The following is a 42,452-nucleotide window of genomic DNA, read 5'->3' as shown; positions in this document are numbered from 1 at the left end:
CTTCGTTACCAAAGCGGGTGCAAAAGTACGGCCTTTTTTCATTCCCGCAAGCCTTTTGGCGAAAAATTTTCAATCTTTTTCGGAAGGGCTTGGTTACCAGGATGTAAGTCGGTTTTTTGCCCGCCCTCGAAAAAAGACGGACTGCGAAGATAAGCACTCCCGCGGAATCCCGCAAGCAATTCTTTATCTTTTTCAAAAAACCTGTGAACGTGCCTTTGTTGCGGGTGCAAAAGTACCACCATTTTTCACCCGTGCAAATTTTTACGGCAAGTTTTTTCGGTTTTTTTTCCAACGCCCGCCTAACACGCTGGAAAGCCACAGGTTGCGGGACGAACTTTTTTTCGCAGGGGCCGCGTGAGGGATTGGAGCAAGGTGCCGCGCACCGCGGAAAGCCCGACGGCGACCAAATCTTGGAACCGTGCAGGGGGCCGATCGCCGGCACGCCCAAGAACTATTCTTTGACAATCTTGAAATTCCTCGTCCCTTGGACCGTTGTTGCCTTTACAAGATACAACCCCGCGCCAAGACCTGACAAATCGAGCGTCACTATATTGGCGTCTGACGGTTTATCGATCAGCATTTTCCCAGCCAAATCGAACACGGCGACATGGCGCAACGGTTGCGGGTGTTCTAAATAAAGGGAGTGTTGCACCGGATTGGGGTAATATTTAAACGAAGTGGATTCGAAATCCCGATCGGACAGCGGCTGCGCCTGACAGGTTACCGATTGCGGGCTGAAGCAAGACACCGCGCCATTGACCGATACAATATTAAACGCCACCGACTGGCCGGGCAAAACGCCTTGAACCGCAAAATGGGTGTTGGCGACCACCGAGCCTTGGACGGGCGTGCCACCATCTATTTGATAGCTGTAAACATAAGCTGTAGCACCGGACACGGGCTGCCATTCAAAAGCAAGGGTATGATTTGGACCTTCGGGATTGCAGGTGATTTCGACAGAAGACGAGGCGTTGACCACCAAAGTACCCGATAACGTGGCCGACGAACATCCGCCGGTGGTGGTCACGGTGTATGGATAGGTCCCGTATTCTTGCGGCATACCGTCGACGGTAAAAATACCTCCCGAAAAAGTGCCTGACAATCCTGAAGGCAGTCCATTTGTAACGGCGCCCGTAGCCCCGTTGGCGATAATGAATCGTATCGGGTTCAAAGCAGCGCCCTGACACAAGGTTTGGTTGCGCGCGCCCGACGACGACACCCAAACCATGGCCGCATTGAGCCGCACCGTAAGCGTACCGGTCATGGTTCGGGTGCAATCGCCGCCGCTGGTGGTAATCGTATAAATATAAGTACCGGTTGACGTAGGCGTGCCGCTTATCGTAAAAACGCCTGCACCAAAAGTACCGGTCACGCCAGGTGGTAAGCCCGATACCGTTGCGACTTGTGCCGTACCGCCCACCGTAAATGCAATGGTTTCCATCGCGGTATTGATGCAAACTATTTGGCTTGACGGCGCCGATCCTTCGGCCAGCACAATGGTATCGACCGGGACTGCGGGCCCCACCAGGAACGTGTTAGGCGCCGACGTACAGCCGGTGACGGTATTCCGGTAGGTCATGTCGTAGGTTCCCGGAAGCACATCAAGGAAAACAAGATCGGACTGGTAATGTACGCCATCAATACTGTACTCAAGATTTTCGTCGAGCGGCCAGGTTACGGTGACGGTACCGGTGAGCGGAGATTCGCAATGCGGATGAAACACCGTCATGCTCACAACCTCGGCGCAGTTCAACAAAGGGTTGGTCAATTTGGGAAGGACCGGATTTTCGGATGCCGATACGGCCATCGTCCATGCCAAGAAAGGCATCAGTAGGGAATTTTTGTTCATGTTATATCAATTTAGGGGTGGCAAACCTAACACTTTAATCTTGCTGTTCAACGATTAAGCTAAAAAAAAATCTCATTTTGTGAATATTTCTTTATCGATGACATTTTATTGTTTGTCTTTGCCGAATCGACTATATTTGCGCTCACAAATTCAAAAGCATGATCAAGATCACACTACCCGACGGTTCGGTAAAAGAGTTCGCCCAAGGCGCAACGCCTATGGACGTGGCCAAAAGCATCAGCGAAGGCCTGGCAAGAAACGTAATTTCGGCGTCTTTCGATGGAACGACGGTGGAGACAGAAACGCCGCTCACCACCGATGGATCTTTGGTCTTGTTCACCTGGAACGACGAAGGTGGTAAAAAAGCCTTCTGGCACTCGACCTCGCACGTGATGGCGCAGGCGATCCAGGAGATGTATCCGGGTGTCAAATTGACGATCGGGCCTGCGATCGAGAAAGGTTTTTACTACGACATCGACTTTAACGGACAAACGATTACCGACGCCGATTTCAAGAAAATCGAGGACCGCGTTTTGGAAATCGCACGCGAAAAGCACGAGTTCAAGATGCGTTCGGCTTCTAAGGCCGATGCGCTTGCGTTTTACAAGGCCGAGAACAACCCTTACAAGGTGGAGCTCATCGAAAACCTCGAGGACGGCACGATCACATTTTGCGACCATTCGACTTTTACCGATTTGTGCCGCGGCGGTCACATCCCGAACACCGGATTGATCAAGGCGATGAAAATTATGTCGGTGGCTGGTGCCTACTGGCGCGGCGATGAAAAAAACAAGCAGCTGACGCGTGTTTACGGCATCTCGTTCCCGAAACAAAAAGATTTGACCGATTACCTCGAGCTTTTGGAAGAAGCCAAGCGCCGCGACCATAGAAAACTGGGCAAGGAACTCGAACTGTTTGCGTTCTCGCAAAAAGTCGGGCAAGGCTTGCCGTTGTGGTTGCCCAAAGGCGCCGCGTTGCGCGACCGTCTCGAGCAATTTTTGAAGCGCGCACAGAAAAAAGCGGGTTACGAGCAGGTGGTTTCGCCGCACATCGGGCAAAAGGAATTGTATGTGACTTCTGGCCATTATGCGAAGTACGGCGCCGACAGTTTCCAACCGATCCACACGCCGGCCGAAGGCGAAGAGTTTTTGCTCAAGCCGATGAACTGCCCGCACCACTGCGAAATCTACAACACCAAGCCGTGGTCATACAAAGACTTGCCGAAGCGCTACGCGGAATTCGGAACGGTTTACAGATACGAACAATCGGGTGAATTGCACGGCCTGACACGCGTTCGCGGATTTACGCAAGACGACGCACACATTTTTTGTACGCCGGACCAATTGGATGCCGAGTTCAAAAAAGTAATCGATTTGGTGCTGTATGTGTTCGGGTCGCTCGGATTCGAGAATTTTACGGCGCAGGTTTCGGTGCGTGATTTGGACAATCCGGACAAATACATCGGATCGGTCGAAAATTGGGAAAAAGCCGAACAGGCGATCATTTCGGCCGCACGCGACAAAGGTTTGAACTACGTGATCGAATCGGGCGAAGCCGCATTTTACGGGCCAAAACTCGACTTTATGGTCAAGGATGCTTTGGGCAGACAATGGCAACTCGGCACGATCCAGGTAGATTACAACTTGCCCGAGCGTTTTGACCTGACCTACAAAGGATCGGACAACGAACTGCACCGTCCGGTGATGATCCACCGCGCGCCATTTGGCTCGATGGAGCGTTTCATCGCCATCTTGCTCGAACACACCGCAGGAAATTTCCCGCTTTGGCTGATGCCGGAGCAGGCCATTATCCTGTCGCTCAGCGAGAAATATGAAAATTATGCCAAAAAAGTTTTGGAATTGCTGGAAAATCACGAAATTCGCGCCCTAATTGACAATCGCAACGAGACGATCGGCAAGAAAATCAGGGAGGCCGAAACGCAAAAATACCCGTTTATGCTGATCGTGGGCGAGGAAGAAGAGAAGAACGGAACCATCTCTGTACGTCGTCACGGACAGGAAGGCAAGGGCAATGTAACCGTTTCGATCGACGAATTCGCCGCGATGGTCCAAGAGGAAATAGACAAAACATTGAAGACGTTTAACGTCGAATAAAAAGAAAAAACACAACGTTTAACTTAAATTTTTTAAGCCATAGCAATTAGAAACAACAGGGGTTATCAACCCAGAGTGGAGAAAAAAGACGCGCACCGGATCAATCAACACATCCGCGGCGTGCAAGAAGTCAGGTTGGTAGGCGAAAACGTCGAAACCGGGGTTTACAAATTGTCGGATGCCTTGCGCATGGCCGATGAGCAGGAACTCGACCTGGTCGAAATTTCTCCCAATGCCGCCCCGCCGGTTTGCAAAATCATCGATTACAAGAAATTTGTATACGAGCAAAAGAAGCGCGAAAAGGCGCTCAAGGCCAAATCGACGCAAGTCACGATCAAAGAGATCCGTTTTGGGCCGCAGACCGACGAGCACGATTATGAATTCAAACGCAAGAATGCCGAGAAGTTCCTCAAGGAAGGCTCGAAGCTCAAAGCGTTCGTGTTCTTTAAAGGACGCTCGATCATTTATAAGGAGCAGGGACAAATCCTTTTGCTGCGTTTGGCGCAGGATCTTGAAGAATTCGGAAAGGTAGAAGCCATGCCGGTTTTGGAAGGAAAAAGGATGATTATGTTCATCGCGCCGAAGAAGAAGAAATAGTCGTAAAGTCGTAAAGTCATAAAGTCTTAAAAGCGCGCAAGCCTTTCGGACTTTATGACTTTATAGACCTTAAGACTTGAAAATAAAGTAAGTCAAATTAAATAAATTCAGGACACCATGCCTAAAATGAAAACAAAATCCAGCGCCAAAAAACGCTTTAAAGTGACCGGCTCTGGTAAGATCAAAAGGAAGCACGCCTTCAAAAGCCACATCTTGACCAAAAAGTCTAAGAAACGTAAGTTGGCGTTGACGCACTCTGCTTTGGTTCACCAATCAGACGTGAAGAGCGTAAAAGAGCAGTTGAGAATCATCTAATAAGTCATAAAGTCAAAAGTCATAAGGTCATAAAGGCCTTTAAGACTTTAAGACCTTACGACTCGATCGTTCTTTCGGTTAAATTATTCAATAACCCTGGAGTATGGCTTTCAAGTCCCGAATGGGCGCCTGCTACAAAAAAAAATTAAATTATGCCTAGATCAGTAAATTCAGTGGCCAAAAGAGCCCGCAGAAAAAAATTAATGAAACAAGCCAAAGGTTTCTTTGGCCGTCGTAAAAACGTTTGGACAGTTGCTAAGAACGCGGTAGAGAAAGCGATGAGCTATGCTTACCGTGACAGAAAAGCGAAAAAGAGAAACTTCCGCGCGTTGTGGATCATGCGTATCAACGCTGGTGCACGTCAGGAAGGAATGTCTTACTCGCAATTCATGGGTAAAGTAAAAGCATCAGGAATCGAATTGAACCGTAAAGTTCTTGCAGATTTGGCGATGAACCACCCAGAGGCTTTCAAAGCCATTCTTAACAAAGTAAAATAACGTTTAACGAAATTTGACTTACTTGAACCCATCCTTCCGGATGGGTTTATTTTTTATTTTTATTTTTATTTTTTATTGCGCTGCTGATCGCGACGAAGCAGTAGAACGGGCGATTGAAACCAGTGCGTCCCCGTTACCTATTGCTAATCGGATATCTGTACAGGTTTTCTGTAATTAGGGTATCGAAAAAATTTGTATTTTCTACCCAATTGGGTAGGGGCATTGGGTTTATCCCTAAAAAATAAAATCGACACCTGGATACAGAAAAACTATACATTTTCATAAATCGAAAAATTTTTCGGTGTACACTCGGCATGACTGTTTTGAAACCGCCAATGTTGTCCCGACCTCAAGCTTGACCACAAATCTCCACTTGCTCCGCTTCGACTTTACCCAGCATACGACAGCTTCATGGCAACCTACAACGAGCCTTTGTACCGGTCGTCGTAGTCCACCATCCATTCGATGCCGTACTTGTCGCGAAACATCCCAAAATAAGAACCCCAAGGGCTGTCGGCCATAGGCACTTCGATGCTTCCGCCGGCTGAAAGGCCGTTGAACAACCTGTCGGCTTCTTCCCTACTTGCCGCGCCGATCGATATTTTGCTGCGGTTTTCGTTTTCGTTCACCGTTCCCATAAATTCGGGGACATCGTTGCCCATGAGCACATTGGGGCCGATGGGCAGCGCGATGTGCATGATTTTGTTTTCTTCGTTGGGAGCAATCGGCATTTCGGGGCTCGCCAGGTCCTTGAACCGTACAATGGTGGCGAAGCTCCCGCCGAATACCGATTGGTAAAACAGGAACGCCTCTTCGGCATTCCCATTGAAATTGATGTGTGGGTTGATCAGTGCCATGTCTTTAGTTTTTTAATGATTCTCAAAATTACCTATTAATATCTTGAGTCACAGGGTAGGAAAGCGCAAAACAAATGGGGCGATTGCGACAAGATTATTACATGTCGCTATAATTTATTAGCTATCTTGGCAGGTCCCCGTCAAACAACGCAACCATGGATCCAGTCAAAATCTTGATCGTCGAGGACGAAATAATCATTGCCGCGAAACTTTAGCTGCCGCTCACTGCGCTTAACGTTTCCGTTTTTCTTTTTTAGCTTGGCGACGCCCTTGGGTTGCGATGCTGTCACGAAACAGCTATCTTTGGGAAACCAAAACAAACGCCATGTATCTTCCGCTGCTCGACCACATCGACAAATTCGTCAAGCTCGACCACGATGAACGCAACACCGTGCTCACGTACCTCGACTGCCATAAGGTGCGCAAAAAGGAGCATGTGCTCAAGGAAGGACAGGTATGCAACGCGCAGTATTTCATTGTCAAGGGGTGTTTTCACCAGTACATCATCAACGAAAAAGGTGTCGAGAAGACTTTGCTGTTTGGTATCGAGAACTGGTGGATGACCGACTTTTTGAGCTTCCAAAGCCATTCGCCGTCCAACTTTTACATCCAGGCCATCGAGAATTCCGAAGTGATTTCAATCGATAAGGAGTCGCTCGAGGATTTGCTCATCCGGGTACCCAAACTCGAGCGCTACTTCAGGCTGTGCATGCAAAAGTCGTTCGGGGCTTCGCAGGTGCGTATCAAGTATTTGTTTACGATGTCGGCCGAGGAACGCTACCACCACATCAACACCATGTTTCCCGAATTCGTGCAACGCGTGCCGCAGTACATGTTGGCGTCGTACCTCGATTTTTCGCCTGAGTTTTTGAGTAAGATCAGGGCGGGTAAGGTCTAGCAGGCGTCGTTTTCGGTGGCCTTTTGCCAGAGGCCCCGACGTTTCTTGGGAAGTGAACGTCGGTTGCGGCGGAAAGCCGACGGCGGCTGTGAACGCCGGGGTTACAAAAACGTCAATTCGTCGGCACTCAAAAAAAAAGCGTCCCGCGTTACCCAAGCGCAAAATCCAAATATATGAACTTTAACAAAAAGTACAGATTTTCTGTATCGGTTTGTCGATTTCATTGCTTAGGGATAAACCCAATGCCCCTACCCAATTGGGTAGAAAATACTAAAAAATCCAATGCCCTCCCTACAGAAAATCTACACACTTTTACGCAAAAAAATCCCTATCGCATCCCGCAAAAATGTACCATCCCTTCAAAAGAAACCAATCCATCCTTTCTTGAACTACTTCAAGTTTTTTACCCCCAGAACCGCGGAACTTTGCCTTGTTCAACTTTAAAAAGCAAGAAAATGCAAACCAGGATCAACCTCGCAAAAGTAGCGCCCGACGCCTACAAAGCCTTACTCGGCGTAGAAAACTTCATCGCAACCACCCCGCTCACAGCGACGCACAAAGAACTCATCAAGATGCGCGCCTCGCAAATCAACGGCTGCGCGTTCTGTATCAACATGCACACCACCGACGCGCGCAAAAACGGCGAAACCGAACAACGCATCTACCTGCTCAACGCCTGGCGCGAAGCCGATGTGTACACCCCCGAGGAAAAAGCCATACTCGCGCTCACAGAAGAAATCACCAACATCCAAGGGCACGTTTCCGATGCGACCTACGCCAACGCCGCACAGTATTTCGACGAACCCTATTTGGCCGCCGTCATCATGATGGCCATCTCGATCAACTCATGGAACCGCATGGCCATTGCAACGGGCCTGCGTGTGGGATAACACATGAAAAACAAAACACCTGGAACGCGCCTTGTGGTGCGTTTTTTTTGGGCGTGCCCCTGCGGGTCGGGCTCTTGGCTGCACGCGGTGCTTGCCGCGATCCCTCACGCACCTACCGGAAAATTGCGTACCTTTAATCAAAATCCGCAAGCCATGAAACCATCCTTTCGATCCGGCCCCAACATAGCGATCAAGGTCCCCAAGAGCAAATTCGACGCGACGATCGCCTTTTACCGCGACATCCTGCAATTGGATGTGGTCGAAAAACCCATCGACAACCCCACCATTTCGCGTACCTGCGAAATCAAATTTGGGCCAAATACGCTTTGGCTGGATTGTGTCGACAACTATTCACGGTCCGAAATTTGGCTCGAACTGCAAACCCCTGACGTCGAATCGGCCACGCAATACCTGTTTCAAAACGGTGTCGATGCCAGCGACGAACTCGAAAAAATTCCCAACACCATGCATTGGATCCAAGACCCGGCCGGCACCGTGTTGCTCTTAGGACCAGAAAAAGAATGATGCCCATCCCCAAGAAAATCCTCTCGCGCAAAGACGAAATCACCGCCGATTTCCTCCAACTTTACGAAAACCACCTCGCCGAACTTTTTGCGGGCAAGGCCCAACACCGCATGTCGTCGTCTGAATTCGCGGCGCGGCTGTTCATCCATCCCGGACACCTGACCAATACCATCAAACTCACCACCGGCCATTCGCCTTGCGATTTCATGGAGCGCGGCATCGTGGCCGAGGCCGAACGCTTGCTGTTGCAAACCGACCGGTCGGTGGCCGAAATCGGCATGACGTTCGCCTACGACGAACCCACCAACTTCATCAAATTCTTCAAAGGCATGACAGGCATGACGCCGTTGCAATACCGAAAAAAATACCGCTAAACCTTGGCTTTGTGCCCCGGCCCCGAACGACATGTATCGGACACCTGGATCCCGCTGTTACAAAAAATCAAATTTTTAGAATTTTGCAACAGATTTGTTGCAAAACATTGATTTTTTCAAAAATTGTAACAGCGCTAACGTTCCGGTACGACGCTGGGGTTTCATCACTGGGCTAGTAAATTCTGAAGAGTACACCATTTTTCACGGTCAAGACGCCGCTAACTTTGTGGTGTTAAATCTTCAACCATGAAAAACAAAATCGCACTCGTGACCGGCGGTAGCCGTGGGCTCGGGAAAAATATGGCGCTGGCTTTGGCCGCAAACCAAACCGATGTACTCTTGACGTACAATCAAAAGGCTTCCGAAGCCGATGCGGTGGTCGCCAAAATCCAATCCTTGGGCGTCAAGGCGGCGGCGTTGCAACTCGATGTCGCCGATTCAAAATCGTTCGATGCTTTCTTTGCGAATGTCCAATCGACACTGGCCGAAAAATTCAACACGTCCACCTTCGACTTTCTGGTCAACAATGCGGGCATCGGCCTTTATGCGCCCTTTGCAAACTTTACCGAAGCCGACTTCGATACGTTGCACCAAATCCACGTCAAGGCACCGTTCTTCCTGACCCAAAAAGCGCTGCCGCTGCTCAATGACGGCGGGTCCATCGTAAACGTCTCTACGGGATTGACGCGTTTTAGCCTGCCGGGCTACTCGGCCTATGCCACCATGAAAGGCGCCATGGAAACGCTAACCAAGTACCAGGCAAAAGAATTGGGTGCGCGCGGGATACGCGCAAACATCATCGCGCCCGGTGCCATCGAGACCGACTTTGGCGGCGGACACGTTCGCGACAATGCCGATGTCAATGCTTTTGTCGCGTCACAAACCGCTTTGGGCCGCGTAGGCTTGCCCGACGATATTGGCGGCGTGGTGGCCTTTTTGTGCTCCGATGCCGCACGTTGGGTCAATGCGCAACGCATTGAAGTATCGGGTGGGCAATTCATCTGATTGCTTCCGTAGTATTCTTCATAAAAAAAGCCATTGACCTCACAATCAATGGCTTTTTACTATTTGGTATTTTCTACTTAAAAGTCTCGAAAACCGATCCGTCAAAACTCCCGAACACCATGCTCGGATGCGAATCCTGGTGGAACATGTTGCCGTGCCGGTCGATCGCGATGGCACCCGCGAAGCCATCAAAAGGTTTGAGTTCGTCGAAGGTTTTGGCGAATGCCTGCCCGAGCGTCATGCCATCGGTCACGCGCGTCACGATCTTGGCTGCGACGGCACCGCTTACGATGTCTTCGCCCACACCCGTGAGGCTCACGCCGCAAAACGCGTTGGCGTAATTGCCCGCAACGGTCGCAGAATCGGAGATGCGTCCCGGAATTTCGAAGCCTTTACCGCCCGTCGAAGTCGCAGCGGCGATGCGTCCGTGTTCGTCGATGGCTACACAACCAACGGTACCTACGCCGGTGCCCGCTTTCTTGGCTTCGTATTCGCCACGGCGTTGCTCGGTTTCGGTCGAGAAATAACCGAAACCTAACTTGCGTGCAAAATCGGTCGCGCCCTGGCCGCCCAGGATGCGGTCTTCGCTGTCCTGCAACACCAACGCTACTTCAATCGGATTCTTGACGTCTTCTATGTTGATCACGCCGCTCATCTTTTGCGTCGTGCCGTCCATGAGCGACGCGCTCATACGGATCTTGCCGTCGCTTTGGATTTGCGACCCGATGCCCGCGTTGAACAACGCATCGTCTTCCAGCAGCGACACGGCATACACCGCCGTTTCTACCGCCGAATGGGTTTTAAGATAAACGTAGGCCTGACGCGCGATACGTTCGAGCGCCTGCTGTTTGGCCAACTTGGTTTCGTGGTTGGTGGTGGATTCCGAGAAGAAGCCGCCGTGGATGATCACTTTCATCGGACGCGTTTTTCAGAATCGACGTCTTCCTTGGTAAAAGGCAATTCCTGCGCGTACTGCGACGATTGGATGCGCATCTTGAACGTGCTCAAATCGAACGTATCGTTCATGCTCATCACGTGGGTCACCAAGTGGTTGATCGAAATCGGCTGACCGAGCTCGACCTGCGTCAGGTTGGTGTCCTTGATCTCGCGTCCGTCGACCAAAATGACGAGTCCAGAGCCGATGGCTTCCATTTCGGAATTGTTCTTGATCAAAAGCCCGGTGTCTTCACCAAGCCCAATGCCAAGCACTTTCGGATTGCCAACAACCGCCTGGAACAACCGCCCGATGCGGCCGCGTTGTACGAAATGGGTGTCGATAATCACGCCATCGATAAGCCCCAGCCCGCTGGTGATCTTGACTTCGCCCTTGAGCAATGCTTCGCTCGACGAGCCCTGGTAAATCATGCTGTTCGACGCCGCCGCGGCACCCGCCGACGTACCGGCATAGATGAATTCTTCGTTGTGGTATTTGTCGAGCAAAATGTCGTGGAACTCGGTACCGCCCAAAATAGATGTGAGTCTGAGCTGGTCGCCGCCGGTAAAGATGACCACGTCGGCCATCTTCAACCGCGCCAGGATCTCGGGATCGGTAGCCTGTTCGCGTCGCTCGATGTGCAATACATCTACATTGTTTGCGCCAAGGTAATCGAACGCCTTGACGTATTCGGGTCCTATTTCGCGCGGGATTTTCGAAGCGGTGGTGATTACTTCGATGCGCGAATCGTTTTGGTGTTTGGATTCGTTGAGGATTCTCTTCAAAATGCCCGTCTCAAAGAAATTGAGGTTGTTGGCCGCGTTCTTGTCGATGTTGGTTTCGGTAAAACTTCCTTTATCTACCGCCCCCCCAATGATAATGAGTTTTCCTTGTATATTCATGGGCGTAAAAATAACCAAAACTTTACATTGGACAAGGAAAATTAGGATTTTTACATGGGCAAATTGCGCGCGCAAGACGGCCAAAGATGTAGGTTTTTCGATGTAATCAATTCATTATTAATACGATTCGAACGATTGGTTTGCCGTGAATCGGGAAGTATACAGGGTTGCGATGTGGGACGTATGTGCACACTTGGTTTGCCATCGCCATAAAATTCTCTGAAAAACGAAATAAATTTTGACAAACCAGCCAAAAAATCTATTTTAGTCAACCTATACCAACAACCTTTTAACAAAAACACTGACAATAATCCATCTCATGAAAATACTCAAAATACAAGCGCTTCGCGGACCGAACATCTGGAGCGTCCAACGCAAGAAGTTGATCCAGATGCGTCTCGACCTCGAGGAAATGGAACAATCCCCTACCAACAAGATTGCGGGCTTTCGCGAACGCATCGAGGCCATGTTCCCCACCATGATCGAACACCGTTGTTCCGAAGGGGTACGCGGCGGTTTTTTTATGCGTATCGACCGCGGCACCTGGATGGGCCATGTGATCGAACACATTGCGCTCGAGATCCAAACGCTCGCGGGTATGGAAACCGGATTCGGACGCACGCGCGAAACCAAGACGCCCGGCGTGTACAATGTGGTGTTCAGCTATACCGAAGAAAACGTCGGGATGTTTGCCGCCGAATCGGCCGTGGCCATTGCCGAAGCGCTCATCGCAGGCACCAATTACGATTTGGAGGCCGACATCCAAAAGATGCGCGAAATCCGCGAACGCGTCAGGCTCGGGCCTTCTACGGGCAGTATCGTCGAAGAGGCCGTGGCGCGCGACATCCCGTGGATCCGTCTCGGGACAAATTCGCTCGTACAGCTCGGTTACGGCGTCAACCAGATGCGGTTCCAAGCGACTATTACGTGTAAAACTTCGAACATCGCCGTCGACATCGCCTGCAACAAGGAAGAGACCAAACGCATGCTCGACATGAACTCGATTCCGGTGGCCAGCGGCAGCATTTGCGTAGACGAGGAAGATTTGGAAAATTGCATCGCCAAGATTGGCTTCCCGATTGTGATCAAACCGCTCGACGGCAACCACGGCAAGGGCGCGTCGATCAATGTGACCAACATGGACGACGCCAAGGCCGGTTTGGAATTCGCCAAGAAATACTCGAGACGTGTCATCGTCGAGAAATTCATCACCGGATTCGATTTCCGTGTGTTGGTCATCGACAACAAATTGGTCGCGGCCGCCAAACGTGTCCCTGCGCATGTGGTGGGCAACGGCAAGGATTCGATCCAAACGCTCATCGACGAAACCAACAAAGATCCGCGCCGTGGCTACGGACACGAAAACGTACTGACCGAAATCACGGTAGACCGCGACACCGAAGACCTACTCGAAAAGCTGGGCTATACACTCGAAACCGTGCCCAAGGGCGGCAAAATTGTGTATTTGAAATCGACCGCTAACTTGTCTACGGGCGGCACTTCGGTGGATGTGACCGACATGATGCACCCCGAAAACATCTTCCTGGCCGAACGCATCTCGCGTGTGATAGGGCTCGACGTGTGCGGCATCGACATCATGGCCGAAAACCTCACGCAACCGCTCAAGGAAAACGGCGGCGTCATCCTCGAGGTCAACGCAGCACCTGGTTTCAGGATGCACCTTGCGCCATCCGAAGGATTGCCGAGAAACGTGGCCGCGCCCGTGATCGACATGTTGTATCCGCCGGGCAAGCCGAGCCGCATTCCGATCATCGCCGTGACGGGTACCAACGGAAAGACCACCACGACGCGTTTGCTGGCGCACATCGTCAAGAACAACGGCTACAAAGTAGGTTTTACGACCTCGGACGGCATTTACATCCAGAACCACATGATGGAAAAAGGCGATACCACCGGACCGGTGTCGGCCGAATACATTTTGAAAGATCCTACGGTCGAGTTTGCGGTGCTCGAAACCGCGCGCGGCGGAATTTTACGCGCGGGGCTTGGTTTTAGCCGCTGCGACATTGCCGTGATCACGAACATCCAGGAAGACCATTTGGGCTTGAACGACATCCATACGCTCGAAGATTTGGCGCGCGTCAAAAGTACGGTGGTACGTTCCGTCAAGAAAGACGGCTGGGCGATTTTGAACGCCGAAGACGAATACTGCCGCAAGATCGCCGACGAATTGAGCTGCAACATTGCGTGGTTCTCGATGGACGAGGAAAATCCGTTTGTCAAAAAATTATCGAAAGAGGGCAAGATCGTCGCCGTGTATGAAAACGGATTCATCACCGTCAAAAAAGGCGAATGGAAAATCCGTGTCGAACGCGCGACGCATGTACCGCTCACCTTGGGCGGAAAAGCCAAATTCATGATCGCCAACGCACTGGCCGCCACCTTGGCCGCTTACTTGTACGGTTTCAAGACCGAAGACATCAGCCTGTCGTTGCAAACGTTTATACCGAGTGTGGCGCAAACACCGGGCCGTATGAATATTTTCGAGTTCAAGAAGTTCAAGGTCATGATCGACTTTGCGCACAACCCGGCGGGCTATCGTGCCGTCGAGGATTATCTGTCGAGCGTAGAGGCGACCAAGAAAATCGGCATCATTGCCGGTGTGGGCGACCGCCGCGACGAAGACATCCGCGAATGTGCGAAAATCGCCGGACGCATGTTCGACCACATCATCATCCGTCAGGAAAAACACCTGCGCGGCAGAACCGAACAGGAGATCATCGACTTGATCCTCGAGGGCATCGCCGAATCGGGACGCGCGGTCACGCACGAAATCATCACCAAGGAAATCGAGGCGATCAAACACGCGATCAACTCGGCCGAAGAAGGTACGTTCATTACCGCGCTCAGCGACGTGGTGACCAATGCCATCGAAATCGTGCAGGAATACCTCGACAAGGAAAACGAACAAGGAGAGATTTAAACGCAAAAGGGATGTCCTTGGGGCATCCTTTGTTTTTTTGTGATGCCGATGCGCTACTTTTTGATGTTGTTCTTTTGGTGTAGTGGCTTTGTGGCCGCGCAAACCGATTCGGTGAAACGCATCGATTCGCTCAAGCAGGTATTGCAAAAACCGATGACCGATACGCAGCGCGCAAAGGCGTTGATCGCGATGACCGAAGCGTGTTATGCAGGCGCGCCGGCAGTAGCCATCCAATATGCCGCCCAAGCCGAAACGCTTTCGAAAAAAATAAACTATGCCGAAGGGATGCTCAACGCCTACGGCTGGCTGGCCTTTTTGTACGAACAAGAAGGCAAGATCCAACCCGCGCTCGACTACTACGGCAAGGCGCTGGCCATCGCCCGAAAAACCAACGACAAAAAAGAAGAAGGCACGGTGCTGAACAACCTGGCGGCCATCTACAAAGACCAAGGCAAAATCATCGAGGCGCTCGGACTGCACCAACAGAGCCTTGCCATCAAGAAATCGATAGGCGACAAAAGCGGGATTGCATCGTCGTTGAACAACGTCGGGTTGATTTATGCCGGACAGGGTCGTATCGACGAGGCGCTCGACCATTACGAACGTTAGCTTAAAATCGAGGAAGAATTGCAAAATCCCGAAGGCATCACCACGGCGCTGCAAAACATCGCGGTGGTGTACAAAGACCAGCACGAGTATCAAAAAGCCGAGGAATACTTGCTGCGCGCGGCAAAAATCAACCGCGAGACGGGGAACAAATACTCGATCGCGTCTTCGTTGAACAGCCTTGGGTTGCTCGAACAGCAAATGGGCAAACGCGAAGCCGCCTTGGATTATTTCCAGAAAGCGCTGGCGATTCGGCGCGAAATTGGCGACCAACAGGGCATTGCGCACAGTTTGAAAAACATCGGTGACCGCTACAAAAGGGATGGCCAAATGGTGGCGGCCCAACAGGCTTTTACCGAAAGTCTCGGGTATTTTCAAGGACTTGGCGATACCTTTGGCATGGCGGTGGTGACCAACCTTTTGGGCGAAACATTTGTCGCGATGGACGACTTTGCTGCGGCCGAAAAGCAATTCAATCTTTCGCTGGGATGGGCGCGACAACTCGGCTATCCGATCAATGTGGGCGACGCCGCCAAAAACCTACAGCAACTGTATCGGGCAAAAGGACAATGGCAAGACGCGTTGGCCATGAACGACCTTTACATCCAGATGCGCGACAGTATCCGCAACACCAACAACCGCACGGCCGCCATCCGGACGCAATTCAAATACGCCTACGAAAAGAAGGTGCGCGACGAAAAAATCGCCAAAGCCAAAAAAGAAGCGGCCGAGCAGCGTACACGCAACATCCAGTATGCGTTGATTGCGTTGGGCATCTTGATTTTTGTGGTGGTGTTCCTGCTTGTGAGCCACACCATCGTGGCCACACCCAAGATGATCCAATTTGTGGGGGTCTTGACGTTGTTGATCGTATTTGAGTTCATCAATTTGCTGCTGCACCCGTTTTTACACGAAATCACGCACCACTCGACGTTGCTGATGTTGCTCGCGATGGTATGCATTGCGGCCGTTTTGGTCCCGATGCACCACAAGATCGAGCATTGGGCCACGCATACGCTGATCGAGAAGAACAAAAAAATACGGCTTGCGAACGCCAAACGCACATTGGCCGAACTCGAGGAGCCTACGTCCGAGGTTCCGTCCGACGAAAATACGGCGTGATTTTTTGTGTAACAAAGCGCGCGATGTACCGACAAACACCCTGTTTGTCATCCTAATTTGACTACCTTTGTTTCTTTCAAAAAAACCAACATTATGACTAAAAACCTGGTGGCTGTTCTCAGCTTTTTCTTTTGTTTATCGGCCTTTGCGCAGAAAAAAATAACGCTCGAAGATGGCGTCCTGCAACAAAACAGGGCCTTTCGCGCCGACAAGATGCTCGGATTCCAGTGGATCCCCAACACCAACCAATACACGTACTTTGGCGATTCGGGCAGAAAGCTGATGACCGCGAGCACCGGCAATGCAGCCGCTACCGAACTGGTCGCCTTGGCCGATTTGAACAAGGCCACGGGAGCCGATTTCAAGGGGTTCTTTGGCATCGACTGGAAAGACGCCGACACGTTTGTGTTGCAAAGCGGAAACAAAATCTACGAATATAACAGAACATCAAAAACGGGCAAGAAAGCCGCCGATTTGGGCGATGCGGCCGAAAACGCCACCTTCGACAAGACCAAGACCAAGGTGGCCTTTACCGAAAAGAACAACCTGTATTGGACCGACGGCGGCGCCAAGGTGGCCATCACGGACGACGCGAATGCCGATGTAGTATCGGGCCAGGCGATCGCACGCAACGAGTTTGGCATCCACGGGGGCATTTTCTGGTCGCCGAAATCTAATTTGATCGCATTCTACCAAAAGGACCAAAGCGAAGTGGCCGATTATCCGTTGCTCGACATCACACAAACCCCGGGTAAACTCGAGAACATCAAGTACCCGATGATCGGGCAAAAAAGCGAAAAACCACGTGTAGGGATTTACAACCTGGCCACCAAACAAACCGTTTTTATCGCTCCCAAAGGCGCAGCAGATGACTATTTGACGAATGTTTCCTGGACGCCCGATGAAAAATACGTGCTCATCGCCGAGCTCAACCGCGGCCAAAACGACATGCGTTTGAACTTGTACGATGCCACATCGGGCGCGTTTGTACGCACGTTGATCGAAGAAAAAGCGAGCACATGGGTCGAGCCTGAGCATGCGGCGTTTTTCCCATCGCCCAAATCGAATAATTTTGTTTGGATCAGCGAAAAAGACGGCTTCAACAACCTGTATTACTATTCGATAGAAGGCAAGCTGATCAAACAATTGACGGCCAACAAATTCATCCTGAAAGACATTTTGGGCGCGAATCCCGCAGGTACCGAAATCTATTTCACGGCAACCGGGGCCAACCCGACCAATACGCTCGCCTACAAGGTGGATTTGAAGGGCAAACAAACGCTCATCACCAAGGACGAAGGCACGCACACCGTGGCCATCTCTACCGACGGCAACTGGATTTTTGATGAATTTTCGAGCCATTCGATCCAATCGAAATCACTGTTGTACGACAAAAACCTGAAAGCAAAAACACTGCTCGAAAGCGCCGACAAATATGCGGGATACGCCATGGGCACGGCCGAAATCAAGACCATCAAGGCCGCCGACGGCAAGACCGATCTGTATACGCGTTTGATCAAACCGAGCAATTTTGACCCGTCCAAAAAATACCCCGTCATGGTGTATGTCTATGGCGGTCCGCATGCGCAAATGATCACCAATTCGTACCTGGACGGTGCCAATTTGTGGATGTATTGGATGGCCGAACAGGGCTATCTGGTGTTTACGGTAGACAACCGCGGTTCTGAAGGACGCGGCGCGGCGTTCGAGAAAGTGATTCACCGCAACCTCGGTGTAAACGAAATGGACGACCAACTCAAAGGCGTTGAATACCTGAAATCGCTTCCGTATGTAGACGGCAACCGTTTGGCTGTACACGGATGGAGCTATGGCGGATTCATGACCACATCGCTCATGTTGCGCAAACCCGATGTGTTCAAGGTGGGCGTCGCCGGCGGACCGGTCATCGACTGGAAATGGTATGAAATCATGTATGGCGAGCGCTATATGGATACGCCTGCCGAAAACCAAAAAGGATTCGACGAGGCGGCCGTACTCAACTACGCCAAAGACCTCAAGGGCAAATTACTCTTGATTCACGGTACGGGCGACGATGTGGTGGTGGAACAACACAACCTGTCGTTGGTCAAGAAATTTGTCGAGGCAGGCAAACAAGTTGACTATTTCCCGTATCCGATGCACAAACACAACGTATTGGGCAAGGACCGCGTGCATTTGATGACAAAGGTGTTGCAGTACATTATCGACAACAACAAGTAGTCGAAAAAAGAAAGATTGAAAAAGGGTGGTCGCACGATTGGCGATTGCCCTTTTTTGATTATTAGCTTTTTATCTACCCGTAAGCACTTTCCATTCCCTGTAAATCATCACTTGGTAACAGATGTAAAACAGCGAATTGAAAACCCAGATATCGACGATAAACGGTTCGGTTGTCAGGACCAGATCGGTGTTGCCCGACATGAAAATAAAACACGAACACGACAGGTAAATGATCAACCCGAAACAAAAGTGCGAGTAGCGTCGGTTGAATTCCATGATCGAAAATCCGGCGTACAACATCAGCAACAATGTGGTGATTCCTATCTCATAGATGTTGAAAATCCAGTAGAGCCCGGGTGTTGTGTAATACTGATAGGCCAAGAAAAGCGTTACCAAGACCAGCATCGCCAAGACAAAAATTTTCTTCCTTCGGTCGGCAAACAAATGGTAGAAAAAAAGGCTCAACAAGACGAATTGAAAGTTGAAATAGTAATGCGAAAGGAAAAAATTGGAATTGGGCTTCAAGAATCCGATGATGTGGCAAAACAACTCGACCACAAACAAAAGCGTCAGGTAAACACACAATATCTTGTACATCCGGTCTTTTCCCTTGGCTTCTTTGTTGTACAGGATGCTATTGATCAGTAACATCAAAAGGCCAATCAAGCTAATGCCGAAGTATATAATCATCTGATTTGGGGTGCTTAAGCCTTACCGAACGGAAGGGCGAAATTTGAAAAATAACGATTTGGGTCAAAAATAGCTTTTTTTTATTTCCGACTGTCCTCAGGCGGCAAATTTGGCTAGGTTTTTTGCTTTTTCTTGCGCGCAGCCGGAAACAAAACATTGTTCAAAATGAGCCTGTAACCCGGCGATGTCGGGTGCAAGTCGAGCACCGTCGGTTCGTCCCCCACGCGGTGTTGGTAGTCCTCTGGATCGTGTCCGCCGTAGTAGGTGAACATGCCCTTGCCGATTTGCCCGTGGATGTAACGCGCCTCGCCGTTGAGCTGACACTCGCCCAGGACCAGGATGTTCGATTTGACCAGATCACGTTCGAACGACGTCGATTGTCCCATGAATCCCTTGACCAATTGTGTGTGGTTTTGACACAACATGCTGGGGATGACGTCCCATTTGGCCGAAAACTCCATGAGCGTGAAATAGTCTTTCTCCATCGGGATCTTGCGCTTTTCGGTCATGTCGATGTCCGAGAATTCATAGCGCTCCGGACGTCTCTCGAGTGTGTAATTCTTGAATGCAAACGACTTGGTATAATCGATCCTGGACTGGTAGTTTGGCTGGCTCGGGTCGCCGTCGAACATGGGCTCGCAAATATCGACACCCTCTGCCGCAAGCGCAATGTCGAAACTGTCGGTAGCCGAACACATCGCAAACATAAACCCGCCGCCGATGACAAAATCGCGTATTTTTTGCGCAACGGCCAGCTTCTCCTGCGACACCTTGGCATAACCGAGTTTGGCCGCCAATGCTTCGGCTTCCTTTTTTTGTTCGATGTACCACGGCGCGTTGCGGTAGGCCCCGAAAAACTTACCGTACTGGCCCGTAAAATCCTCATGGTGCAAATGCAGCCAATCGTACAATAACAACTGGTCGGTCAGGACTTCTTCGTCGTAAACCGCCGTGAACGGGATTTCGGCATAGGTCAGCACCAGCGTCACCGCATCGTCCCACGGTTGCTTGCCTTTGGGCGTATACACGGCCACCTTGGGCGCTTTTTCGAGCACCACCGTTTCCATGTTTTGCGACGGACTCGCGATTTCGTCGAGTATTTGGTTGGCCTGCGCATCGCTGAGCACCTCGAAACTCACGCCACGGATCTGACATTCCTTGCGGATTTCTGGCGCATCGGGCAAAAGGAACGAGCCGCCACGGTAGTTGAGCAACCAACTCGCCTTGTACTGCTTGTCGAGCACCCAATAGGTGATGCCGTAGGCCTTGAGGTGGTTTTGCTGGGTCGATTCGTCCATCGGCAGCAAAATGAAGTTGGCCTTGGCAGACCATGAAATCACCAGCATCAGGACAAAAAGGAAGCGTTTGCTATACATTCCTAAACATTTAAGGTTTTCAAAGATAGCGAAATCGATGTGAAGAAAAAGATAAAATTGGCTTGCAAAATGGTTGACGCGTCACGCATCGGTAGAAAAAAGTAAATTTAACTTTGTAATTCAAAGTACTTTTATATATTTGCATTGAATCCGGACTTAAAAGCCAACACCATGAAAAACAAAAGATTAATCGGAATTATATCGGCAGTGGGAATCCTACTCCTGGTCCCTTTTGTCGCGATGCAATGCAGCGACGAAGTACAATGGAGCGCTTTCGACTTCATCATCGCAGGCGCGCTCTTGCTCACCACGGGCTTCGCGTGCGAGTGGATTTTGCGCACGGTCAAAACAACACAAAACAGAATCCTTTTGTGCGGCTTTGCATTGTTGCTGCTGGCGTTAATTTGGATTGAGCTGGCTGTCGGGATCTTCGGGACGCGATGGGCCGGAAGCTGATGCAGCCTCGCGCCACCGGAACTTGACGATGCAAACCACCTGACCCGATACCAGCGTAGCATTGTAGTAACTTACTGTGAATAGCGGGGCGCATAGGCAGCACAAAACCGCTGTCATGGTTTCATAGGGCTCGAGGCCGTGCCCGGATGCTTAGAATTCGTGGAGAAAGTGGCCATAATTTAACAAAAAGTACAGATTTTCTGTACTTAAATGTCGTGCGCATTTTTTAGGGGTAAACCCTATTCCCCCTGCCCTATCGGACAAAAAATACAAAATTTTTCAATACGGCCGCTGCAGAAAAACCACATACTTACTGCCACAACTAACCCAAATCAAAACGGCACATCGTTGTCGTCGTCGTTCATGTTGCTGCCAAAGGCTTCGTTGGCCGACGGCAAATGCTTGGTCGTAAACGGATTGTCCTCGTGGTTCATCTTGCTCGGCAAATCGTCATACGCGCCGCCATACTCTTCAAGATTGTCAAACTTACCGAGGCTGCCGATGAATTTCAAGCGAACGTTTTCGAGTCCGCCGTTACGGTGCTTGGCGATGATGAATTCGGCCTGGCCCGCCGTTGGCGATTGTTCCTCGTCGTCCCATTCGTCGATTTTGTAGTATTCGGGACGGTAGATGAACGAAACGATGTCGGCATCCTGCTCGATCGCTCCCGATTCACGAAGATCCGAAAGCAACGGCCGCTTGCTCGAACCACGCGTTTCTACCGCACGCGAGAGCTGAGAGAGCGCAATCACGGGTACGTTGAGTTCCTTGGCGAGCGCTTTCAAGTTTCGCGAAATGGTCGAAATTTCCTGCTCTCGGTTTCCGCCGCCTTTGCCGTTGCTACCGCCGGCCGTCATCAATTGAAGGTAATCGACGATGATGAGCTTGATGCCGTGTTGCGAGGAGAGACGACGCGCCTTGGCCCGCAAATCAAAAATCGAAAGCGATGGCGTATCGTCTATATAAAGTGGCGCTTTTTCCAGGTTTTTGACCTTGATCGAAAGCTGTTCCCATTCGTGTTTTTCGAGTTTACCGGTACGCAATTTCTCCGAAGACAAACCGGTTTCGGACGAAATCAAACGCGTGATGAGCTGTACCGACGACATCTCGAGCGAGAACACCGCCACGGGATGCCCGAAGTCGATCGCGATGTTACGCGCCATACTCAACACGAACGCGGTTTTACCCATACCCGGACGCGCCGCAATGATGATCAAATCCGAAGGTTGCCAGCCCGAAGTCACCTGGTCGAGTTTTTCGAAACCCGTCGCAATCCCCGAAAGCCCTTCCTTGCCCGCGATTTCCTCGATGCGCTTCTTGGCTTGGATCACAAGGCTTTGCGCCGTTTCGGACGATCGTTTGATGTTGCCCTGTGTGACCTCGTACAAACGCGATTCGGCCTTGTCGAGCAAATCGAACACATCGGTGGTTTCGTCATAGGATTCCTCGATGATTTCAGACGATATTTTGATCAGCGAGCGTTGGATGTATTTCTGCAAAATGATGCGCGAGTGGAACTCGATGTGCGCCGACGACGAAATCTTTTGCGTGAGTTGGATCAGGTAAAAATCGCCACCCGCCAGTTCGAGCTTGGCGTTTTTCTTGAGTTGCGCTGAAACGGTTAACAAGTCAATCGGTTGCGTATCTGTGAATAACTGCACAATCGCCTCAAAAATGTGCTTGTGCGCGTCTTTGTAGAATGCGTCGGGCTGCAGGATATCAATCACCTCGTCGACGCCTTTTTTGTCGATCATCATCGCACCCAGTACCGCTTCCTCAAGCTCGAGTACTTGCGGCGGGAGCTTGCCTTTCTCTAGGTTGATGATGGTGGTTTTATCGACGCGTACAGGATTGATATTTCTGAGATTTTCCATGGAGCGAAAGTAAAAAAAAATTAAAAAAAAGCGCGTCCGAGTTATGACGACAAGCTGTTGATAAATCTTGTCCTTTTGTTTATAACGCAAAAAAAATCCGAAACGGTAAGGCTTCGGATCAATTTGTTGCTCATGCGCGAATTATTCCTTGAATTCGCCCATTTTGCTGTACTTTTCAACCCTTTTGGCGACGAGTTCGTCTGTTGATAAATCTTTGAGCTCGTTGTAGCTTTTGAGGATGTATTGCTCGACGGTCTTGAACGCCGTTTCGCGATCGTAGTGCGCGCCGCCCAGCGGTTCGGGGATCACGTCATCTACGAGTTTTTGCTTTTTCATGTCGTCCGAGGTCAGTTTCAGGGCTTCGGCCGCCTGCTCTTTGTATTCCCAGCTTTTCCACAAGATCGAAGAACACGATTCGGGCGAAATCACCGAATACCAGGTGTTCTCCATCATCAACACGCGGTCGCCCACGCCAATGCCAAGCGCCCCACCCGAAGCACCCTCGCCCACGATGACGCAAATGATCGGTACTTTCAGGACACACATTTCATAAATGTTGCGCGCAATGGCCTCGCCTTGTCCGCGCTCCTCGGCTTCGAGCCCAGGATAAGCCCCTGGGGTGTCGATAAACGTCACCACCGGTACGCCGAATTTCTCGGCCATCTTCATCAAGCGCAACGCCTTACGGTAGCCTTCGGGGTTCGCCATACCAAAATTGCGGTACTGGCGCGTCTTGGTGTTGTACCCCTTTTGCTGTCCCACAATCATGAACGACTGCCCGCCAATCTTGCCGAGCCCGCCAATCATGGCCTTGTCGTCCTTGAAATTGCGGTCGCCAAACAGTTCGAGGAACGTCTCGCCGCACAACGCCCGCACGTGGTCCATCGTATACGGACGGTTCGGATGGCGCGACAACTGTACGCGTTGCCAGGCCGTGAGGTTTTTGTATATTTTTTTCTTGGTTTCTTCGAGTTTCTTTTCGATCTGTTTGCACGTGGCCGACACGTCTACATTCGATTCAGAGCCAATGATCTGGCATTTGTCGAGCTGGTCTTCGAGCTCTTTTATGGGGAGTTCAAAATCTAAGTATTCCATAGGATTTTGTGGTTATTTTTGTGTTTTGGAAAAGCAAAGATAAAGTAATATTTTTATTTTTTGGAGCTATTTCCCGCTTTACACTGCAATCTTTTTTGAAACTTTTGGCAAAGTTTCAAAAAAGGATTTCCGTTTCAATCGGGGCTAGGGACTGACTGCTTTGCTGGTGCTATTTTCAAAACTGGGCGTTTTGAAATTCTTTGAAGTTTTCGCTACCGCGGGTCTACTTTTGTCTGGCAACAAAAGTAGCAAAAATGCCTGGCGCGCGGTCGTTCGGCGACCTGCTGGCTTTCGCCGGCTAAAACAAATGAACTCGCTTCGCTCAAACACCATTTGTTTCTTAACGCCAGCTTCAAGCCGCAGGTGCCCGCCTGCCACGACCAAAGCGCGCTGCCTCACGAAGAATGTTTATCGTCAATATAAAATTTACCCCTCGCTTTGTGCGTTCGTCCAACGCGCAGGGAAGATTTTCATTCTAGAACGAATTTCCCCGCGAGGACGTTTTACGACGAACGTCGCAAGCGAGACGATTCATTTAACTTTGTGCGAACGTTCCTCGTGCGGATTTTTGGCGCAGCGGGCAAGCCAAAAATAAAATAAACACTTTCCTTGAGCGCCAGCGGCCATCAAATAACAGGCGTTAAAAAACAAGGAAGGTTTGAGCGGCAAAACTGCGTAGAGCTGAGTTGTTTGCGACCAGCAAAACAACGAACGGTTAGTGGTTTGGAGCGAGAACCGAGGTAGTTTTTGAGTTTGGGATTTGCGGGCCTTGACTTTTTGTTTCTTTTGCGTCAAGGCAAAAGAAAGCCTGCGGCAGCATAGCCCCGATTGAAACGGAAATCCTTTTTAAAGCTTTTGCAAAAAGCTTTAAAAAGATTGCAGTGTAAAGCGGGAAAAAGCTCCTATACCACTTGCTTCTTCCGCAAATAATGCTTCACCACCCCATTGGCAATCACCGTCGCCAAAATAATGCCCGAAACAATGTAGAACGGCACACTCATTTTTTCGCTGTCGCCAATGATCAGGTAGGCCAGGAAAATGCCGTAAACCGGTTCGAGGTTGGTGGTAAGCATCACGGTGTAGGGCGAAAGTTTTTTCATGACGTTCACCGCGGCGGTAAATGCATAAGCGGTACAAATAGAAGACAGCAACAGCAACAGCAGCCAGTCGTTGGTAGAAAGGTGAAAGAAATCGGCGGTAAAACGGCCGTCGTACATCAGGTACATCGACACAAACGCAAACCCCGAGAAAAATTCATACAGGCTGATCACAGTGGCATCGTGTTTTTGGATGAGCTTGCCGTTGAAAATCGTAAACATGACGCCCATGAATACCGAAAACAGTGCGCACAGCATGCCTTCGAGGTATTTGATCTCGACGTTCATGATAAAGAACAAACAGGCCACGATGATGAGCCCGAACAGGATCTCATACCACAACATCTTGCGTTTGTAAAAAATGGGCTCGAGCACCGACGCGAAAAACGCACCCGTCGAAAACATTGCAAGCGTCACCGATACGTTCGAGACGTCGATGGCCCTGAAAAAGAAAATCCAATGGATCGCAATGAGCAACCCTACCAGCACCAATTTGCGGACATCCCTGAGCGGCAGCACAAAAGGCTTCCGTCTAATGGCCAGGTAGGCCAAAACAAACAACCCGGCGAGCAACATGCGGTACCATACCAACGAGGCGTCGCGAATCGAGATGAGTTCGCCCAGTACGGCGGTGAATCCCCAAATAAAAACAATCAGGTGCAGTTGCAAATAACTGCTCAAAGTACTACCGCTTCGCATTCTTGAGCAGGTAAACGGCCAGGACGCCAAAAGATACGTTCGGGATCCAGACGGCTACGATGGGTGGAATACTCGATTTTTCGGCCATGACGCCAAAAACCTTGTCGAAAAACACAAATGTAAAGGCCAACGCGATGCCAATGGCCAAGTTCATCCCCATACCGCCTCGGCGTTTCATCGACGATACGGCCACGGCAATGATCGTCAGGATAAAGGCCGAAATCGGGATGCTGTATTTTTTGTACAACACCACCAAGTAGGTGTTGATGTTGGCGTTGCCGCGCGCACGCTCTTTGTCGATAAAGCTGTTGAGCTCGCCCAGCGTAAGGGTTTCGGCGATGTACACGACGGGGGTCAAATCTTCGAGTTCGAACGCGAATACGGTGTCTTTTTTCTCGGCGCGCTCGATCACATCGTGCAATGGACCCACTTTTCGCTTGACGTAATTGTACAGCGTATAGGTGCTGTCCTTAGGGTTGAACTTGATGCGGTTGGCCGTGATCTTGAACTCGAGCTGCTCGCCCTTGAACTTCTCGAGCGAAAAGTTGAACGCCATTTTCGAGACGGTGTTGAAGTTGTTGACATACAAAAACGCGTCGTCGCCAATTTGCCGGTATACGTTCGAATCTTCGCGCATGTCTTCGCGTCCGTTGGCCTTGAGGTAGGTGTATCTGAAATTATTGAAACCTTCGCTGGCCTTGGGCACGATGAAAAAACCCATGAGCAACGCAAACAACGACACAATCGTCGCGCCAATCAAATAAGGCCGTAAAAACCGCGTAAACGAAATCCCCGAACTCAAAATCGCGATGACCTCGGTATTGTTCGCAAGTTTGGACGTAAACCAAATCACGCTCAGGAACAGGAAAATCGGAAATAAAAGGTTGGCGAAATAAATCGTAAAATTGAGGTAATACATCGCCACATCTACAAACGGTACCTTGTTCTCGAGGATCTTGTTGATCTTTTCAGATACGTCGATGACAATCCCGATCGGGATAAACAACAGCAACATCACCGCAAAAGTGGCGAGGTAGCGTTTGAGGATGTATTTGTCTATGATTGTCAACATGGTCATAAAGTCATAAGGTCATAAAGTCTTAAAGTCTCCTGTCAACGGCGTCCTGCCTTTATGACTTTATGACTTTCGGACTTTACGACTATAGTCGCTGGTCCATTTGCTTCACCATCTTGTTCTTCCATTCGCGGAAATCTCCGGCTAAGATATGCTTTCTGGCTTCACGAACCAACCACATATAAAAACCGAGGTTGTGGATGGTAGCGATTTGCTTGCCCAAGTATTCGTTGGCGGCAAAAAGGTGACGCAGGTAGGCTTTGGTGTATTCGCGATCTACAAACGTGTGGCCCATCTCGTCGAGCGGCGAAAAATCGGCTTCCCATTTTTTGTTCTTGATGTTGATCGTGCCATTGGCCGTAAACAGCATGCCGTTTCGGGCGTTTCTGGTTGGCATGACGCAGTCGAACATGTCGATGCCGAGTGCGATGTTCTCCAGAATGTTGGCCGGTGTCCCCACGCCCATCAGGTAACGCGGTTTGTCTTCGGGCAAAATGGCCGTCACGACTTCGGTCATTGCGTACATTTCTTCGGCAGGTTCGCCGACAGACAATCCGCCGATGGCGTTTCCGGGCTGGTTTGCATTGGCGATGTATTCGGCCGATTGCTGACGCAGGTCTTTGTATGTCGATCCTTGTACGATCGGGAAAAATGCTTGTTCGTAACCGTATTTGAACGGCAAATTGTCGAGGTGTTTGATGCAACGGTCGAGCCAACGGTGCGTCATGTGCATCGAACGTTGCGCATAACGGTAGTCGCACGGATAAGGCGTACATTCGTCAAAGGCCATGATGATGTCGGCGCCGATGGTGCGCTGGATTTCCATTACATTTTCGGGTGTGAAAACATGGTACGACCCGTCGATGTGGCTCTTGAACTTGACGCCTTCTTCCTTGATTTTTCTATTGGCCGACAGCGAATACACCTGGTATCCGCCCGAATCGGTCAAAATGTTGCGGTCCCAGTTCATGAATTTGTGTAAACCGCCCGCCTTTTCGAGCACGTCCATCTGCGGACGCAAATACAAATGGTAGGTGTTTCCGAGAATGATGTCGGGGTTGATGTCGTCCTTGAGTTCGCGCTGGTGCACGCCCTTGACCGATGCCACCGTACCCACGGGCATAAAAATAGGTGTCTCGATGACGCCGTGGCCGAGTGTTATTTTGCCCGCGCGCGCTTGGGTTTGCGGGTCTTTGTGTAACAGTTCAAATTCCATAAAATTCCCAGGTTTCGGGACGGCAAAGATAGTAGAATTTAAAGATGTGAAAATTTGAAAATCTGAAAATTGGCGTCGATTTATGATTTTTTGCGCATACCGACGCAAGCCACCACAATTTCTATGATCGCGCGCGAGCCGTGGCGATAAATTGTTTAAGTTTGTTGTAACGCCAAAGTCATGAAAATCAAATACTTTCTTTTTATTTTTTTGTTTTCACTGAACGGTTTCGCGCAACTGAAAGACCTCAAGAAGCACCATGCCGATTTGAAAAAGGCAACCACCGACAGTTTGAGGTTCAACGCGCTGATCAATCTTTCATGGGACTACAGCCTTGCCGATCTTGATAGTTCGGCCTACTACCTCTTGAGGGCCGAGTCTGTCCTCAAAAAATTGAAAAGCAACAAATATGTGTTGCGCTACACCGTAAACTATATCGAGGCGCAAGCCAACTACAACAACCGAAAAGGCAATTATGCCAAAGCATTGGAACTTTATGTCGAATGTTTGAAGTTGAGCGAACAACAGGGCTTCAAGATCTACCACGCCTATGCGTTGCTGATTGTCGGGATGTTTGCCGAAGAGCTCGAAGACCATCAAAGTGCCATCGTCTACTTGCGTCGCGCCGAAAAAAAATTCCTCGAACTCAAACCCAAACAAGTGCTCTTTGACGAGGTGCATGTCTTTAACCGGTTGGGGGAAATCTATGCCAATTTGGGCAAAACCGATTCGGCGTTGTACTATTATCAAAAAAGCTACGGCATCGGGCAAACCAATCAACTCGGGCCAGGCGAATTGGCGTTTGCCTACTACGGAATCGGCACGGTACACCAGCGCAACAACAATCTCGAAATCGCAAAATCTTACCATCAAAAAGCCGTCGAATTGGCGCAGACCCAAATGAACGAACCTTCCGAGGTGCCCAACCAAATCATGGCGCGTGCCTACAAAGGTTTGGCCGAAATCTGCAAACAAACGGGCGACATCCGGGGCGCTAGATCCTACTATGAAAAAATCGTCGAAAACAATCGGGAAAAAGACAAAATACTGCTTTTGGCCTATCAAAACCTCGCCGAAATCACCAAATACAAAGAGAACGACCTTGCGGTAGGCTACTTTGACAAAGCTTCTGCTTTGCGCGACAGCCTTTACGACAACCGCACTCAAAAAGATTACCAACGCATCCTGTACAAAGAACGGTTGCGCGAAAAACAACGCGCCGAAGCCGAGCAAAAAAAAGCCGAGCAAACCAAGATGTTGATCCAATATGCCGGAATATCCCTGGTCATTGTTTGCTTTCTGGTTGGGCTCATTTTACTGACGCGCAGCGTGATCGTCAATCAAAAATGGCTCAAGGTTTTGGGCATCGTCGGGTTGCTGTTGGTGTTTGAATTCATCAACCTGTTGCTGCATCCTTACATTGCACACCTCACCCACCATTCGCCCATCGGTATGCTCGCGATCATGGTCACTATTGCGGCATTGCTGGTACCGTTGCATCATAAAATAGAACATTGGGCCACAAACAAACTGATCGAAAAGAACAAACTCGCTCGGTTGCGCATCGCGCAAAAAATTATCGACAAGGAACGGGAAGAAGCCGAACCCATGACTTAAATTGCTTATTGTGGTTTTTTCCCTATGTTTGCGCAAACCTCAACACGTGAAACCGCTCAAACCCAACCAGCAACGCGCCCAACTGACGATCGTCCTGCTTTGGATTGTATTGGCGCTTTATGCGCTCTTGGCGATTTCGAGCTATTTTGAATACCGTCTCTTACAGTCATGGCAAGACGGCGCGACCGTATCCATGGAGGCAGCAGAGGCCAACGACGCGCGCCAACAACTGCTGGTCATCGTCATGGTGATCGCCTACATCGCCACGATTGTCGCGTTCATCAGTTGGTTCAGACGCGCCTACTACAACCTGCACCAACGGGTAAGCGGGTTGTCACAAACCGAGGGCTGGGCGGCAGGCGCTTGGTTCGTCCCGTTCGTCAACCTGTACATGCCGTACCAGATCATGAAGGAGCTGTACACCGAAACCTTCGAGATCATGGGCAGCAAAAAAGGCGAATACCCCGAGCACTTCACCGCTTCCTATGTGGGCTGGTGGTGGGCCGGTTGGATTGTTTGCATGCTGTACGGGCGTGTCGAGTGGGCTTTGACCAAATCGGCCGAAAGTCTGCCCGAAAGCATCACGGCCGCCCTCATGGGTGCGATAGGTTGTGTGCTCATGGTTCCTTTGGCGTTGCTCGCGATCAAAGTCGTTGCCGATTACGCCAAAATGGAATCGATGTTGTTTGCGCAAGAAACGACAGCCGTGCAAAAAACAGCCGATAATACTGGCGAAAAAACCGTAGAAACCGTTCCCGAGCCTTTTTCATAATACGATATTTCCTATATTTGGGTATGGGAGTCGTATACCATTTCAATTTTTACAACAGCCTAATGCTGGCCGGCATCATCCAAGGCATCATTTTTGGCATCGTCGTGCTCGGCGCCAAAAAGTACCGGGTATTGTCTACACGGCTGCTGGCGGCTTTCATCCTGTCGTTTTCGTTCGACAACCTCCAATACTATCTCGAAGATGCCGGTTTTATCAGCGAAGCCGAATTCTGGACCATTTGGTTTGTCCCGTTCCAATTGCTGTCGGGCATCCTGTTTTTGGGGTACGGCCTACGGCTGATCGAACCCGACCGGCCTTTGGACAAACGTGAATTTTGGTTGTTGACGCCATTCTTGACGGCGCTTGTACTCGCTATTGTGTACAAGACGGCCTACGCACTCGATCCGCAAAATACCGCGCTTTGGTCCTTGCCCGATGTGGCAGAACCCGTACTCGAATATACGTCGATCGCGATCGACTTTTCGGTGGTGGTGTATCTGTTCACCCGTATCCGCGAAACCGAAAAAAGCAACAAGGAACTGGCCGATCGTTTGCGTTGGTTCAAAAGGGTCATCGTCGCGCTGTTTTTACTGAGCCTGGTGTGGCTGTTGGTGGCCCTGGCCGATTACCAATTTGGCTTGAACTACTGGTATGCGGTTTACATAGGGATGGCCATGGCGATTTACTGGATGGGCCATGTGGGCATCTACAAATTTGGCGTCGAACAGGAAAAAAGAAAGAACAAGCCCTTAACCGAGCCCAACGCAGATTCAGATTCGAAAACCAAGAACGAACACATCGCGGCGCTCGAAAACTTGCTCGTCGCCCAAAGACGGTTCCTCGACCCGATGCTGACGCTCGACAAAGTAGCCGAAGAACTCAAAATCAGCAAAAGCCATCTTTCGCGCACCATCAACGCCGAATTGGGCATCGGTTTTCCCGACTATCTCAACGCGTTGCGGGTGGCCGAAGCCAAGGCGTATTTGCACGACCCGCAATTCGCCAATTATACACTGGTGGCCATCGGCCTTGAGGCGGGTTTCAATTCCAAAACCACATTTAACGCGGCCTTCAAAAAGGCGACTTCGTTGACGCCATCGGAGTACCGCAAAACGCAAATCGGTTCAAATTCTTGACAAAACGCAATAATCCGAACGCTGGTTTGGGTGTGCGATACTACTTTCGGGATACGACTCTCCCCCGACTCTTCCTGTACTTATGCGAAACGACTGAACGTCTGTCGATCTGATTTTCGGTCCTCGCGATTTTCAAAAAAAGATACCCAAACTACCCAAGTCCCATCCTGGCAAAAAGGATGGAACAGGATGGCTTTGCCCAAAATCCAGGTAAAAAAATGTCCAACATTAAACAACAAGCTTATGAGAACAACCGCACACCTACATCCGTGCATCCGCACGCCGTGATTGGGTTTCAACTGAAACAAAAAATCAATAACAACCCAATTTAACATCACAATGAAAAAACTTTTATTTCTATGCGCTGTGCTTTCGGCTTTGGCCGTATCGGCACAAACCAACACTTGGACGGGCGCCATCAGCCAGAATTGGAACGTCCCGGGCAACTGGAGCCTTGGGCTTCCGGGCATCGCACACGACGTGGTGATCCCCACAGGAAGCACTGTCAACGTCAACGTCAATACGGCCGTCAATTCGATCGCGGTATATGGAACGGCCACGGTAACCATCGTGGGCACTTTTGAATTCTACACGCCTTCTTTTTTTGAGGCCGGCACCACGATCAACTGGAATTCGGGTTCGCTCACGGGCGGCGGCACGCTCGACAACGCCGGTACGATTAACCTGCTCACGAGCGCCAACAAATTCATCAACGGCAACACCACGCTCAACAATACCGGGACGATGAATGTTTCGGACTCGGGCGATTTGTACATCATTAACGGAACGGTCAACAACCAAACCGCTGGCGTGATCGACCTGCAAGCCGATAGCGGCAACCTCAGTTATTCCGCGGGACCATTGCACGCGTTGAACAATTTTGGGCTCATCAGGAAAACTACGTCTACGGGCAATGTCGAAATCCTCGCCGATTTGGTCAACACCGGAACGCTGTCGGTAGAAAGCGGTACGCTCACGCTAACCGATCCCGGCATCCAACTCAACGGCGGAACCTACAACGTTTCGGCCGGATGCGCACTCAATTGGAACTCGACAGTCACCGCAACGGGTGTGCTTTCGGGTGTCATAAACGGTGTCATCAACTGGGCCGGAACCGTTACCGTTCCGCTGGCTGCAACCGCGCAGTGGGAATTTACCGGCCCAGGGGGCATCAGTTGGAATTCGGGCATCCTCAACGGCGGCGGTACACTCACGAACAACCACGTCATCGATCTGGCGACCGCTGCGAACAAAACCGTCAACGGGGCCACGACGTTCAACAACACAGGACTGATTAACATTGTCTCGAGCGGCGATTTGTATGTCGTCGACGGGACGGTCAACAACCAACCGTCGGGCGTGATCGACATGCAAACCGATGCCGGAAACCTAAGCTATTCCGCCGGTGGCTCGCACGTACTCAACAACTACGGGCTAATCAAGCGTTCGACCTCTACCGGGGCCGCGGTCATCGAAAATGAATTCCACAACGAAGGTACGATTTGGGTCGAGAGCGGTACGCTCAACCTGAACAATCCGGGCCTTACGTTACAAGACGGTATCTACAATGTAAATGCGGGTGCCTTTTTGACCTGCAGCAGCACCGTCGGACTTTCGGGGACATTAACCGGGACGATGACGGGCGAGATGATCTGGTACAGCACCATCAGCGTCGCCCCGTCCGAAACCGCCACCCTCGCCTTCACGGGCACGGGCAACGTCAACTGGTCTACGGGAACGGTAACCGGCGGCGGCACGCTCAACAACCAATTTACGATGCGCCTCACCACCGCGAGCAACAAAACGCTCAATGGCGGGACCACGTTCAACAATTCGGCGCTGATCTATACACAATCATCGGGTGACTTGTACATCATCAACGGGATTTTGAACAACCTGGCTTCGGGCACCATCGACCTGCGCTCGGATGCCGCCAACCTAAGCTATTCATCAGGGGCGTCTTATTTACTCAACAACTCAGGTACGATCAGACGAACCACCAGCACGGGCGTCGTAACAATCGAGTGCGATTTGGTGAACACCGGTACGATTTCGGTCGAAAGCGGCAGTCTGGTCTTGGCCAATCCCGCAATCCAACTCAATGGCGGCACCTATAATGTGTCCGCAGGCGCTATTTTCGAATGGCAAAGCACGGTCACCTGCTCGGGCACACTAAACGGGACCATCGACGGCACCCTGCGTTGGACCGCCACCACATCCGTCCCTACCGCGGCCACTCTCGACTTTACAGGTTCGGGTGGCATCGATTGGGCGACGGGTTCCATCATTGGCGGTGGTGCACTCACATCGAATTTTGCCGTCAATCTGATCACGAGCGCAAACAAGACGATTAACGGAGGGACGACCGTCAACAATGCCGGGACGCTTTCGTTGGTGGATTCTGGCGATTTGTACATTGTCGACGGCATCGTGAACAACCAAGCTGCGGGTGTCATCGACTTGCGTGCCGATGCTGCGAACCTAAGCTATGCTGCAGGCGCTTCGCATCTACTCAACAACTTTGGGCTCATCAAGAAAACGACCCAGGCCGGGGTGACGCAAATCCTGTGCGAACTGAACAATTCGGGAACCATCGACGCGCAAATCGGAACGATTGACCTCACGGGCACCTTCCCGTTCACCAACAATGCCGATGGCGTTCTCGCGGGCGTGGGCACCATCGATCTTCCGCCATTGGCCAACTTCACCAACAACGGCACCGTATCGCCGGGCGGCGCACCGGGAACGCTCAATCTCGTAGGGCCTTTTGAAATGGAGAGCGGTGCGCAGATTGCCGTAGACCTCAATGGGCTTACGCCAGGTACCGGACACGACGTACTGGCCGTCACGGGCAATGCGACGTTGAACGGCAGCGTGGCCGTGACCCTTGGCTTTGCGCCTGCCGTAAACGACAGTTTTGCCGTAGCTACCACCACGGGCCTCATCACGACCTGCAACATGGCAGCTAACACGTCGACCATCCGGAACGGTCTTGACTACTTGTTCTCGGTTGGGTGCGTAAACGACAACCAACTCGTGCTTACCGTCGTGGCCATCGAGGCCGTGCCGCCGGTAGCGTCAAGCCAGTCGTTTTGCGCAGGGGCCACGGTGGGCGATCTCGAAGCCGACGGGCAAAATATCCTTTGGTACGACGCCGCTTCGGGAGGTACGCCGCTCGATGCGGGCACGCTGCTCGCAACGGCGACCTATTATGTGACGCAAACCATCGATGGGTTCGAAAGCGTGCGCGTTGCCGTTAGCGTTACCATTTCTACGACACCCGCGCCAACGGCTCCGTCGCCGCAAGTCTTTAACGACAGCGCCACTGTGGCCGATCTCGAAGCAACGGGTACTTTGATCCAGTGGTTCGCCGATGTCAACGGCACGCCATTGGCCGCCAATACCGTCTTGGCCACGGGCACGTACTATGTCTCGCAAACACTCGATGGCTGCGAGAGCCCGCGTATCGCTATCGCGGTGACCGTCGATACCGAGAATTTCTTTTTCTATGTCGATGCCGATTTGGACGGATTTGGAACAGGCGATCTTGTCGAAGTCGAAGAAGGACCGACACCGCCGCCGGGCTATTCGACCAACAACACCGATTGTAACGACGCCGACAACACCGTATGGCAATCGGCCAACCTTTTCCTCGACGCAGACGGCGATGGCTATGATGCGGGAAGCGAAACCGTGTGCTATGGCGCGAGCGTGCCGACGGGTTACGCCGAGACCACTTTGGGTAGCGATTGCGACGATGCCGACAACACCATCTTCCAAAGCGCTTCGCTGTTCATCGATGCCGATGGCGACGGCTACGACAATGGAGGCGAAACCGTGTGCTACGGCGCGACCGTGCCGACGGGTTACGCCGAGACCACTTTGGGTAGCGATTGCGACGATGCCGACAACACCATCTTCCAAAGCGCTTCGCTGTTCATCGATGCCGACGGCGACGGCTACGACAATGGAGGCGAAACCGTGTGCTACGGCGCGACCGTGCCGACGGGTTACGCCGAGACCACTTTGGGTAGCGATTGTGACGACGCTGACGAAAGCATCTTCCAAAGCGCTTCGCTGTTCATCGATGCCGATGGCGACGGCTACGACAACGGAAACGAAACCATTTGCTACGGCGCGACCGTACCGACTGGTTATGCCGAGACCTCTTTGGGAACCGACTGCGATGACACCGATGCCAATGTGAATCTGGGTGCCGCCGAAATAGCGGGCAATGGCATCGACGACAACTGTAACGGCGCCACGGACGAAGGCGGATCGGTAGTGACGACGCTCACCCCGGCTTCCTGCGGTGCGACGTTGGCCAACATCAATTCACTAGTGGGCATCGTAAGCCTGCCCGGCGCAACGGCCTACCGCGTTCGTGTGACCAATACGGCCACAGCTGCACAGCAAACCCTAGTTCGCAGTGTACCGAATTTCAGGATGAACATGTTTGCCTCGTACGACTATGCCGCCACCTACTCGGTCGACATCGAGGTACAAATGAACGGCGTTTTCGTGGGGTATTATGGGCCAAGTTGTACCGTATCGACACCGGCCATCCTCGCGCCGGGAGGAGCTGCCCAGGTGACGCCAAGCCAGTGCGGGATCACGCTTGCGGGCATGAATACGTTGATCGCGACAAGCAGTTTGGCGGGCGTGACCGGATACCGTTTCAGGGTGACCAACCTTACCGATACCAGTGCGCCCAACCAGGTGCAAACCATCGACAGGACCTTGCATTGGTTCTCGTTACCGATGTTGGCCACGTACACCTACGGCACCACTTACCGCATCGAAGTGGCCATGCGAACCAACGGCGACTATACGGCATTCGGCAACCCGTGTACGGTGACCACACCTGCCGTACCAACGTTGGTGCCTTGCGGCGGAACGATCGAAACGGCCAACAGCTTTGTCACCACGACCAGCCTACAACACGCGACGCAGTACCGTTTCGAGTTGACCAACACCGGCAACGCACAGGTCACGACCGTCGAGTCTACGCTGAACCGGTTTACGTTTAACCAAGTCGTGGGCTATGTCCCAGGCCAAACCTACCAGGTACGCGTGGCCGTATTGACTTCTGGCGTATGGTCTTTGCTGGGCGGCGTTTGTACGATCACCGCGCCGGGTGCGTTGTCTGCCAAAGCGGGCGCTTTAGGCAGCGCAACCAAGGTATGGCCGAATCCGTTTACCTATGATTTGACGGTGGACGTAAACGCCGGATCGGTCAAACAGGTCAAGGTGTTCGACATGCTCGGCCGCTTGATTGAAGAACAACAAATACAAGGTGACATCACCTCTTTTACACTTGGCGGACAATATCCGTCGGGTGTGTACAACCTTATCGTTAGCGGTGGCGGCACGGTCCAAACCGTTCGCATCGTGAAGCGGTAATTTGTTGTTTAATAATTGGATAGGCCCTGCTTTGGCGGGGCTTATTTTTTTGTCTCGATAGGCCGCCCATTTGTCGCGTTTGCCCCTGCATCGATGCGCCCAACGGCGTAACTTTGTGGTATCAACTTAAAAAACGCAAATCATGGACACGCAAAAAATCGCCCCTTTCCTTTGGTTCGAAAACCAGGCCGAGCAAGCCGTCAACTTTTATGTATCGCTTTTCAAGGACGCCAAAATCACCGATACCACGCGGTATGGCAAGGGTGCGCCCGGGCCCGAGGGCGAAGTCATGGTCATGGGGTTCGAGCTCTTCGGGCAGGAGTTCGTGGCGCTCAACGGTAATACGCAATGTAAATTCAACGACTCGGTTTCGTTTTACGTCAAATGCCACACCCAACAGGAAATAGACCAATACTGGGACGGGATCCTCGCGGCCGGCGGACAAACGCTCGCCTGTGGCTGGATCCGCGACCAATATGGCGTCGCCTGGCAAATCACCCCACCCATGCTGCCCGAAATGCTGCAGGACAAAGATCCCGAAAAGGCCGCTCGCGTGATGCAGGCAATGATGCAGATGATCAAAATCGACATCCAGAAAATACAGGACGCCTACGACGGGAAATAGCAATAGCGAGAAGAACGTTTTACAGTTTTTTGTTGTCGGGCGAAAGCGGACACAAAATCGCTATTTTTGCCAAAAAAAATGATGCGGATATTCTTCTTGATGTTGCTGGTGCTATCGGGCGGCGCTTTGCGGAGCCAAAACACCGATGGCTTGGTGTCTTGTACGTTCTTCAATTGGGCGAACCCGCAATGGACGCCGTGGATTCACCAACAACACACGTACGACGACCAAGGGCGAAAAAACCAAATCCTGTATCAAGTTTGGGATGCCGCGACCCAAAGCTGGAAAAACAGTTTCAGGGTTTCGATGGCGTACAACACCGAAGGGCAAATGGCACTGGAGCAATCGCATATCTGGAGCGCATCGGGCAATTCCTGGAACCCGAGTTCGCAATCGCACTACACCTACACCGGTTTTGGAAAAGTCGCCACCATTGTCCAGCAAACCTGGGCCAATGATGCCTGGCAAAACAACACCTACGCCAACCACGAATACGATGCGTCGGGCTATTTGGTGCTCAGCACATCATCGCATGTATCGCTGAATTGGGGCGATGCCGAAATGCGCTATCTGTACACCAATGACGGCAACGGCAATGCACTTGAATTGCTTCACCAACAATCGGTAAACGACAATTGGAACGACACGCGACGCGAAACCTGGACCTACACCACGACCCACAAAAAACTTACCTATTTGCTCGAACAATATGGCGGCGCTTCGTGGTCCAACACCAGACGCGACTTTAACACCTACGACAGCAACGACTACCTGATCGCGCAACACACCGACAATTGGAGCGCGGTTTCGGCGTCTTGGGTAAACGGCGTACAAACCGACCTACAGAACAATCCCAATGGCACGTTGGATGTGCTGACCAACCAGAACTGGGTAGCCGAAAGCGCGTCTTGGATCAATTCGCAAAGGGCAGAATACGTCTACAATCCACTGGGAACGTTTGCGCCGCGCGCGTCGTTTTTTTCGATTGCGCCCAACCCCACACAGGACGTGGTGTCGATTGGCCTTCCGAACCCAGCACCCGCACAGGTTGCTGTCATTGGCCCCGACGGCAGGACGCTGCATACCAAAATCATTTCCGCTGCCGACAATACCTTATCGGTTGGAAACCTCCCTTCGGGCGTATACCTGATTGTCGTCGGCCAGCAAGGCCAAACTGCCGTCTCCAAACTGGTCAAAGACTAAAACCACGGTGGTTTCGGCAAAGGTTTTTGTTTGAAAACTATTCAAAACTTTCCTTGTCCTACGCGCAAATAAAAGCTACTTTTGCGGCAGTTTAACTTTTTTACTAAAATGAAGCGTAATACACAACAACTAAACAATTTAGCGATCCAGGTGCGTCGCGACATTTTGCGTATGGTGCATGCCGTCAACTCGGGACATCCGGGCGGTTCTTTGGGCTGTACCGAATTTTTTGTCGCGTTGTACCAAAACCTCATGGAACGCAAGGACACGTTCGACATGGACGGCATTGGCGAGGACATTTTCTTTTTGTCCAACGGCCACATCTCGCCTGTATTTTACAGCGTTTTGGCCAGAAGCGGTTACTTCCCGGTGTCTGAACTCGCCACGTTCCGCAAAATCGATTCGCGTTTGCAGGGACACCCTACCACACACGAAGGACTGCCGGGCGTTCGCATCGCCTCGGGTTCACTCGGGCAAGGCATGAGCGTGGCCATAGGCGCGGCACAGGCCAAAAAACTCAACCAAGACAGCCACCTCGTGTACAGCTTGCACGGCGATGGCGAGTTGCAGGAGGGCCAAAACTGGGAAGCCATCATGTATGCATCGGCCAAAAAAGTCGACAATTTGATCGCGACCATCGACCTCAACGGCAAGCAAATCGACGGATCGACCGACGAAGTGTTGCCCATGGGCAGCATCAAGGCCAAGTTTGAAGCGTTCGATTGGGACGTGGTCGAAATCGCCAAGGGCAACGACATCGAAGCCATCATCGCGGGCATGACCGAGGCCAAAGCCAAAACCGGCAAGGGCAAACCGGTTTGTGTTTTGTTGCACACCGAAATGGGCAACGGCGTAGACTACATGATGTACAGCCACGCATGGCACGGCAAGGCACCAAACGACGCACAACTCGAAGCCGCATTGCTGCAAAATTATAGCGAAGACGAATCGGATTACTAAACCGGCTTTTAGCAATAAGCAGTAGGCGTAAAGCTTATTGCCTATAGCGCAAAGCTTACAGCAACAAAAACAATGAAAAAATACGAAAATACAGGAAGCAAGGACACCCGTTCGGGCTTTGGCGCCGGGCTTACCGAGCTCGGACAAACCAATGAAAAAGTGGTCGCGTTGTGCGCCGATTTGATCGGGTCGCTCAAAATGGACGACTTCAAGAAAAACCACCCCGAGCGCTTTTTCCAGGTAGGCATCGCCGAGGCCAACATGATTGGTATTGCGGCAGGACTCACCATTGGCGGCAAAATTCCGTTTACGGGTACGTTCGCCAACTTTTCGACCGGACGCGTGTACGATCAAATCCGTCAGTCGGTGGCCTATTCGGATAAAAACGTCAAGATTTGCGCTTCGCACGCCGGATTGACGTTGGGCGAAGACGGCGCGACGCACCAGATTTTGGAAGACATCGGCCTGATGAAAATGTTGCCGGGCATGACCGTCATCAACACCTGCGATTACAACCAGACCAAGGCCGCGACGATTGCGATTGCCGAGCACCACGGTCCGGTGTACTTGCGTTTCGGACGTCCGGTGGTACCCAACTTTACGCCGGCCGACCAGAAATTCGAAATCGGCAAGGCGGTGGTGTTGAACGAAGGATCGGATGTGACCATTGTCGCGACAGGCCATTTGGTTTGGGAAGCCTTGCTTGCCGCCGAAACGCTCGAAGCCAACGGCGTATCGGCCGAAGTGATCAACATCCACACGATCAAGCCGCTCGACGAAGAAGCCATCTTGAAATCATTGACCAAAACCAAATGCATCGTCACGGCAGAGGAACACAACATCATGGGCGGTTTGGGCGAAAGCGTGGCACGCGTGCTCACGGCAACGCATCCGCGTCCGCAGGAATTCGTGGCCGTACACGACAGTTTTGGCGAAAGCGGCACACCAGAGCAATTGATGGAGAAATACAAACTCAACGCCCAGGCGATTGTCGAAGCCGTCGAGAAAGTAATGAAACGCAAATAAGCGCTACACATAAATAAAAAATCCCGTTCGGTTGAACGGGATTTTTTTATTCGTTTTCTTTCGTACAGGCAGGATCGAGGTGTCTTTTGAGCCTGTCGGGATTCGAGGTATCGCCGCTACAATCGGGAATCAGGTTAAAATCATACAATTCCCCCGAAGCATTCTTGATCTCGTTGCGCGTCAGGTGCCCGTCGCCGTCGTCGTCGGTGTCCTGGTAATCGACAATACCGTCGCCGTCTGAATCGTCGTCGAAAAATCCGTCTCCGTTGATGTCTTCATCGTTCGAATAAATCCCGTCGCCATCCTGGTCGTCGAGTTTTACGTCGTACAATTTGAACTTGAACATAAGCTGCGCATACTTGGGGATCGTGGAAGTAGCCTGGTTGTAATAAGCAAGCCCCGACGGCACGAACATCACGCCCGCCCCAAAATCTTCGAACGTAGCCGGATTGCCTGGGTTTTCGACCAAGTTACCATCTTTGAACAGACGGAAAATCTCGCTCCAACCCACGATGACGCTGTGCAACGGCAAGTAGCTGGTTGGCGTTTGCACGTATTCGAAACGCGTCGGCTCCTCGCCCATTTTGAGATAGGCACCGTCATAAGAGGTAAGCACGCGGTCTACACGCGACGGCTGGTCGCCTGCACCTTCGCGCTGTTTGATGTAATAGATGCGGTAGGTCATCGTGTGTCTTTCGACATCTACGAAGTGCAATAACGGGCTGTCCCAAATGGCTTCCTGCGTGCCGCCTTCGGGAATCGGGCTGAGCTTGATGTCCTGGTCGTCTACGCCGCCGGGATTGTTGACAATCTCTTCGATGTAATGCGTCTTCAGATAATCTTCGATGACCGACAGGTCGTAGGTATATTGTACGCCGTAATCCTGTAGTATTTCGTAGTCGACGCTGTTGTTGTTCTTGTCGCAAGAAAATAAAACCGACAACGTGGCAAAGGCTAGGAAATAAAACTTAAATTTGCTCATTATAGCTGATTTTTTAGGTGCGCAAGATACAATATTGATTTATTTTTGTGAACTATTTAACGCCGAATTTAGAAAAAGAATGAGAGTCGATAAATACCTGTGGTGCGTACGGTATTACAAGACCAGAAACATGGTGACCGAGGCCTGTAAAAAGAACCAGATCACCGTCAACGGACAGGTAGCCAAACCTTCGAAAGAGGTGTTTCCGGGCGATCAGGTGACGTTTAGAAAAGACCAGATTACCCAAAGTTTGAACGTGCTCGATTTGCCGGCCAACCGCGTCGGGGCCAAGCTGGTAGACATTTACCGCAAAGACACCACGCCGCCCGAGGCGTTCGCGCACCTGGAGATGCTCAAACTTTCGAAGGAACATTACCGCAAAACCGGCGATGGCAGGCCGACTAAAAAAGACCGGCGGGATTTGGAGGATTATGGTTTGGGGAATGGGGAGGATTAATTGTAAAATTCCAAATTCCAAATTCCAAATTCCAAATTCCAAAT

At 51.2% G+C, this 42,452-nt stretch carries 37 protein-coding genes; 25 read left to right on the top strand and 12 right to left on the bottom strand.

Annotated elements, in window-relative coordinates:
* Positions 1 to 358 (top strand): hypothetical protein (locus BLP55_RS17015; protein ID WP_170826840.1); only part of this gene is annotated, 358 nt, incomplete at its 5' end.
* A gap of 93 nt (positions 359 to 451) precedes the next feature.
* Here BLP55_RS17015 and BLP55_RS09850 read toward each other — a convergent pair.
* The gene (locus tag BLP55_RS09850; RefSeq protein WP_091142891.1) at positions 452 to 1,849 is read right to left on the bottom strand and encodes a T9SS type A sorting domain-containing protein; all 1,398 of its coding nucleotides are present in this window, start codon (positions 1,847 to 1,849) and stop codon (positions 452 to 454) included.
* A 158-nt stretch (positions 1,850 to 2,007) separates the two neighbouring features.
* Between BLP55_RS09850 and thrS the strand changes: the two genes are divergently transcribed.
* From thrS to rplT, 4 genes are all read left to right on the top strand, one after another.
* Entirely contained in the window at positions 2,008 to 3,963 is a 1,956-nt protein-coding gene (gene thrS / locus BLP55_RS09845; protein WP_091142886.1) for a threonine--tRNA ligase, read from the top strand.
* Positions 3,964 to 4,038: 75 nt separating this feature from the next.
* Complete coding sequence (infC, locus tag BLP55_RS09840; protein WP_244503451.1) at positions 4,039 to 4,560, top strand: translation initiation factor IF-3; 522 nt, start codon at positions 4,039 to 4,041, stop codon at positions 4,558 to 4,560.
* A gap of 117 nt (positions 4,561 to 4,677) precedes the next feature.
* Positions 4,678 to 4,875 (top strand): 50S ribosomal protein L35, encoded by a 198-nt coding sequence (gene rpmI / locus BLP55_RS09835; RefSeq protein ID WP_014164268.1) that lies wholly within the window; start codon positions 4,678 to 4,680, stop codon positions 4,873 to 4,875.
* A 152-nt stretch (positions 4,876 to 5,027) separates the two neighbouring features.
* Positions 5,028 to 5,372 carry a 50S ribosomal protein L20 gene (rplT, locus tag BLP55_RS09830; RefSeq protein WP_091142880.1) on the top strand — a complete coding sequence of 115 codons (345 nt, stop codon included), beginning with the start codon at positions 5,028 to 5,030 and terminating at the stop codon, positions 5,370 to 5,372.
* Between the two features lie 419 nt (positions 5,373 to 5,791).
* Here rplT and BLP55_RS09825 read toward each other — a convergent pair whose 3' ends face one another.
* The gene (locus tag BLP55_RS09825; protein WP_091142876.1) at positions 5,792 to 6,229 is read right to left on the bottom strand and encodes a VOC family protein; all 438 of its coding nucleotides are present in this window, start codon (positions 6,227 to 6,229) and stop codon (positions 5,792 to 5,794) included.
* A gap of 325 nt (positions 6,230 to 6,554) precedes the next feature.
* On the opposite strand from BLP55_RS09825, the gene BLP55_RS09815 reads away from it, so the two are divergent.
* The 5 genes from BLP55_RS09815 (at position 6,555) to BLP55_RS09795 (ending at position 9,921) form a co-directional block, all read left to right on the top strand.
* Positions 6,555 to 7,127: a Crp/Fnr family transcriptional regulator gene (locus BLP55_RS09815; protein ID WP_091142870.1), complete on the top strand. Its 573-nt coding sequence runs from the start codon at positions 6,555 to 6,557 to the stop codon at positions 7,125 to 7,127.
* A 455-nt stretch (positions 7,128 to 7,582) separates the two neighbouring features.
* Entirely contained in the window at positions 7,583 to 8,017 is a 435-nt protein-coding gene (locus BLP55_RS09810) for a carboxymuconolactone decarboxylase family protein (protein WP_091142866.1), read from the top strand.
* 153 nt (positions 8,018 to 8,170) lie between these two features.
* Positions 8,171 to 8,542: a VOC family protein gene (locus BLP55_RS09805; RefSeq protein WP_091142929.1), complete on the top strand. Its 372-nt coding sequence runs from the start codon at positions 8,171 to 8,173 to the stop codon at positions 8,540 to 8,542.
* On the top strand, positions 8,539 to 8,916 hold the full coding sequence (locus BLP55_RS09800) for a helix-turn-helix domain-containing protein (RefSeq protein WP_091142863.1): 378 nt from the start codon (positions 8,539 to 8,541) through the stop codon (positions 8,914 to 8,916). The genes BLP55_RS09805 and BLP55_RS09800 overlap by 4 nt, the downstream gene beginning before the upstream one ends.
* A 246-nt stretch (positions 8,917 to 9,162) precedes the next feature.
* Entirely contained in the window at positions 9,163 to 9,921 is a 759-nt protein-coding gene (locus BLP55_RS09795; RefSeq protein WP_091142860.1) for an SDR family NAD(P)-dependent oxidoreductase, read from the top strand.
* A gap of 73 nt (positions 9,922 to 9,994) precedes the next feature.
* On the opposite strand, the gene BLP55_RS09790 is transcribed toward BLP55_RS09795, so the two are convergent.
* Both BLP55_RS09790 and BLP55_RS09785 read right to left on the bottom strand, forming a co-directional pair.
* On the bottom strand, positions 9,995 to 10,837 hold the full coding sequence (locus BLP55_RS09790; RefSeq protein WP_091142856.1) for an isoaspartyl peptidase/L-asparaginase: 843 nt from the start codon (positions 10,835 to 10,837) through the stop codon (positions 9,995 to 9,997).
* On the bottom strand, positions 10,834 to 11,757 hold the full coding sequence (locus BLP55_RS09785) for a cyanophycinase (RefSeq protein ID WP_091142853.1): 924 nt from the start codon (positions 11,755 to 11,757) through the stop codon (positions 10,834 to 10,836). Before BLP55_RS09785 ends, BLP55_RS09790 begins: the two co-directional genes overlap by 4 nt.
* A gap of 319 nt (positions 11,758 to 12,076) precedes the next feature.
* Between BLP55_RS09785 and cphA the strand changes: the two genes are divergently transcribed.
* The 4 genes from cphA to BLP55_RS09765 all read left to right on the top strand — a co-directional run bounded on the left by cphA (position 12,077) and on the right by BLP55_RS09765 (position 18,649).
* On the top strand, positions 12,077 to 14,701 hold the full coding sequence (gene cphA, locus BLP55_RS09780; RefSeq protein WP_091142850.1) for a cyanophycin synthetase: 2,625 nt from the start codon (positions 12,077 to 12,079) through the stop codon (positions 14,699 to 14,701).
* A 48-nt stretch (positions 14,702 to 14,749) separates the two neighbouring features.
* A complete protein-coding gene (locus tag BLP55_RS09775; RefSeq protein ID WP_211516820.1) occupies positions 14,750 to 15,310 on the top strand; it encodes a tetratricopeptide repeat protein in 561 nt (186 codons plus the stop codon).
* Positions 15,311 to 15,328: 18 nt separating this feature from the next.
* Positions 15,329 to 16,429 carry a tetratricopeptide repeat protein gene (locus BLP55_RS09770; RefSeq protein ID WP_170826838.1) on the top strand — a complete coding sequence of 367 codons (1,101 nt, stop codon included), beginning with the start codon at positions 15,329 to 15,331 and terminating at the stop codon, positions 16,427 to 16,429.
* A gap of 93 nt (positions 16,430 to 16,522) precedes the next feature.
* On the top strand, positions 16,523 to 18,649 hold the full coding sequence (locus BLP55_RS09765) for a S9 family peptidase (protein WP_091142926.1): 2,127 nt from the start codon (positions 16,523 to 16,525) through the stop codon (positions 18,647 to 18,649).
* 69 nt (positions 18,650 to 18,718) lie between these two features.
* Here BLP55_RS09765 and BLP55_RS09760 read toward each other — a convergent pair whose 3' ends face one another.
* Both BLP55_RS09760 and BLP55_RS09755 read right to left on the bottom strand, forming a co-directional pair.
* Complete coding sequence (locus tag BLP55_RS09760; protein WP_139149645.1) at positions 18,719 to 19,300, bottom strand: hypothetical protein; 582 nt, start codon at positions 19,298 to 19,300, stop codon at positions 18,719 to 18,721.
* Positions 19,301 to 19,452: 152 nt separating this feature from the next.
* Positions 19,453 to 20,715, bottom strand: a complete 1,263-nt coding sequence (locus BLP55_RS09755) for an asparagine synthetase B (RefSeq protein ID WP_091142838.1) — start codon at positions 20,713 to 20,715, stop codon at positions 19,453 to 19,455.
* Between the two features lie 171 nt (positions 20,716 to 20,886).
* Here BLP55_RS09755 and BLP55_RS09750 point away from each other — a divergent pair, with 171 nt between their 5' ends.
* Positions 20,887 to 21,171, top strand: coding sequence for a hypothetical protein (locus BLP55_RS09750; protein ID WP_091142835.1), 285 nt, complete (start codon positions 20,887 to 20,889; stop codon positions 21,169 to 21,171).
* A 332-nt stretch (positions 21,172 to 21,503) separates the two neighbouring features.
* Here the strand turns inward: BLP55_RS09750 and dnaB are convergent, their stop codons facing one another.
* From dnaB to tgt, 5 genes are all read right to left on the bottom strand, one after another.
* Positions 21,504 to 23,045 (bottom strand): replicative DNA helicase, encoded by a 1,542-nt coding sequence (dnaB, locus tag BLP55_RS09745; RefSeq protein ID WP_091142832.1) that lies wholly within the window; start codon positions 23,043 to 23,045, stop codon positions 21,504 to 21,506.
* 141 nt (positions 23,046 to 23,186) lie between these two features.
* Positions 23,187 to 24,140, bottom strand: coding sequence for an acetyl-CoA carboxylase carboxyltransferase subunit alpha (locus BLP55_RS09740; protein ID WP_091142828.1), 954 nt, complete (start codon positions 24,138 to 24,140; stop codon positions 23,187 to 23,189).
* A gap of 902 nt (positions 24,141 to 25,042) precedes the next feature.
* Positions 25,043 to 25,936, bottom strand: a complete 894-nt coding sequence (locus BLP55_RS09735; RefSeq protein ID WP_091142826.1) for a DMT family transporter — start codon at positions 25,934 to 25,936, stop codon at positions 25,043 to 25,045.
* Positions 25,923 to 27,008: an LptF/LptG family permease gene (locus tag BLP55_RS09730; protein WP_091142923.1), complete on the bottom strand. Its 1,086-nt coding sequence runs from the start codon at positions 27,006 to 27,008 to the stop codon at positions 25,923 to 25,925. Before BLP55_RS09730 ends, BLP55_RS09735 begins: the two co-directional genes overlap by 14 nt.
* 88 nt (positions 27,009 to 27,096) lie before the next feature.
* Positions 27,097 to 28,227 carry a tRNA guanosine(34) transglycosylase Tgt gene (gene tgt, locus BLP55_RS09725; protein ID WP_091142821.1) on the bottom strand — a complete coding sequence of 377 codons (1,131 nt, stop codon included), beginning with the start codon at positions 28,225 to 28,227 and terminating at the stop codon, positions 27,097 to 27,099.
* A 180-nt stretch (positions 28,228 to 28,407) separates the two neighbouring features.
* Between tgt and BLP55_RS09720 the strand changes: the two genes are divergently transcribed.
* The 9 genes from BLP55_RS09720 (at position 28,408) to BLP55_RS09685 (ending at position 40,969) form a co-directional block, all read left to right on the top strand.
* Positions 28,408 to 29,844, top strand: a complete 1,437-nt coding sequence (locus tag BLP55_RS09720; RefSeq protein WP_091142817.1) for a tetratricopeptide repeat protein — start codon at positions 28,408 to 28,410, stop codon at positions 29,842 to 29,844.
* 46 nt (positions 29,845 to 29,890) lie between these two features.
* The gene (locus BLP55_RS09715) at positions 29,891 to 30,616 is read left to right on the top strand and encodes a DUF4328 domain-containing protein (protein WP_091142813.1); all 726 of its coding nucleotides are present in this window, start codon (positions 29,891 to 29,893) and stop codon (positions 30,614 to 30,616) included.
* Between the two features lie 23 nt (positions 30,617 to 30,639).
* Positions 30,640 to 31,752 (top strand): helix-turn-helix domain-containing protein, encoded by a 1,113-nt coding sequence (locus BLP55_RS09710; RefSeq protein ID WP_091142809.1) that lies wholly within the window; start codon positions 30,640 to 30,642, stop codon positions 31,750 to 31,752.
* 179 nt (positions 31,753 to 31,931) lie between these two features.
* A complete protein-coding gene (locus BLP55_RS17010; protein ID WP_170826837.1) occupies positions 31,932 to 32,084 on the top strand; it encodes a hypothetical protein in 153 nt (50 codons plus the stop codon).
* A gap of 7 nt (positions 32,085 to 32,091) precedes the next feature.
* Positions 32,092 to 37,155, top strand: a complete 5,064-nt coding sequence (locus BLP55_RS09705) for a T9SS type A sorting domain-containing protein (RefSeq protein ID WP_091142805.1) — start codon at positions 32,092 to 32,094, stop codon at positions 37,153 to 37,155.
* A 142-nt stretch (positions 37,156 to 37,297) separates the two neighbouring features.
* Positions 37,298 to 37,780, top strand: coding sequence for a VOC family protein (locus BLP55_RS09700; RefSeq protein ID WP_091142802.1), 483 nt, complete (start codon positions 37,298 to 37,300; stop codon positions 37,778 to 37,780).
* Between the two features lie 78 nt (positions 37,781 to 37,858).
* Positions 37,859 to 38,983: a T9SS type A sorting domain-containing protein gene (locus BLP55_RS09695; protein WP_091142799.1), complete on the top strand. Its 1,125-nt coding sequence runs from the start codon at positions 37,859 to 37,861 to the stop codon at positions 38,981 to 38,983.
* 108 nt (positions 38,984 to 39,091) lie between these two features.
* On the top strand, positions 39,092 to 39,943 hold the full coding sequence (locus BLP55_RS09690) for a transketolase (protein WP_091142795.1): 852 nt from the start codon (positions 39,092 to 39,094) through the stop codon (positions 39,941 to 39,943).
* A 72-nt stretch (positions 39,944 to 40,015) separates the two neighbouring features.
* A complete protein-coding gene (locus tag BLP55_RS09685; RefSeq protein WP_091142791.1) occupies positions 40,016 to 40,969 on the top strand; it encodes a transketolase family protein in 954 nt (317 codons plus the stop codon).
* 46 nt (positions 40,970 to 41,015) lie between these two features.
* Here BLP55_RS09685 and BLP55_RS09680 read toward each other — a convergent pair whose 3' ends face one another.
* Positions 41,016 to 41,951: an FKBP-type peptidyl-prolyl cis-trans isomerase gene (locus BLP55_RS09680; protein ID WP_091142788.1), complete on the bottom strand. Its 936-nt coding sequence runs from the start codon at positions 41,949 to 41,951 to the stop codon at positions 41,016 to 41,018.
* A 79-nt stretch (positions 41,952 to 42,030) separates the two neighbouring features.
* Between BLP55_RS09680 and BLP55_RS09675 the strand changes: the two genes are divergently transcribed.
* Entirely contained in the window at positions 42,031 to 42,408 is a 378-nt protein-coding gene (locus tag BLP55_RS09675) for an RNA-binding S4 domain-containing protein (RefSeq protein ID WP_091142784.1), read from the top strand.
* The last annotated feature ends 44 nt before the right edge of the window (positions 42,409 to 42,452 follow it).

The organism is Flavobacterium caeni (assembly GCF_900101895.1).
Taxonomy (GTDB): Bacteria; Bacteroidota; Bacteroidia; order Flavobacteriales; family Flavobacteriaceae; genus Flavobacterium; species Flavobacterium caeni.
The sequence above is the reverse complement of the archived record's forward strand: the minus strand, read 5'-3'. Positions and strand labels throughout refer to the sequence as shown.

Bases quoted from the DNA above. Each gene is read 5' to 3' on its own strand.
- BLP55_RS09760 (WP_139149645.1), bottom strand. From the start codon at position 19,300: ATGTTACTGATCAATAGCATCCTGTACAACAAAGAAGCCAAGGGAAAA.
- BLP55_RS09680 (WP_091142788.1), bottom strand. From the start codon at position 41,951: ATGAGCAAATTTAAGTTTTATTTCCTAGCCTTTGCCACGTTGTCGGTT.
- BLP55_RS17010 (WP_170826837.1), top strand. From the start codon at position 31,932: ATGGAACAGGATGGCTTTGCCCAAAATCCAGGTAAAAAAATGTCCAAC.
- BLP55_RS09765 (WP_091142926.1), top strand. From the start codon at position 16,523: ATGACTAAAAACCTGGTGGCTGTTCTCAGCTTTTTCTTTTGTTTATCG.
- BLP55_RS09705 (WP_091142805.1), top strand. From the start codon at position 32,092: ATGAAAAAACTTTTATTTCTATGCGCTGTGCTTTCGGCTTTGGCCGTA.
- BLP55_RS09850 (WP_091142891.1), bottom strand. From the start codon at position 1,849: ATGAACAAAAATTCCCTACTGATGCCTTTCTTGGCATGGACGATGGCC.
- BLP55_RS09675 (WP_091142784.1), top strand. From the start codon at position 42,031: ATGAGAGTCGATAAATACCTGTGGTGCGTACGGTATTACAAGACCAGA.
- BLP55_RS09730 (WP_091142923.1), bottom strand. From the start codon at position 27,008: ATGTTGACAATCATAGACAAATACATCCTCAAACGCTACCTCGCCACT.
- BLP55_RS09805 (WP_091142929.1), top strand. From the start codon at position 8,171: ATGAAACCATCCTTTCGATCCGGCCCCAACATAGCGATCAAGGTCCCC.
- BLP55_RS09825 (WP_091142876.1), bottom strand. From the start codon at position 6,229: ATGGCACTGATCAACCCACACATCAATTTCAATGGGAATGCCGAAGAG.
- BLP55_RS09815 (WP_091142870.1), top strand. From the start codon at position 6,555: ATGTATCTTCCGCTGCTCGACCACATCGACAAATTCGTCAAGCTCGAC.
- BLP55_RS09800 (WP_091142863.1), top strand. From the start codon at position 8,539: ATGATGCCCATCCCCAAGAAAATCCTCTCGCGCAAAGACGAAATCACC.
- BLP55_RS09810 (WP_091142866.1), top strand. From the start codon at position 7,583: ATGCAAACCAGGATCAACCTCGCAAAAGTAGCGCCCGACGCCTACAAA.
- rplT (WP_091142880.1), top strand. From the start codon at position 5,028: ATGCCTAGATCAGTAAATTCAGTGGCCAAAAGAGCCCGCAGAAAAAAA.
- BLP55_RS09695 (WP_091142799.1), top strand. From the start codon at position 37,859: ATGATGCGGATATTCTTCTTGATGTTGCTGGTGCTATCGGGCGGCGCT.
- BLP55_RS09775 (WP_211516820.1), top strand. From the start codon at position 14,750: ATGCGCTACTTTTTGATGTTGTTCTTTTGGTGTAGTGGCTTTGTGGCC.
- BLP55_RS09795 (WP_091142860.1), top strand. From the start codon at position 9,163: ATGAAAAACAAAATCGCACTCGTGACCGGCGGTAGCCGTGGGCTCGGG.
- BLP55_RS09710 (WP_091142809.1), top strand. From the start codon at position 30,640: ATGGGAGTCGTATACCATTTCAATTTTTACAACAGCCTAATGCTGGCC.
- BLP55_RS09755 (WP_091142838.1), bottom strand. From the start codon at position 20,715: ATGTATAGCAAACGCTTCCTTTTTGTCCTGATGCTGGTGATTTCATGG.
- BLP55_RS09690 (WP_091142795.1), top strand. From the start codon at position 39,092: ATGAAGCGTAATACACAACAACTAAACAATTTAGCGATCCAGGTGCGT.
- BLP55_RS09750 (WP_091142835.1), top strand. From the start codon at position 20,887: ATGAAAAACAAAAGATTAATCGGAATTATATCGGCAGTGGGAATCCTA.
- BLP55_RS09700 (WP_091142802.1), top strand. From the start codon at position 37,298: ATGGACACGCAAAAAATCGCCCCTTTCCTTTGGTTCGAAAACCAGGCC.
- rpmI (WP_014164268.1), top strand. From the start codon at position 4,678: ATGCCTAAAATGAAAACAAAATCCAGCGCCAAAAAACGCTTTAAAGTG.
- tgt (WP_091142821.1), bottom strand. From the start codon at position 28,227: ATGGAATTTGAACTGTTACACAAAGACCCGCAAACCCAAGCGCGCGCG.
- BLP55_RS09685 (WP_091142791.1), top strand. From the start codon at position 40,016: ATGAAAAAATACGAAAATACAGGAAGCAAGGACACCCGTTCGGGCTTT.
- BLP55_RS09735 (WP_091142826.1), bottom strand. From the start codon at position 25,936: ATGCGAAGCGGTAGTACTTTGAGCAGTTATTTGCAACTGCACCTGATT.
- BLP55_RS09790 (WP_091142856.1), bottom strand. From the start codon at position 10,837: ATGAAAGTGATCATCCACGGCGGCTTCTTCTCGGAATCCACCACCAAC.
- thrS (WP_091142886.1), top strand. From the start codon at position 2,008: ATGATCAAGATCACACTACCCGACGGTTCGGTAAAAGAGTTCGCCCAA.
- BLP55_RS09720 (WP_091142817.1), top strand. From the start codon at position 28,408: ATGAAAATCAAATACTTTCTTTTTATTTTTTTGTTTTCACTGAACGGT.
- BLP55_RS09740 (WP_091142828.1), bottom strand. From the start codon at position 24,140: ATGGAATACTTAGATTTTGAACTCCCCATAAAAGAGCTCGAAGACCAG.
- cphA (WP_091142850.1), top strand. From the start codon at position 12,077: ATGAAAATACTCAAAATACAAGCGCTTCGCGGACCGAACATCTGGAGC.
- dnaB (WP_091142832.1), bottom strand. From the start codon at position 23,045: ATGGAAAATCTCAGAAATATCAATCCTGTACGCGTCGATAAAACCACC.
- BLP55_RS09785 (WP_091142853.1), bottom strand. From the start codon at position 11,757: ATGAATATACAAGGAAAACTCATTATCATTGGGGGGGCGGTAGATAAA.